We start from the raw sequence: 57,671 nt of genomic DNA on the forward strand, positions 1-57,671 counted from the left end.
CAAGGACCTGTCCGAAACCCTGACCCTGGCGCGCGAAGTGCAGCTGGAACGCGACCGCGCCACCGGCCTGGAGCGCGAGCGTTCGCGCCTGGCGGTGCGCGCGCCGATTGATGGCGTGGTGGTCGAGCTGGCGCTGGAGTTGTCGCCGGGGCGGTGGGTGGATGAGAAGACGCGGCTGGCGATCATCGCCGCGCCGGGCAGCCTGGAAGCGCGCGGTTACGTCAACGCCGATGACTTGCGCCGCATCCGCGAAGGCGACAGTGGCGAATTCGTGGACGAGCAACGCCTGATGCCCGCGCGCGCCGTCCAGATCGCCCGCGTTGGCGCGGCGGCCAATGACACGTTGGAAAACTGGATCCTGACTTCCGCTCATGGCGGTGACGTGGCCGCGCGCCAGTTCGAAGGCAGGCTGCGCGCCGAGCAGGCCGTGTTCGAAGTGGCCGCCAACGTCACCGACGCATCGCGCGACGATCGCCCGTTGACCGAGCTGCGCGGCGAAATGCAGATCAAAGGCGAACCCATCAGCCTGGCCAGCCGCGTCGTGCGGCGCGTGGTCAGCGTGCTGTTGCGGGAGGCCGGCGCATGAGCCCCCTGAAATCTGGTCAACGCGCCGTTGGCGCGTTTCATGAATGTGGGGCGTTGCCGTCGGCAACGCCTGCCCTGTTCGTAGCAAGAAATTTGGCGGGCGCATCGACGCGCCGCGCTTCAGCGATCTCTGTGAGAGGTGTATTTTGAAAAAATCGTCCGCTTCGCGTTTCGGCAAGAAGACTTCGCAAGCCCTCGGCGCCCGCACGCTGACGTCGCGCCTCTTCCTCCAGGCTCTGGAACCTCGCGTCTTGCTGGACGCCGCGGTTGCCAAGACCGCGCAGGAGGCGGCGCATGCCGTCCCCGATGCACCGCCCGCGGCCGAGACCCAGGAGCACGCGCAGCTGATCGCCGCCCTGGGCGCGGTGGAACAGCACAAGGCCGCGCCGGCCGAGCCGCTGGCCGAGCGTAGCGAGGTCTACTTCATCGATCGCTCGGTGGAACAGCCGGAGGTGCTGGCCAAAGCGCTGCCCGCCGGAGCCGAGGTGCACTTCATCGAGCCCGGTGTGGACGGCTTGCGCTTCATTGCCGACACGCTGAACGGCCGCCACGACGTGGACGCCGTCCATATCCTTAGCCACGGCGAAGCGGGAACCCTGCAACTGGGCACGGCGACGCTGACGCTGGAATCCATGCAGGGCGAATATCGCGCGGAGCTGATGCAGATCGGCTCGGCCTTGAGCGCCGACGCCGACGTGCTGCTTTACGGTTGCGACTTCGGCAAGGGTGACCTGGGCGCGGCGGCGGTGCAAACGCTGGGCGTGATTACGGGTGCGGATGTGGCCGCCTCCACGGACTACACCGGCGCGGTGTCGCTGGGTGGCGATTGGACGCTGGAACGCACCAGCGGTTCGATCGAAGCCCTGGCCGTCTCGGCGCAGGACTGGAACCACGTGCTGTTGCCCCCGGTGTTGGACCCGTTGCAGAACCTGGTCTACACCGGCTCGGAAGACTCCGGCGCGCCCGTCGGCGCGGTGGGCGTCACCGTTTCGACCTACACGGTGGGCCTGACCGACCTGGATCCGGGGGCGGTCAAGGGCATCGCGGTGATCGGCACCACGACGACAAACGGCACGTGGTGGTATTCGGTGGACGGCGGCGCCAACTGGGCGTCGGTGGGCACCGTCAGCACGACTAGCGCGCTGCTGCTGGCCGACACGCCGAACTCGCGGCTTTACTACCAGCCCAACCTTAATTTCAACGGCAGCGCGGGCAACGCGCTGACGCTGCGCGGCTGGGATCAGACGGCGGGCACGGTGGGCACCAAGGTGAACCCCACCACGATTTCCGGCGCGGTGTCGACCGCCTCGGACACGGTGGCGGTGTCGGTCACGGCCGTCAATGACGCGCCCGTCCTCAACGCGGCCACGCGTACCTTGTCGGCCATCAGCGAAGACTTGAACGCGAACGTGCCCGCGCCCGTGCCGACCGGCGCGGTGGGCTCATCCGTCAACAACTTCATCGGCTCGACCTCGGATGTCGATGCCAGCCCCTTGACGGGCGTCGCCATCGTGGGCGCTGACACGGCCAACGGCACGTGGTGGTATTCGGCCAACAACGGCACAAACTGGACCCAGATGGGCACCGTGTCCGATAGCAGCGCGGTGCTGCTTGTCAACAGCGGCAACTCGCGCGTTTACTTCCGCCCCAACGCCGACTACAACGGCACGGCCACGCTGACGATCCGCGCCTGGGACCAGACCAGCGGCACCAATGGTGCAACCGCCGACGCCAGCGTCAACGGCGGCATCACGGCTTTCTCGTCCGCCACCAGCGCGGTCAGCATCACGGTCAATGCCGTCACCGATATCTCGGCGGACAACGTCACCACCGCCGAAGATACGGCGGTGACCATCAACGTATTGGCCAACGACACCTTCGAGAACAGCGGCCGCGTGGTCACTGCCATCAACGGCAGCGCCATCACCGCGGGCGGCCCCGCGGTCAGCGTCACCAATGGATCGGTGGTGTTGAATGTGGACGGCACGATAACGTTCACGCCGGCCGCCGACTTTCCCGGCACGGCCGGGTCGACCAATGCTGTCTTCACCTATACGGTGACGTCCGGCGGCGTGTCGGAGACGGCCAACGTTACGGTCAACGTGACGCAGGTGCAGGACGCGCCGCGTGTCGATCTGGACGGCTCGGTGGCGGGTTCGAACTACAGCACCACCTACGACCAGACCAAGGTCGCGATCGGCAAACTGGTGTCGGTGACCGACCCCGAGAACAACGACCTGGCGTCCATGACGATCACCTTGTCGGGCGCCACGGCGGCAGACAGCCTGGCGCTGGGCGGCACCGTACCCAACATCACGGCCAGCTACAACAGCGTCACGGGCGTACTGACGTTGACGGGCAACACCACGCTGGCCAACTACCAGAGCGCGCTCGGCCTGGTCTATTACACGACCACGTCCGGCTCCACGGCCACGCGTACCATCTCGGTACAAGCCATCTCCGGCACCGCGCCCACCGCGTCCAATGTGGCGGTGGCCACCATTACGCCCATCGACACCGATAGCGATGGCGTGGCCAACGCGGCCGACCTGGACGATGACAACGACGGCATCCTGGACGCGGAAGAATCCAAGAACATCCCTGTTTCGCTCGTAGACGGTTCCATGGAAGGCGCCTTGGGCATTGCGGGAACCGAGGCAACCGGACTGAACGGTGACATCACCGGCACCGGCTTTACGGTTACCGACCCCACGCCCGACACCTGGAAGGGTCCCTTCTCTTTGTTGGGATCGGGCTTTGGTGGCCCGGGCGCGTTGAATGGCGTGCCGGGCGCGGCGCAAGGTCAGGTGTTCATGGCCCTGTATAGCGGCATCGTGGAAGAAGCCGCGCAAATAGCGGTTCCGGTTTCGGCGGGCATCCAGGTGGGTGACGTGGTACGTGTCACGTTCCAGGAGATTTTTGGCGGCGTCAACGGTGTTACCGACGCCAACCTGCAAGCCTATTTTGTTCTTACCATCGACGGGGTCGCCTACAACGCCGACACGCTGGTGTACGCCGGCAACGTTGTCAAGACCTGGTCGACTGGCGTCATCACGTTCATTGCCACGACGAACGCGCCCGTCATCGAATTCTCGATCATCCGGCCGTTTGGGGGCGACGGCGCGTACTTCGGCCTGGACGATGTCCAGGTCTACAAGATGAGCGCGCTGATCGCCGCGCAGGATCGCGACGGCGACGGCCTGGTTGATCGGCTGGACCTGGACAGTGACAACGACGGCATCGCCGATAACGTTGAAGCGCAAAGCACGGCAGGCTACAAGCCGCCCAGCGGCCAGGGCCTGAGCATGGTCGACGTGGACCACGACGGCCTGGACGACCGCTACGACGCCGACACGACCAGCGCCAACAAGACCACGGCCGCTGCCAGCCTGGGCCTGACACCGGTGGACTCCGACGGCGACGGCACCACCGACGTCTACGACGCGGACAGCGACAACGACGGCACAGCCGACGTGGCCGAGCGTGGCGACGGCCAACCCACGTCCGTCACCAGCACCATCGACACCGACCAGGACGGCCTGCTGGACATCTTCGAACACGGCACCGTCAACGACGGCTTTGCCGTGCAGGACGGCAACGTCATCACCAGCGGCAGCGGCCTGACCGCCACCGTCACCGGCTTCACCCTGGCCGATAGCGACGGGGACATCCTGGCCAACGGCAGCAACGCCCAGGCCCTGAGCGCCGACCTTAACTGGCGTGACAACTTCGTCGGCATCGCGCCGCCCGTGGCGCAAGCGGATTCCGCGACCGCCGTGGAAGACACGCTGCTGTCAGTCTCGGCGGCGGCGGGTCTGCTGGCCAACGACACCTTCAACCGCAACGGCAGCGTCACCGCCGCCAGCTATGACAGCAACGCCGATGGCACGCCGGACACGACGATCACGCTGGGCGTCGCGACGACGCTGGTGCGCAACGGCGTTCCCACGGGCACGCTGACGCTGAACGCGGACGGCTCCTATACCTTCACCTCGGCCTCCAACTACGACGGCCTGGTGCCGCTGGTGCGCTACACCATCACCACGCCGGGCGGCAGTTCCAACGCCGATCTGTCGCTGGCCATTACGCCGGTGAACGACGCGCCTGTGCTGGCGGATACGAGCCTGACCGTGGTGGGCGTCATGCCGACCAACGGCGCGCCGAGCAACCAGGTGGGCATCCTGGTGTCGGACCTGGTGGGCGGCGTCACGGACGCCGACACCGGCGCGGTCAAGGGCGTTGCCGTGACGGCCATCAACAGTTCCGGCACGCTGTACTACTCGTTGGATAACGGTGCCAACTGGACGCAGGTCACGACGTTGACCGAAGGCACGGCCCGCCTGCTGGCGGCCGATGGCGCGACGCGCCTGTACTTCCGGCCCAACTCGGGGGTCTTGGGCAATGTGGCCAATGCGCTGACCATCCGTGCCTGGGACCGCACCAGCGGCACCAATGGCGCCACGGGCGACGCGACGGTCAACGGTGGCTCGACCGCATTCTCGGCCGCGACGGACACCATTGCGATGCGCGCAAACACCGCACCGGTGCTCGATACGTCGCCGGACCTGCTGTACACGGGCCTGGAAGACGCGCCGGTGCCTACCGGCGCGGTGGGCGTGCTGGTTTCCCAATTCACGGTCGGCTTGACCGATGCGGATGCGGGCGCGCTCAAGGGCGTTGCGATCATCAGCATCACGGGCACGCACGGCGATTGGTGGTATTCGCTGGATGGCGGCGCCACGTGGGCCGCGATGGGCGCCGTGTCGGGGACCAACGCGCTGTTGTTGCCCGACAACCCCAATGCACGGATTTACTACGTGCCAGATGCCGGCTTTTCGGGCGATGCGACCATCGAAATGACGTTGCGCGGATGGGACCAAAGTTCCGGCACGGCCGGCACCAAAGTCAATATCGGCTCGTCAAATGCGTTCTCAAGCGCCAGTGACTCCGTCAGGGTCTTCATCACGGACGTCAACGATGCGCCGGTGCTGAACGCGGCCACTCGCACGCTGACGACCATCAACGAAGACCTGAACGCCAGCGTGCCCGCGCCCGTGCCCACCGGCGCGGTCGGTTCGTCGGTCAACAACTTCATCGGCTCGACCTCGGACGCCGACAGTGGCGCGCTGAGCGGCGTGGCGATCATTGGCGCCGACACGACCAATGGCACCTGGTGGTATTCGATCAACAACGGCACGAACTGGACGCAGATGAGCGCGGTGTCCAACAGCAGCGCCTTGCTGCTGGCCAACAGCGGCAATTCGCGCGTGTACTTCCGCCCCAACGCGGATTACAACGGCACCGCCACGCTGACGATCCGCGCCTGGGACCAGACCAGTGGCACCAATGGCGGCACCGCCGACACCAGCGTCAACGGCGACGCCACCGCCTTCTCCGTCGCGACAAGTTCGGTGGGGCTGACCATTACCGCCGTTGCCGATATCGCGGCGGACACAGCCACCACCGCCGAAGACACGGCAATCACCATCAACGTGCTGGCCAACGATACCTTCGAGAACAGCGGCCGTATCGTCTCTGCCATCAACGGCACCCCGATCACCGTGGGCGGCGCGGCAGTGGCCGTCACCAACGGCTCGGTGGTATTGAACGCCGACGGCACGCTGACCTTCACGCCCGCCGCCGACTATCCCGGCACCGCGGCCTCGGGCAACGTCGTGTTCTCGTATACGGTCACGTCCGGAGCGGTGACCGAGACCGCGAACGTCACGGTCACCGTGACGCAGGTGCAGGATGCGCCGCGCGTGGACCTGAACGGCGCGACGGCAGGTTCCAACCACTCCGCCACGTACGACCAAACCGCCGTCGCCATCGGCAACCTGGTGTCGGTCACCGACCCCGAGGGCAATAACCTGGCATCAATGACGATTACCTTGTCAGGCGCCACGGCGGCCGACACCCTGGCGCTGGGCAGCGCCGTGGCCGGCATCACGGCCAGCTACAACAGCGGCACTGGCGTGCTCACGTTAAGCGGCAACACGACGCTGGCCAATTACCAGACCGCGCTGGGTCTGGTCACGTTCACCACCACGTCCGGCTCGACCGCCGCGCGCACCATCTCGGTACAAGCCACGTCGGTCGCGGCGCCCACCGCGTCCAACGTGGCGGTCGCCACCATCACGCCGCTGGATACCGACGGCGATGGCGTGGCGAACGTGGCCGACATCGACGACGACAACGACGGCATCCTGGACATCAACGAAACCAACAGCACCGACTCGGACGGCATCGTCGACCGCCTGGATCTGGATAGCGACAACGACGGCATTACCGACAATGTGGAAGCCCAGAGCACGGCGGCCTACAAGCCGCCCAGCGGCCAGGGCTTGTCCATGGTGGACGTGGACCAGGACGGCCTGGACGACCGCTACGATGCCGATACCACCAGCGCCAGCAAAAAGACCGCGGCGGCCAGCCAGGGGTTGACGCCGGTAAACACGGACGGCGACAGCCTGGCCGACTATCGGGATACCGATAGCGACAACGACGGCACGGCCGACGTGGCCGAGCGCGGCGACGGTCAGCCCACTTCGGTGACCAGCACCACCGACACCGACCAGGATGGCTTGCTGGACATCTTTGAACACGGCACCGTCAACGACGGATTCGCAGTGCAGGACGGCATCGTCAACACCAGCGGTTCGGGTCTGACGACCACCGTCGTGTCATTCAACCTGTCCGATACCGACTTGGATACGGCGGTCAACGGCAGCAACGCCGTGCCGCTGACGCGCAACTTCGACTGGCGCGACAGCGTCAACGCACCCGTCATCGACCTGAATTCGACGGTGGGCGCGGCAGACGGCACGCTGACGTACAGCGGCACCCAAACGGGCGCCGGCGCCGCCGTGAACGTCGCAACGGCCACGGCCGACGTCACGGATTTTGGCGACAACGACATCCAGCAGCTGGCCATCACCGTGTCGGGCGTGCAGGACGGCGCCAACGAGGTCATCACCTTGGGCGGCGCCAGCTTCGCGCTGAACGCCTCGTCGTCGAACACGGTGACCGTCAACAGCGTGGCATTGCTGGTCAACTACACCGTGGCCGGCGGCTTCGTCATTACACGCAACGGCGGCGGCGTCATCGCCGACACCGTGCTGGACACCCTGGTGCGCGGCGCGACCTACCGCGACACCTTGTTGTCGGCCACGGCCGGTGCGCGTGTGCTGAACTTCACCGTGACCGACACCGGCGGTTCCGTGTCGGCCACGGCGGTGTCGACCATCGTGGTCACGCCGGGCAACCGCCCGCCCGTGCCCGCCGACCCGGCTATCTTGGGCCAGACCTTCAACGCGGCCACCGGCAACTACGCCGTCAGCGCCACGGAAGACACGGCCTTCACCGGGCGCGTGTCCGCCACCGACCCGGACAACGACACCCTGGCCTATGCGGTGTCGACGCAACCGGTCCACGGCCTGGTCATCATCAACACCTCGACGGGCGTGTACACGTACACCCCGGGCGTGGACTACAACGGCAGCGACAGTTTCGTGGTGACGGTGTCGGACGGCCACGGCGGCACCGTGCAATCCACGGTGACCCTGACCGTGGCGGCGGTGGCAGACATCGCCAACGACACGGTCACGACCAATGAGGACACCTCGGTCAACATCGCCGTCAACGCCAACGATTCCTTCGAGAACGCCACGCACGCCATCACCGCCATCAATGGCGGCGCGGTCGTCGTCGGTACGCCGGTGGCGGTCAGCAACGGCTTCGTGACGCTGAAGGCGGATGGCACCCTGGACTTCGCGCCTGCCGCCAACTACAACGGCGCCACCAGCTTCACCTATACGGTGACATCGGGCGGCGTCACGGAAACGGCAACGGTGAACGTCACTGTGACGGCGGTCAATGACGTCCCGGTTTTGGTCGACCCGGCGGTAGCGGGTCAGGTGTTCAACGCCGCCACCGGCGGCTACGCGGTCAGCACCCTGGAAGACGCGGCGGTAAGCGGTCGGGTTGCGGCAACCGACGTGGACGGCGATACGTTGGCCTACTCGGTGTCGACGCAGCCCACGCATGGCGTGGTGACCATCAACGCGACGACGGGCGCCTACACCTACACGCCCATCGGGGACTACAACGGCAGCGACAGCTTCGTGGTGAGCGTCAACGATGGCAACGGCGGCCTGGTGCAAAGCACCGTTTCGGTAACGGTATCGGCGGTGGTGGATATTGCCAGCGACACGGTCACTACCGACGAAGACACGGCCATCAATATTGCCGTGCTGGCCAACGACTCGTTCGAAGGTTCCAGCCCCGCCATCACCGCCATCGACGGCACCTCCGCCGTGGTGGGCACGCCGATCAGTGTCGCCAACGGATCAGTGACCTTGCTGGCCAATGGCACCTTGAACTTCCTGCCGTCGGGCAACTACAACGGCACCACCAGTTTCACCTACACGGTCACCTCCGGCGGCGTGACCGAGACTGCCACGGTGACGGTCAACGTTACCCCGGTCAACGATCCCCCGGTGCTGCTGGATCCGCGTGTCGGCAACCAGGCGTACGACCCGGTGACGGGCAACTACCAGAACTCCACGCAGGAAGACACGGCTATCATCGGCCAGATCTCCGCACTGGACACCGACGGCAACCCGGTGACTTACACCGTCAGCACGACGCCCGCTCATGGCGCGGTGGTCATCAACGCCACGTCGGGCTCGTATACGTATACGCCAACGGCCGACTTCTACGGCACCGACAGTTTTGTCGTGACGGTGTCGGACGGTTTTGGCGGCGTCTTGCAGACGACGGTCACCATGACGGTGTCGGCGGTGGTGGATATCGCGGCCGACACGGTCACGACCAATGAAGACACGACGGTGAACATCGCCGTCAATGCGAATGACAGCTTTGAAAACGCCGGTCACGCCATCACGGCGATCAACGGCAGCGCGGTTGTGGTCGGTACGCCGATTGCGGTGAGCAATGGCTCGGTGACGCTCAAGGCCGACGGCACTTTGGACTTTGCGCCAGCTGCCAACTACAACGGTTCCACCAGCTTCACTTACACAGTGAGCTCCGGCGGCGCCACTGAGACGGCAACGGTATCCGTGACAGTGACCCCTGTGGCGGACGCACCGATGACGGCGGACCCCGCCGTTGCGGGCCAAACCTTTGACCCGGCAACAGGCAACTACGCCACCAGCACCGTGGAAGACACGGCCGTCATTGGCCGGGTCCTGGCAGTGGACGGCGACGGAGACACGCTGGCCTACAGCGTGGGCACGGCGCCCGCGCATGGCTCGGTCACCGTCAACGCCACGACGGGCGCGTACACGTACACGCCGACGGCGGACTACTACGGCAGCGATAGCTTCGTGGTGTCGATCTCGGACGGCACGGGCAACGTCACGTTGTCCACCGTCAGCGTCACGGTGTCGGCCGTGGTGGATATCGCGGGCGACACGGTAACGACCAACGAAGACACCACGGTCAACATCGCCGTCAACGCGAATGACACGTTTGAAAATGCCGGCCATGCCATCACGGCGATCAACGGCAGCGCGGTCGTGGTGGGGACGCCGACTGCGGTGAGCAACGGCTCGGTGACCTTGAAGGCCGACGGCACCTTGGACTTTGCGCCGACGGCCAACTACAACGGATCGACCAGCTTCACGTACACCGTGACTTCTGGTGGCGTTACGGAAACGGCGACGGTTTCTGTCAGCGTCACCGCTGTGGCGGATGCGCCGATGACGGTGGACCCGGCCGTTCTGGGTCAAACCTTCGATCCGGCTACCGGCAACTACGCGACCAGCACCACCGAGGACACGGCCGTCATTGGCCGGGTGTCGGCAGTGGATGGCGACGGAGACACGCTGGCCTACAGCGTGGGCACGGCGCCCGCGCATGGCTCGGTCACCGTCAATGCCACGACGGGCGCGTATACGTACACGCCGACGGCGGACTACTACGGCAGCGACAGCTTCGTCGTCGCGATCTCTGATGGCACGGGCAACGTCAGCTTGTCGACGGTCAGCGTCACGGTCTCGGCGGTGGTGGATATCGCGGGCGACACGGTCACGACCAATGAAGACACGACGGTGAACATCGCCGTCAATGCCAACGACAGCTTTGAAAACGCAGGCCATGCCATTACCGCGATCAACGGCAGCGCGGTTGTGGTCGGTACGCCGATTGCGGTGAGCAATGGCTCGGTGACCTTGAAGGCCGACGGCACCTTGGACTTCGCGCCGACGGCAAACTACAACGGCTCGACCAGCTTCACGTACACGGTGACCTCCGGAGGGGCGACCGAGACGGCAACGGTCACTGTCACGGTCACCGCTGTCGCGGATGCGCCGATGACGGTGGACCCCGCCGTTCCGGGCCAGACCTTCGACCCAGCAACAGGCAACTACGCGACCAGCACGAACGAGGACACGGCCGTTATTGGCCGCGTATCGGCCGTCGACGGCGACGGCGACACGCTGAGCTACAGCGTGGGCACGGCGCCCGCGCACGGATCGGTCACCGTCAACGCCACGACGGGTGCCTACACGTACACGCCGACGGCGGACTACTACGGCGCCGACAGCTTCGTGGTGTCGATCTCGGACGGCACGGGCAACGTCAGCCTGTCGACGGTAAGCGTCACGGTGTCGGCGGTGGTGGACATTGCCAACGACACCATCACCACCAACGAGGACACGACCGTAAACATCGCGGTCAACATGAACGACACCTTCGAGAACGCCGGCCATGCCATCACGGCGATCAACGGCAGCGCGGTCATGGTCGGTACGCCGATTGCGGTGAGCAACGGCTCGGTGACGCTCAAGGCCGACGGAACTCTGGACTTTGCGCCAGCTGCCAACTACAACGGTTCCACCAGCTTCACGTACACCGTGACCTCCGGCGGCGCCACTGAGACGGCAACGGTTTCCGTGACAGTGACCCCTGTGGCGGACGCGCCGATGACGGCGGACCCCGCCGTTGCGGGCCAAACCTTTGACCCGGCAACAGGCAACTACGCCACCAGCACCACTGAAGATTCTGCTGTCACCGGCCAGGTCCTGGCGGTGGATGGCGACGGAGACACGCTGGCCTACAGCGTAGGCACGGCGCCCGCGCACGGATCGGTCACCGTCAATGCCACGACAGGCGCCTACACGTACACGCCGACGGCGGACTACTACGGCAGCGACAGCTTCGTCGTCGCGATCTCGGACGGCACGGGCAACGTCACGTTGTCCACCGTCAGCGTCACGGTGTCGGCCGTGGTGGATATCGCGGGCGACACGGTCACGACCAATGAAGACACCACGGTCAACATCGCCGTCAACGCGAATGACACGTTTGAAAACGCCGGCCACGCCATTACGGCGATCAACGGCAGCGCGGTCGTGGTCGGTACGCCGATTGCGGTGAGCAACGGCTCGGTGACGTTGAAGGCAGACGGCACCTTGGACTTTGCGCCAGCCGCGAACTACAACGGCTCGACCAGCTTCACCTATACGGTGACCTCGGGCGGGGCAACCGAAACGGCAACGGTCACTGTCACGGTCACCGCTGTTGCGGATGCGCCAATGACGGTGGACCCCGCCGTTCCGGGTCAAACCTTCGACCCGGCGACCGGCAATTACGCGACCAGCACCACGGAAGACACGGCCGTCACCGGCCAGGTCTCGGCCATCGACGGCGATGGCGATACGCTGACCTACAGCGTGTCGACCACCGCCGCACACGGCACGGTGACAGTGAATCCGGCAACGGGCGTCTACACCTACACGCCGACGGCGGACTACTACGGCAGCGACAGCTTCGTCATCGGCATCAGCGATGGCACGGGCAACGTCAGCCTGTCCACCGTCAGCGTCACGGTGTCGGCGGTGGTGGACATTGCCAACGACACGATCACCACCAACGAAGACACGACGGTGAACATCGCCGTCAACGCCAACGACAGCTTCGAAAACGCAGGCCATGCCATCACAGCCATCAACGGCAGCGCGGTTGTGGTCGGTACGCCGGTCCTGGTCGGCAATGGTTCGGTGACCTTGAAGGCCGACGGCACCTTGGACTTCGCCCCGGCCGCGAACTACAACGGCTCGACCAGCTTCACGTATACCGTGACCTCGGGCGGGGCAACCGAAACCGCAACGGTCACTGTCACGGTCACCGCTGTCGCGGATGCTCCGATGACGGTGGACCCCGCCGTTCCGGGTCAAACCTTCGACCCGGCGACGGGCAACTACGCCACTAGCACCAACGAGGATACGGCCGTCATCGGCCGGGTCTCGGCAGTGGATGGAGACGGCGACACGCTGAGCTACAGCGTGGGCACGGCGCCCGCGCATGGATCGGTGACGGTGAATGCCACGACGGGAGCCTACACCTACACGCCAACGGCGGACTACTACGGCGCCGACAGCTTCGTGGTGGCCATCTCGGACGGCACGGGCAACCTCAGCCTGTCTACCGTCAGTGTCACGGTGTCGGCGGTGGTGGATATTGCCAACGACACGGTCACGACCAACGAAGACACGACGGTCAATATCGCCGTCAATACGAACGACAGCTTCGAGAACGCCGGTCACGCCATTACGGCGATCAACGGCAGTGCAATCGTCGTCGGTACGCCGATTGCGGTGAGCAATGGTTCGGTGACGTTGAAATCCGACGGCACTTTGGATTTTGCGCCGACCGCCAACTACAACGGTTCGACCAGCTTCACGTACACCGTGACTTCTGGTGGCGTTACGGAAACGGCGACGGTCACTGTCACGGTCACCGCTGTCGCGGATGCGCCGATGACGGTGGACCCGGCCGTTCCGGGTCAAACCTTCGACCCGGCAACGGGCAACTACGCCACCAGTACGGTGGAAGACACGGCCGTCATTGGCCAGGTCTCGGCGGTGGACGGTGATGGAGACACGCTGGCCTACAGCGTGGGCACGGCGCCCACGCATGGCTCGGTCACCGTCAATGCCACGACGGGCACCTACACGTACACGCCGACGGCGGATTACTACGGCAGCGACAGCTTCGTGGTGGCGATCTCGGACGGCACGGGCAACGTCAGCTTGTCGACGGTCAGCGTCACGGTCTCGGCCGTGGTGGATATCGCCAACGACTCTGTCACGACGAACGAGGACACGACGGTCAATATCGCCGTCAATACGAACGACAGCTTCGAGAACGCGGGCCACGCCATTACAGCGATCAACGGCAGCGCGGTCGTGGTTGGCACGCCGATCCTGGTCAGCAACGGCTCGGTGACCTTGACGGCCGATGGCACCTTGGACTTTGCCCCAGCTGCGAACTACAACGGATCGACAGGCTTCACGTATACGGTGACTTCGGGTGGGGCAACCGAGACGGCAACGGTCACTGTCACGGTCACCGCTGTGGCGGACGCACCGATGACGGTGGACCCGGCCGTTCCGGGTCAAACCTTCGACCCGGCGACGGGCAACTACGCCACTAGCACCACCGAGGACACGGCAGTGATAGGCCAGGTCTCGGCAGTGGACGGCGACGGCGACCCGCTGACGTACAGCGTATCGACCAACGCCGCACACGGCACGGTGATAGTGAATCCGGCAACGGGCGCCTACACCTACACCCCGACCGCCGATTACTACGGCAGCGATAGCTTCGTCATCAGCATCAGCGATGGCACGGGCAACGTCAGCTTGTCCACCGTTAGCGTCACGGTGTCGGCGGTGGTGGACATTGCCAACGACACGGTCACGACAAACGAGGACACGCCTGTCAACATTGCCGTTAATGCGAACGACAGCTTCGAGAACGCCGGCCACGCCATCACAGCCATCAACGGCAGCGCGATCATCGTCGGTACGCCGATAGCGGTGGCCAACGGTTCGGTGACCTTGAAGGCCGACGGCACCTTGGACTTCGCCCCGGCTGCGAACTACAACGGCTCGACCAGCTTTACGTACACGGTCACCTCTGGCGGCGCGACCGAGACGGCAACGGTCACTGTCACGGTTAGCCCCGTGGCGGATGCACCGATGACGGTGGACCCGGCGGTCCCGGGTCAAACCTTCGACCCGGCCACGGGCAACTACGCGACCAGCACTATCGAGGACACCGCTGTGACTGGCCAAGTCTCGGCGGTGGATGGGGACGGCGACACGCTGACGTACAGCGTCTCCGGCGCGGCTGCCCACGGCACGGTAACGGTGAATCCGGCAACGGGCGCCTACACCTACACGCCGACGGCGGACTACTACGGCAGCGACAGCTTCGTCGTCAGCATCAGCGACGGCACGGGCAACGTCAGCCTGTCGACGGTCAGCGTGACGGTGTCGGCGGTGGTGGACATTGCCAACGACACGATCACGACAAGCGAGGACACGACGGTGAACATCGCCGTCAACGCCAACGACACCTTCGAGAACGCCGGCCACGCCATCACGGCAATCAACGGCAGCGCGATCATCGTCGGTACGCCGATAGCGGTGGCCAACGGTTCGGTGACCTTGAAGGCCGATGGCACCTTGGACTTCGCACCTGCGGCGAATTACAACGGCTCGACGAGCTTCACGTATACGGTGACCTCTGGCGGGGCGGTGGAAACGGCAACGGTCAATGTCACGGTCACCGCCGTGGCGGATGCACCGATGACGGTGGACCCGGCCGTTCCGGGTCAAACCTTCGACCCAGCGACGGGCAACTACGCCACTAGCACCACCGAGGACACGGCAGTGATAGGCCAGGTCTCGGCAGTGGACGGCGACGGCGACCCGCTGACGTACAGCGTCTCCGGCGCGGCTGCCCACGGCACGGTAACGGTGAACGCCGCAACCGGTGCCTACACCTACACCCCGACCGCCGATTACTACGGCAGCGACAGCTTCGTCATCGGCATCAGCGATGGCACGGGCAACGTCAGCCTGTCCACGGTCAGTGTCACCGTCTCGGCGGTCGTCGATATCGCCAACGATTCGGTCACGACGAACGAGGACACGACGGTCAACATCGCCGTCAATACGAACGACAGCTTTGAAAACGCCGGCCACGCCATCACGGCGATCAACGGCAGTGCGATCGTGGTCGGCGCGCCGGTCGCAGTCGCCAACGGCACCGTCACGCTGAAAGCCGACGGCACCTTGGACTTCGCACCAGCTGCGAACTACAACGGTTCCACCAGCTTTACGTACACGGTCACCTCCGGAGGCGCAACCGAGACGGCAACGGTCACTGTCACGGTCACCGCTGTTGCGGATGCACCGATGACGGTGGACCCGGCGGTCCCGGGTCAGACCTTCGACCCGGCCACGGGCAACTACGCCACGAGCACTGCCGAGGACACAGCCGTCACCGGCCAGGTTTCGGCAGTGGACGGCGACGGCGACACGCTGACGTACAGCGTGTCGACCACCGCCGCGCACGGCACGGTGACAGTGAATCCGGCAACGGGCGCCTACACCTACACGCCGACGGCGGATTACTACGGCAGCGACAGCTTCGTCATCAGCATCAGCGATGGCACGGGCAACATCAGCCTGTCGACGGTCAGCGTGACGGTGTCGGCGGTGGTGGACATTGCCAACGACACGATCACCACCAACGAAGACACGTCGGTGAATATCGCCGTCAACGCCAACGACAGCTTCGAGAACGCAGGCCACGCCATTACGGCGATCAACGGCAGCGCGGTCGTGGTTGGCACGCCGATAGCGGTGGCCAACGGTTCGGTGACCTTGAAGGCCGACGGCACCTTGGACTTTGCTCCAGCTGCGAACTACAACGGATCGACCAGCTTCACCTACACGGTGACCTCTGGCGGGGCAACCGAGACCGCAACGGTCACTGTCACGGTGACTGCCGTGGCAGATGCCCCGATGATGGTGGATCCTGCTGTTGCGGGTCAAACCTTCGACCCGGCCACGGGCAACTACGCTACCACCACCACGGAGGACACGGCCGTCACCGGTCAGGTCTCGGCGGTGGATGGCGACGGAGACCCGCTGGCCTACAGCGTCGGCACCGCCGCTGCCCATGGCACGGTAACGGTCAATGCCACAACGGGCGCCTACACCTACACGCCGACGGCTGACTATTACGGCAGCGACAGCTTCGTGGTGGCCATCTCGGACGGCACGGGTAATGTCACGCTGACGACGGTTTCTGTGACAGTCTCCGCCGTGGTGGATATTGCCAACGATTCGGTCACGACGAACGAGGACACGACGGTGAACATCGCCGTCAACGCGAACGACAGCTTTGAAAACGCCGGCCACGCCATCACGGCGATCAACGGCAGCGCGGTGGTCGTCGGCGCGCCGATCCTGGTCAGCAACGGCTCGGTGACGTTGAAGGCGGACGGCACTTTGGACTTTGCGCCAGCTGCGAACTACAACGGCTCGACCAGCTTCACCTACACGGTGAATTCTGGCGGGGCAACCGAAACCGCAACGGTCACTGTCACGGTCACCGCCGTGGCGGATGCACCGATGACGGTGGACCCAGCAGTTCCGGGTCAGACCTTCGACCCGGCCACCGGCAACTACGCGACCAGTACCGTCGAAGACACAGCCGTCAACGGCCAAGTCTCGGCCATCGACGGCGACGGCGATCCGCTGACGTACAGCGTATCGACGACCGCCGCGCACGGCACGGTGACTGTCAACGCCGCAACCGGCGCCTACACCTACACGCCGACGGCGGACTACTACGGCAGCGACAGCTTCGTCATCAGCATCAGCGATGGCACGGGCAACGTCAGCCTGTCCACCGTCAGCGTCACGGTGTCGGCGGTGGTGGACATTGCCAACGACACGGTCACGACGAACGAGGACACGACCGTAAACATCGCGGTCAACGCGAACGACACCTTCGAGAACGCCGGCCACGCCATCACGGCGATCAACGGCAGCGCGGTGGTGGTAGGAACACCGATTGCGGTGACCAATGGTTCGGTCACGCTCAAAGCCGACGGCACCTTGGACTTTGCCCCGGCTGCGAACTACAACGGCTCGACCAGCTTCACCTACACGGTGACCTCTGGCGGGGCAACCGAAACCGCAACGGTCACTGTCACGGTCACCGCCGTGGCGGATGCGCCGATGACGGTAGACCCGGCGGTCCCGGGTCAAACCTTCGATCCGGCGACCGGCAACTACGCCACCACCACCACGGAGGACACGGCTGTCACCGGCCAGGTCTCGGCGGTGGACGGCGATGGCGACACGCTGGCCTACAGCGTGGGCACGGCGCCCGCGCATGGCTCAGTCACGGTCAATGCCACGACGGGCGCGTACACCTACACGCCGACGGCGGATTACTACGGCAGCGACAGCTTCGTCGTCAGCATCAGCGATGGCACGGGCAACATCAGCTTGTCGACGGTCAGTGTCACGGTGTCGGCGGTGGTGGATATTGCCAACGACACGGTCACGACGAACGAGGACACGACCGTAAACATCGCGGTCAACGCGAACGACACGTTTGAGAACGCAGGCCATGCCATCACAGCCATCAACGGCAGCGCGGTAGTGGTTGGCACGCCGATCCTGGTCAGCAACGGTTCGGTGACCTTGAAGGCCGATGGCACCTTGGACTTCGCGCCAGCCGCGAACTACAACGGCTCGACCAGCTTCACTTATACGGTGACCTCGGGCGGGGCAACCGAAACCGCAACGGTCACTGTCACGGTCACCGCTGTTGCGGATGCGCCAATGACGGTGGACCCCGCCGTTCCGGGTCAAACCTTCGACCCGGCGACCGGCAATTACGCGACCAGCACCAACGAAGATACGGCCGTGACTGGCCAGGTCTCGGCGGTGGACGGCGATGGCGACACGCTGACCTACAGCGTGGGCACGGCGCCCGCGCACGGCTCAGTCACCGTCAACGCCACGACGGGCGCATATACGTACACGCCAACGGCGGACTACTACGGCGCCGACAGCTTCGTGGTGTCGATCTCGGACGGCACGGGCAACGTCAGCCTGTCTACCGTCAGTGTCACCGTGTCGGCGGTGGTGGACATTGCGGGCGACACGGTCACGACCAACGAAGACACCACGGTCAATATCGTGGTCAACGGCAACGACAGCTTCGAGAACGCGGGTCATGCCATCACAGCCATCAACGGCAGCGCGGTCGTGGTGGGAACGCCGATTGCGGTGAGCAATGGTTCGGTGACGTTGAAGGCCGACGGCACCTTGGACTTTGCGCCGGCCGCCAACTACAACGGCTCGACGAGCTTCACGTATACAGTCACCTCTGGCGGGGCGACCGAGACGGCAACGGTCACTGTCACGGTCACCGCTGTTGCGGATGCACCGATGACGGTGGACCCCGCCGTTCCGGGCCAGACCTTCGACCCGGCGACGGGTAACTACGCCACGAGCACTGCTGAGGACACAGCCGTCACCGGCCAGGTTTCGGCAGTGGACGGCGACGGCGACCCGCTGACGTACAGCGTGTCGACCACCGCCGCGCACGGCACGGTGACAGTGAATCCGGCAACGGGCGCCTACACCTACACGCCGACGGCGGATTACTACGGCAGCGACAGCTTCGTCATCAGCATCGGCGATGGCACGGGCAACGTCAGCCTGTCGACGGTCAGTGTCACTGTCTCGGCGGTCGTCGATATCGCCAACGATTCGGTCACGACGAACGAGGACACGACGGTGAACATTGCCGTCAACGCCAACGACAGCTTTGAAAACGCCGGCCACGCCATCACGGCAATCAACGGCAGCGCGATCATCGTCGGCACGCCGATTGCGGTGGCCAACGGTTCGGTGACCTTGAAGGCCGACGGTACCTTGGACTTCGCACCCGCGGCCAACTACAACGGATCGACCAGCTTCACCTACACGGTGACTTCTGGCGGGGCAACCGAAACCGCATCGGTCACTGTCACGGTCACGGCTGTGGCGGACGCGCCGATGACGGTGGACCCGGCCGTTCCGGGTCAAACCTTCGACCCGGCGACGGGCAACTACGCGACCAGCACCAACGAAGATACGGCCGTGACTGGCCAGGTCTCGGCGGTGGACGGCGATGGAGACACGCTGGCCTACAGCGTGGGCACGGCGCCCGCGCATGGCTCAGTCACCGTCAATGCCACCACGGGCGCGTACACCTACACCCCGACCGCCGATTATTACGGCAGCGATAGCTTCGTCATCAGCATCAGCGATGGCACGGGCAACGTCAGCTTGTCGACGGTCAGCGTCACGGTGTCGGCGGTGGTGGATATCGCGGGCGACACGGTTACGACGAACGAAGACACGACGGTCAATATCGCGGTCAACGCGAACGACACCTTCGAGAACGCGGGCCACGCCATCACGGCGATCAACGGTAGCGCGATCATCGTCGGTGCGCCGATAGCGGTGGCCAACGGTTCGGTGACCTTGAAGGCCGACGGCACCTTGGACTTCGCCCCGGCTGCGAACTACAACGGCGCGACCAGCTTCACGTATACGGTCACCTCTGGCGGCGCGACCGAGACGGCAACGGTCACTGTCACGGTGACCGCAGTGGCGGATGCACCGATGACGGTGGACCCAGCAGTTCCGGGTCAGACCTTCGATCCGGCAACGGGCAACTACGCGACCAGTACTGCCGAAGATACGCCCGTGACTGGCCAGGTCTCGGCCATCGACGGCGACGGCGATCCGCTGACGTACAGCGTATCGACCAACGCCGCGCATGGCACGGTGACGGTCAACGCCGCAACCGGCGCCTACACCTACACGCCGACGGCGGACTACTACGGCAGCGACAGCTTCGTCATCAGCATCAGCGATGGCACGGGGAGCGTCAGCTTGTCGACGGTCAGCGTCACGGTGTCGGCGGTGGTGGACATTGCCAACGACACGGTGACAACGAACGAGGACACGACGGTCAACATTGCCGTCAATACGAACGACACCTTTGAAAACGCGGGCCACGCCATCACGGCGATCAACGGCAGCGCGATCATCGTCGGTACGCCGATAGCGGTGGCCAACGGTTCGGTGACCTTGAAGGCCGACGGCACCTTGGACTTTGCCGCAGCTGCGAACTACAACGGATCGACGAGCTTCACGTACACGGTGACTTCGGGTGGGGCAACCGAAACCGCATCGGTCACTGTCACGGTGACCTCCGTTGCGGATGCACCGATGACGGTGGACCCAGCAGTTCCGGGTCAGACATTCGACCCGGCTACCGGCAACTACGCGACCAGCACCACGGAGGACACGGCCGTCACCGGCCAGGTCTCGGCCATCGACGGCGACGGCGATCCGCTGACGTACAGCGTATCGACCACCGCCGCGCACGGCACGGTGACGGTCAACGCCGCAACCGGCGCCTACACCTACACCCCGACCGCCGATTACTACGGCAGCGACAGCTTCGTCATCAGCATCAGCGATGGCACGGGCAACGTCAGCTTGTCGACGGTCAGCGTCACGGTCTCGGCGGTGGTGGACATTGCGGGCGACACGGTAACGACCAACGAGGACACCACGGTCAACATCGCCGTCAATACGAACGACAGCTTCGAAAACGCCGGCCACGCCATCACAGCCATCAACGGCAGCGCGGTCGTGGTCGGCACGCCGATCGCGGTCACCAATGGCTCGGTGACCTTGAAGGCCGATGGCACCCTGGACTTTGCCCCGGCCGCCAACTACAACGGCACGACCAGCTTCACCTACACGGTGACCTCCGGAGGCGCGACCGAAACAGCCACCGTCACGATCACGGTGAGCCCGGTTGCGGATGTGCCGATGGTCGTGGACCCGGCAGTTCCGGGTCAAACCTTCGACCCGGCCACGGGCAACTACGCCGTCAGCACCAATGAAGACTCGCCCGTCTCGGGCCAGGTGTCGGCGGTCGACGGGGATGGCGACCCGCTGGCCTACAGCGTCAGCACCACGGCCTTGCATGGCAGCGTGTCGATCAACGCCGCCACCGGCGCCTACACCTACACGCCGACGGCCGATTACTACGGCAGCGACAGCTTCGTCATCAGCATCAGCGATGGCACGGGTAATGTCACGCTGTCGACGGTCAATGTGACGGTGGCAGCGGTGGTGGACATTGCCAACGACACGGTGACAACCAATGAAGACACCACGGTCAACATCAACGTCAACGCCAACGACAGCTTCGAGAGCTCGGGCCACGCCATCATGGCAATCGACGGTAACGCCGTCGTGGTGGGATCGCCGATTCTGGTGGCCAACGGTTCGGTCACGCTGAAGGCGGACGGCACCCTGGACTTCGCGCCGGCTGCCAACTTCAACGGCTCGACCAGCTTCACGTATACGGTCACATCGGGCGGAGGCGTCGAGACGGCGACGGTCACGGTAAGCGTGACGGCGGTTGCCGACGCGCCGATGACGGTAGACCCTGCCGTTCCGGGTCAAACCTTTGACCCGGCCACCGGCAACTATGCCACCAGCACCGCCGAGGACACGGCTGTCACCGGCCAAGTTTCGGCGCTGGACGGCGACGGCGATCCGCTGACGTACAGCGTATCGACCACCGCCGCGCATGGCACGGTAACGGTGAACCCGGCGACGGGCGCCTACACCTACACCCCGACGGCGGATTACTACGGCAGCGACAGCTTCGTCATCAGCATCAGCGATGGCACGGGCAACGTCAGCTTGTCGACGGTCAGCGTGACGGTGTCGGCGGTGGTGGATATTGCCAACGATACGGTGACGACCAATGAAGACTCCACGGTCAACATTGCCGTCAATACGAACGACACCTTTGAAAACGCCGGCCATGCCATCACAGCCATCAACGGCAGCGCGGTGGTGGTGGGGACGCCGATCTCGGTGGCCAACGGTTCGGTGACCTTGAAGGCCGATGGCTCGTTGGACTTTGCCCCGGCCGCGAACTACAACGGATCGACGAGCTTCACGTATACGGTGACTTCGGGTGGAGCAACCGAGACGGCAACGGTCAACGTCATGGTCACCGCCGTGGCGGATGCGCCAATGACGGTGGACCCGGCCGTTCCGGGTCAAACCTTCGACCCGGCGACGGGCAACTACGCCACCAGCACGTCCGAGGACACGGCTGTCATCGGGCAGGTCTCGGCAGTGGATGGGGACGGAGATCCGCTGGCCTACAGCGTCGGTACTGCCGCCGCGCATGGCACGGTAACGGTCAACGCCACCACCGGCGCCTACACCTACACGCCAACCGCCGACTACTACGGCAGCGACAGCTTCGTCATCAGCATCAGCGATGGCACGGGCAACATCAGCTTGTCGACGGTCAGCGTCACGGTGTCGGCGGTGGTGGACATTGCCAACGACACGGTTACGACAAACGAGGACACGCCGGTCAACATTGCCGTCAATACGAACGACAGCTTCGAGAACGCAGGCCACGCCATCACGGCGATCAACGGCAGCGCGGTCGTGGTGGGGACGCCGATTGCGGTGAGCAATGGTTCGGTGACCTTGAAGGCCGACGGCACCTTGGACTTCGCGCCGACTGCGAACTACAACGGTTCGACGAGCTTCACCTATACGGTGACTTCGGGTGGGGCAACCGAAACCGCATCGGTCACTGTCACGGTGACTGCTGTGGCGGATGCGCCAATGACGGTGGACCCCGCCGTTCCGGGTCAGACTTTCGACCCGGTGACCGGCAACTACGCGACCAGTACCGTCGAAGACACCGCCGTTACCGGCCAGGTCTCGGCCATCGACGGCGACGGCGACCCGCTGACGTACAGCGTCTCCGGCGCGGCTGCCCACGGCACGGTGACGGTCAACGCCGCAACCGGTGGCTACACCTACACCCCGACCGCCGACTACTACGGCAGCGACAGCTTTGTCATCAGCATCAGCGATGGCACGGGCAACGTCAGCTTGTCGACGGTCAGCGTCACGGTGTCGGCGGTGGTGGACATTGCCAACGACACGGTTACGACGAACGAGGACACGCCGGTCAACATCGCCGTCAATACGAACGACACGTTCGAGAACGCCGGCCACGCCATCACGGCGATCAACGGCAACGCGATCATCGTCGGTACGCCGGTTGCAGTGAGCAACGGATCGGTGACCTTGAAGGCCGACGGCACCTTGGACTTCGCCCCAGCTGCGAACTACAACGGATCGACGAGCTTCACGTATACGGTGACCTCTGGTGGGGCAACCGAAACCGCAACGGTCACTGTCACGGTGACCGCCGTGGCGGATGCACCGATGACGGCGGACCCGGCTGTTCCGGGTCAGACCTTCGATCCGGCCACCGGCAACTACGCGACCACTACCGTCGAAGACACCGCCGTTACCGGCCAGGTCTCGGCCATCGACGGCGACGGCGATCCGCTGACGTACAGCGTATCGACGACCGCCGCGCATGGCACGGTGACGGTCAATGCCGCAACCGGCGTCTACACCTACACGCCGACGGCGGATTACTACGGCAGCGACAGCTTCGTCATCGGCATCAGCGATGGCACGGGCAACGTCAGCCTGTCCACGGTCAGCGTCACGGTATCGGCAGTGGTGGACATCGCCAACGACACGGTCACCACCAACGAGGACACGACGGTCAACATCGCGGTCAACGCGAACGACACCTTCGACAATGCAGGCCACGCAATTACCGCGATCAACGGCAGTGCGGTGGTGGTGGGCTCGCCGGTCGCGGTAGCCAACGGTTCGGTGACGCTGAAGGCAGACGGCACCTTGGACTTCGCACCCGCGGCGAACTACAACGGATCGACCAGCTTCACCTACACGGTGACCTCGGGTGGCGCGACCGAGACGGCAACGGTCACCGTTACGGTGACCTCCGTTGCGGATGCACCGATGATGGTGGACCCTGCCGTTCCGGGTCAGACCTTCGACCCGGCCACGGGCAACTACGCCACCAGCACCACCGAGGACACGGCCGTGACTGGCCAAGTCTCGGCCGTGGATGGAGACGGAGACGCGCTGACCTACAGCGTGGGCACCACCGCCGCCCATGGCACGGTGACGGTCAACGCCACGACCGGCGCCTACACCTACACCCCGGCAGCCGACTATCACGGCGGCGACAGCTTCATCATCGCCATCTCGGACGGCACGGGCAACATCAGCCACTCGACGGTCAGCGTGACGATCTCGTCCGTGGTCGACATTGCCGATGACACGATCACGACCAATGAAGACACCCCGGTCAACATCGCCGTCAACGCCAACGACAGCTTCGAGAGCGCGGGCCATGGCATCACCGCCATCAACGGCAGTGCGGTCGTGGTGGGGACGCCAGTAGCGGTGGCCGACGGTTCGGTGACGTTGAAGGCCGATGGCACCCTGGACTTTGCCCCGGCCGCCAACTACAACGGCACGACCAGCTTCACCTACACGGTGACCTCTGGCGGCGCGGTGGAAACGGCAACCGTCACGGTGACGGTGACGGCGGTGGCGGATGCACCGATGACGGTGGACCCGGCGGTTCCGGGCCAAACCTTCGACCCGGCGACGGGTAACTACGCCACCAGCACGTCCGAGGACACGGCCGTCACTGGCCAGGTCTCGGCGGTGGACGGCGACGGCGATCCGCTGGCCTACAGCGTGTCGACCAACGCCGCACATGGCTCGGTGACGGTGAACGCCACAACGGGCGTCTACACCTACACGCCGACGGCGGATTACTACGGCAGCGACAGCTTCGTCGTCAGCATCAGCGACGGCAACGGCAACGTCAGCCTGTCCACGGTGAATGTCACGGTGTCGGCGGTGGTGGACGTTGCCAACGACACGATCACGACCAGCGAGGACACGACGGTCAATATCGCCGTCAACACCAACGACAGCTTCGAAAACACGGGCCACGCCATCACGGCCATCGACGGCACCGCCATCGCGGTAGGCACGCCGGTGGCGGTGACCAATGGCTCGGTCACGCTGCGGGCAGACGGCACCCTGGACTTCACCCCGACGACCGACTTCAACGGCTCCACCAGCTTCACCTACACAGTGACCTCTGGCGGCGCGGTTGAAACGGCCACCGTCATGGTGACGGTGACGGCCGTGGCGGATGCGCCGATGACGGTGGACCCGGCCGTTGCGGGCCAGACCTTCGACCCGACTACCGGCAACTACGCCACCAGCACCACCGAGGACACGGCCGTCACCGGCCAGGTCTTGGCAGTGGACGGCGACGGCGATCCGCTGACGTACAGCGTATCGACCACCGCCGCGCATGGCACGGTGACGGTCAATGCCGCAACCGGCGTCTACACCTACACGCCGACCGCCGACTACTACGGCGCCGACAGCTTCGTCATCGGCATCAGCGATGGCACGGGCAACGTCAGTTTGTCGACGGTCAGCGTCACGGTATCGGCAGTGGTGGACATCGCCAACGACACGGTCACCACCAACGAGGACACGACGGTCAACATCGCGGTCAACGCGAACGACACCTTCGACAATGCAGGCCACGCTATCACCGCGATCAACGGCAGCGCGGTAGTGGTGGGCACGCCGGTCGCGGTGGCCAACGGTTCGGTGACGTTGAACGCCGACGGCACCCTGGACTTCGCGCCCACTGCCAACTACAACGGCGCGACCAGCTTCACCTACACGGTGACCTCCGGCGGCGTCGATGAGACGGCAACGGTGAACGTGACCGTGACGGCGGTGGCGGACGCGCCGATGACGGTGGACCCGGCCATCCCCGGCCAGACCTTTGATCCGGCTACCGGCAACTACGCGACCAGCACCGTTGAGGACACGGCGGTCAGTGGGCAGGTATCGGCCACCGACGCAGACGGCGACACGCTGGGCTACGGCGTCGGTACCGCGCCGGCGCACGGCACGGTCACGGTCAACGCCACGACCGGCGCCTACACCTACACGCCCACCGCCGACTACTACGGCGCCGACAGCTTCGTCATCAGCATCAGCGATGGCGCGGGCAATGTCAGCCTGTCGACGGTCAGCGTTACGGTGGCGGCGGTGGTGGACATTGCCGACGACACGATCACAACCAGCGAGGACACGACGGTCACGATCGCCGTCAACGGCAACGACAGCTTCGAAAACACGGGTCACGCCATCACGGCGATCGATGGCAACGCCATCGTGGTCGGCACGCCGCTTGCCGTGGCGAACGGCTCGGTCACGCTGAACGCCGACGGCACCTTGGACTTCGCGCCCACGGCCAACTACAACGGTTCCACCAGCTTCACCTACACGGTGACGTCCGGGGGCGCGGTTGAGACGGCAACGGTCACAGTGACCGTGACCGCCGTGGCGGATACGCCGATGACGCTGGATCCGGGAGTTCCGGGCCAGATGTTCGACCCGGCCACGGGCAACTACGCGACCAGTACGTCCGAGGACACGGCTGTCACCGGCCAGGTCTTGGCAGCGGACGGCGACGGCGACACGCTGGCCTACAGCGTATCGACCACCGCCGCGCATGGCACGGTCGCGGTCAACGCCGCAACCGGCGTCTACACCTACACGCCGACGGCGGATTACTACGGCAGCGACAGCTTCGTCATCAGCATCAGCGATGGCACGGGCAACGTCAGCCTGTCCACGGTGACCGTCACGGTGGCGCCGGTGGCGGATATCGCGGGCGACACGGTCACGACCAACGAGGACACCACGGTCAACATCGCCGTTGACGGCAACGACAGCTTTGAGAACGCCGGTCGTGTCATCACGGCAATCGATGGCACCGCGATCACCGTGGGAACGCCGGTCGCGGTGGCCAACGGCTTGGTCACGCTGAACGCCGACGGCACGTTGGACTTTGCGCCGACGGCGAACACCACCGGCTCGACCAGCTTCACGTACACGGTCACCTCGGGGGGCGCCACGGAAACCGCGACGGTCACCGTCAACGTGACCGCCGTACCGGATGCGCCGACCCAGGTGGACCCCGCGGTACCGGGCCAAGCCTACGACCCGGTCACCGGCAACTACGCGGTCAGCACCAATGAGGACACGGCGGTCAGTGGCCGGGTGCTGGCGGTGGACGTGGACGGAGATCCGCTGGCCTACAGCGTGTCGACCGCGCCGGCCCACGGCACGGTCACCGTCAACGCCGCAACCGGCGCGTACACCTACACGCCGACCGGCGACTACAACGGCACCGACAGCTTTGTCGTCAGCATCAGCGATGGCACGGGCAACGTCATTGTGTCGACGGTCAATGTGACGGTGGCCGCGGTGGCCGACATTGCCAACGACAGCGTCACCACGCTGGAGGACACGACGGTCAATATTGCCGTCAACGGCAACGACAGCTTCGAGAACGCCGGCCACGCCGTCACGGCGATCAACGGCAACGCCCTGCTGCTGGGCACGCCGATGGCGGTGACGAACGGTTCGGTGGTGTTGAAGGCCGACGGCACGCTGGACTTCATCCCTGCGTCCAACTTCCACGGAGCCACCAGCTTCACCTACACGGTCACCTCGGGTGGCGTAACGGAGACGGCCACGGTGACGGTCAACGTCACGTCGGTCAATGACATCCCCGTGCTGCTGGGCAACCGCGTCGGCGGCCAGGTGTTTGATCCGAACACGGGCGAATTCACGGTGCCGACCTTGGAGGACACGCCGGTTTCCGGCCGCGTGGCGGCGCTGGATACCGACGGCGAACCGCTGAGCTACGCGGTCAGCGGCTTGCCCGCCCACGGCACGGTGACGATCGACGCCGCCACGGGCGCGTATGTCTACACGCCAAGCGGCGACTTCCACGGCAACGACCGCTTTGTGGTGACCATCTCGGATGGCAGCGGCGGCACGTTGCAAGCCGTGGTGAACGTGAGCGTGGCGGCGGTGGCGGATATCGCCGACGACACGGTGACGACCCTGGAGGACACGCCCGTCAATATCGTCGTCAACGGCAACGACACGTTCGAGAACGCCGGGCACGCCGTCACGGCCATCGATGGAACGGCCGCGACGGTGGGGGCGCCGATAGCGGTGGCAAACGGCGTCGTGACGCTGCGCGCCGACGGCAGCTTGGACTTCACGCCCTCGGCCGATTACAACGGCACGACCCAGTTCACCTACACCGTCACGTCCGGCGGGGCCAGCGAAACGGCCACTGTCACCGTGAACGTGACGGCGGTGAACGACAGCCCGGTGGTACCGGCCGTCACGGTAAGTCTGCCGCTGGGAGGCGGCAGCCTGGATGTGCCGGCGAACCGGGGCTTGCTGGCCGGCGCGTCGGACGTCGATGGCGACCCCTTGTTTGTGGCCGACGTCAGCGTGGATGGTGTGCCGGGAAGAACGCCGGCCGGCTCGCCCCTGGCGCTTCCGGGCGCGGGTACGTTGCTGGTCAGGCCCGACGGCAGCTATGTGTTCACGCCGTCAAGCGGCTTCACGGGCGAACTGGTGGTGCGCTACCGCGTCAGCGACGGCAACGGCGGGTTCACGGAGTCGACGTTCACGCTGCGCAACTCGGCATCGTTGTTCACCGAGCAGGACGACTTGCGCTTCGTAGAGGGGGCGGGAGCAAGCGAGTCGGCCATCGGCGGCAATGGCGGCATGGTGGCCAGCGAGGTGAACTCGGTGTTGATCCGGGCGGTAAACGGGCTGGGCTCGCTGGACGGCACGCCGGACTTGCAGCAATCGGGTGGAGCAGTGCTGCTGGCCGTCAATGGCGTCAACAGCCTGGACCACCTGGGAAGCTTCACGGGGGTGGGGGCGGTGCTGCAAGCGGTCAACGATATCGACTCGCTGAATGGCATCGACGACATCGGCGCCCGGAGTGGCTTGCATCAGCTGCTGGGCTCCGGCCTGGGCGGCGGGCTGGGAGACGGGCAGGCGGTCTTGTCGACGCTGCCGCTGGGAGCAGGCTTGCAGCTGGACCTGGTGGGGCGTGGCGATCAGCTGCTCTTCATCGTCAACGGCGGCGACGGCAAGGCGGACATGCGCATCACGCTGGCCAACGGCGCGGCATTGCCGGGCTGGGTGCAAGCGGAGGGACGTGGCCTCTTGCTGATCAACCGACCGGCCGGCATGGAAACGCTGAGCCTGCGCCTGACTCCCAGGTCTGGGCCCGGAGCTGGGGTGGGCCGTGTCATCACGCTGGATTTCCTGTCTGGCACGATGCGCGAACAGCGCGCGCCGGCCGATCCGGTGTTGCGTCCGCAGACGACGCCGGATGCCAAGCCGGGTGCGTCGCTGGCCGCGCCGGAACGCTTGGCGGGGGCACCGTTCTCGGTGCAACTGGCCCAGGCGGCGCGCCAGCATGACGTGGAGGACATCGCCTTGATGGATCTGCTGGACTGAGGCGCACGAAGTGCACGATGCGCATGACGCGGATGACGTGGATCACGCGCATTGCGTGCAGGGGGCCGAGGCGGGCCGGGGCATTCGTCCCTGCCCGCCTCGGCCCCAGTCCGTTCAGATGGCCTTGAATGTCTTCAGGTGGATGCTGGTCTCGGTGGCCGAGATGCCCTTGAGGGTGCGCAGCCTGTCCAGCACTTCGGACAACTGATCGATGGTGGGCACCCGCAGTTCCGCCAGCAGGTCCCAGCGGCCGTTGGTGTCGTGCAGGCCCGCCACCGCGGGTTCGCCCATCAGCAGGTTCACGATCTTGCGGGTTTCGTGGCCTTCCACGGCGATGCTCATCCACGCCACGATGTCGTCCGTTTCTGACTCGGGGCGCAGGCGCACGGTATAACCGACGATGATGCCGCGCTCTTCAAGCTTGCGGATGCGGTTGTCGATGGTGCCGCGCGATACGTCCAGCTTCTTGGCCAGCGTGGCGATGGACAGGCGGGCGTTCGCGCGCAGCAGGCCCAGCAAGCTCTGGTCTAGCGTGTCCATTGTGCAAAGTGCTAATGTTGGCTGTCGAATTGCCAGAATCTTAGCGTTTCGTGTGGAAAGTTGTCACTATGAATTGATTTGGGCATCGGCCAGAATTTCCTTTCCATAACTTGGGGAGAAAAAAATGACGACATTGCTCACGACGTCGGACGTTGCCACCATCGTGGCCCGATACGGCCCGCGCAAGGTTTTCACCGATCTGCTGGACTATGTGCTGGCCGATTTTCTGCGATGGCAAGAATTCGACAAGTGCGCCCGTGTCGCCAGTCATTCCCCTGCCGGCGTCATCGAACTGATGCCCGCCGCCGACAGCGAGCTGTACAGCTTCAAGTTCGTGAACGGCCACCCCGACAACCCGCAAACCGGCCTGTCCACCGTGATGGCCTTTGGCGCCCTGGCGCAAGTCAGCACGGGCGAACCGCTGCTGATCAGCGAACTGACCCTGACCACCGCCCTGCGCACCGCCGTCACGTCGGCGCTGGCGGCACGCGCGTTGGCCCGGCCCGGTTCGCGCTCGATGGCGTTGATTGGCAACGGGGCACAGGCGGAATTCCAGGCCCTGGCATTTCACTATGTGCTGGGTATTGACGTGTTGCATGTGTACGACGTGGACGCCGACGCGACGCGCAAGCTGCAAGCCAACCTGGCCGCTGTCGCCCCGACGCTGCGCGTGGTCGCGTTTGACGGCACCGCGCAGGCGGTCAAGGGGGTGGACATCGTCACCACCGTCACCGCCGACAAGGCCTACGCCACCATTCTGACCGCCGACATGGTTGAACCCGGCATGCACATCAACGCCTTGGGCGGCGACTGCCCGGGCAAGACCGAACTGCATGCCGACGTGCTGCGCCGGGGCGCTGTCTTTGTCGAATACGAACCGCAGACGCGCATTGAAGGCGACCTGCAACAGATGCCCGCGGATTTTCCGGTGACGGAACTGTGGCGCGTGCTGACGGGGCAGGCGGCCGGCCGCCGCAGCGCTGAAGATGTGACCATCTTCGATTCGGTGGGTTTTGCGCTGGAAGACTTTTCGGCCTTGCGCTGGTTGCGCGACAGCGCCGTCCGATTTGGCATCGGCGCTCGCATTGAAGTGGCGCCGCGGTTGCAGGATCCCAAGAATCTGTTCGATGTGGTGCGCGCGGCCACTGACGTGAAGGCCGCGCCGGGGCAGCCATAGCCCCGGCGATTCATCAGCAAAGCGCGATCAGGCGGCGCGCGGGGCGTCAGTGGGCGGCGTGCCGTCGTGGAACATCGTCTTGAGCTGCGAGCGCAGCTCTGGCGAGTCGGCGTGCTTGTGCACGGTGGTGGCATGCTGCACGGCGGCTTCCAGCAATTCGTCGTCGGAATCCGCGGCCAGGGCTACCGAGCAATTCATCTCGCTTGGAAACTCACGGCAGTCGATGTATTTGCGGGTCATGATTGTCTCCTTGCGCAGCGCCCAGGGGCGCTTGCGTAATGGCACATCCGACGCGCGGCATGCGGGGCATCGGGCAGTTGGCGCGTCGCAGCGCACCCGATGATTCCAAAAGTATAGACCCGGGCGCTTACGGCTTTTCTTCTGGCAGTGCGTCATGCGACACCGGGCGGCCCAAGAGGTAACCCTGGAAGTGCGAGCAGCCTTCCTGTGTCAGCCGGTCCAGCTGCGCGGCGGTTTCCACGCCTTCGGCAGTGGTCGGAATGTCCAGGCTGCGCCCGATGCCGTTGATGGCGCGGATGATGGCCAGTGCTTCTTTACTGGATTCGACGTCCTGGGTGAACGATTTGTCGATCTTGATCTTGTCGAAGTCGAACGACCGCAGATAGCCCAGCGACGAATAGCCCGTGCCAAAGTCGTCCAGCGCCACTTTCACGCCCAGCGCCTTCAAGCGCTTGAGCGTGTTCAGGTTGGAGGCCGAGTTGGCCAGCAGCACCGATTCGGTAATCTCCAGTTCCAGCCGCCGCGCCGGCAGGCCGGACTTGGTCAACGCCGATTCCACCAGCGACACCAGCGCGCTGTTGGTGAACTGGCTGGCAGACAGGTTCACGGCCACCGTTTCGTGGTCGTCCCAGCGCATGGCTTCGGCGCAGGCCTCGTGCAGGGTGAAGGCGCCCAGCTCGTGGATCAGACCGGTTTCTTCGGCGATGGGAATGAAGTCGCCCGGCATGATCAGGCCCTTGACCGGATGCTGCCAGCGCATCAGCGCTTCGCGTCCGACGATGCGCACGTGGCTGACGTCCAGGATGGGCTGGTAATACAACTGCAATTGCTGACCCATGATGGCCTGGCGCAGGTCCATTTCCATTTCATGGCGCTTGAGCGCGGCGGCCTCCATCTCGGGCTGGAAGAACGCCATGCGGTTGCGGCCGTTGCGTTTGGCTTCGTACAGCGCCATGTCGGCGTAGCGCAGCAGGTGGTCGGCGGTGTACTCGGGCGTCTCGGCCAGCGCGATACCGATGCTGACGCTGATCGGCACCGTATGGCCGTCCACTTCAAAGGGCTGGCGCACCGCATCGATCAGCCGTTCGGCCATCTTGCGCACGTCGTCCTGCTGGCCGATGTTGGGCAGCACCACCGCGAATTCGTCACCGCCCAGGCGGGCCAGCGTGTCCTGCTCGCGCAGCACCTTCGGCAGCCGCTTGGCCAAGAGGCGCAGCAGCTCGTCGCCGCAGGGATGGCCCAGCGTGTCGTTCACGCTCTTGAAATTGTCCAGGTCCAGGCACAGCACGGCGGTGCGCCGATCGTCGGCGCAATGGTGCAGCGCCTTGAGCAGCTGCTCGCGGAACAGCCGGCGGTTGGGCATGCCGGTCAGGGTGTCGTGATGCGCCATGTAGCGCACCTGGGCATGCGCCGCGTTCTCGTCCGTGACGTCGTCGGAGATCAGCAGCGCGTAACGCGAGCGCGGGTCGTTGCTGTGGAAAACCAGCGTGCGCGTGCGCAAGGTGCGCATGCCGCGCGCGGTGGTCAGCTCTTCTTCCGCTTCACGCAGGGCGCCGTCCGATCGCAAGGCGTCGTGCGTCAGCCGGTCCAGGAATTCGCACACGGGTTTAGGCAGGCACTGCTGCGCCGTCTTGCCCAGCATCTGGGCGCGCGTGACGCCGAACGTCGCTTCCGCCTGACGGTTGGCCAGCAGGATATTGCGCGACACGGCGTCCATCACCAGCACGCACGACGGGATGTGCGACACCACGGCATCCAGGAAGCTGGATAGCGATGTCAATTCCGAGTTGTAGTGTTCGGCCAGCTCTTTGGCCTTCACCAGCTGCTGTTCGCGTTCACGGCGTTCGGTGACGTCGCGCGTGACCTTGGCAAAGCCGATCAGCTCGCCCTGGTCGTCGCGGATGGCGTCGATCACGACATTGGCCCAGAACAGCGTGCCGTCGCGGCGCACGCGCCAGCCCTCGGCTTCGAAGCGGCCCTGTTCGCGCGCCGTGGCCAGGCCGCGTTGCGGCAAGCCGGCGGCCTGGTCGGCGGCCGTGTAGAAGCACGCAAAGTTCTTGCCGACGATTTGCTCTTGCGTGTAGCCCTTGGCGCGCTGCGCCCCGGCGTTCCAGTTGGCGACTGTGCCGTCCGGGTGCAGCATGTAGATGGCGTAGTCGACGACACCCTGCACAAGGTGCCGGTACATGACGTCGGAATTGTCGATGATCATTGGATGAAGGGGCGGGGGGAAGCGCCCGCGTCTGGCGGGCCAGGCCGGCGTACGCGTGGGCTGTCCCGCGAATGGAATGAGGGATCTACGGCTTTACGTCGCCGTCTTGGCAATAGTTAAGGCGCGGGCCTGAAAAGGCGTGAATCTAACGAATGTTGTCGTAGAAACACGGTTCATTGCATGGGGTGGCGCGGCGGGTCACAGCTTTACCCGCTGGCGCAGCGCCTGCGCGATCATCCCGATGTCGATGTCCTTGCCCGGGTTCTTCAAGCAGAAGTCGTACAGCACGGCCACGTACGCATTGCCCAGCAGCTTGGTGATGGCGCCCGCGGTGGTGGCGGCGATGGTGCCGCCCACGGCGCTGCCCGCGCCCGGAATGAATTTCAGCATGCCCGATACCACCGACCGCCCGATCAGCGTGGCCGCCGACGCACCCAGCGTGGAGGTGACCAGCGTGGTAATGGCGGTGGTGTCCAGCTCCATGCCGAAGGTGATGCCGATCTTGGCGATCATGCCGACCTGGATCGGCACCAGCGCAAACGCGTCTGAAAACGGAATGGGCGCGGCGGCGGCGGACGCGGCCAGGCCGGCAGCCACGTTCACTTCTATCTCAGCCCGCTTTTTTTTTACTTCCAGGGCCTTCTTGTTGCGGGTGGACAGGGCATTGGCGTAGGCGCGCTGCTGGCCCTCGGGGATGTGCTCGGCCGTGACTTCAATCAGCTTGTCCAGGCCCATCGGCGGCAGTTCCGCGTCCAGTTCTTCGATCCATTCCGGCAGCGCGCGCACGGCTACTACCTGCTTGGCGCGCGGCAGCAGCTTGTGCGCCTCGGCAACGAAGGGGCTGTTCTTGCGCGCCTTGGTCAGCACCACCACCACCGGGATGCCGGCGGTGGCCAGCATGTCGGCCAGTTCGATCTCGGCGTCTTCCACGCGGTGGCTGCTGTCCTGGATGCACAGCCAGGCCACATGCACGTGCTTGTCCTGATCGTCGGACGCCGAACGTTCCTGGATCAAGTCCGTCAGCGCCTGGCGCGAGCGCGCGTAGTCGCCCACTTCCAGGCCGCGCGTATCGATGATGGTCAGCGGATGGCCGGGCTTGGTGTATTCCTGGGTGGTCTGCGTGACGGGCTTGCCCGCGCCCGTCTTGGCCAGATCGCCGCGAAACACGGCGTTGATCAGCGTGCTCTTGCCGACGCCGGTCTTGCCCGCGATCAGGATGTTGACGCGACCCGCGCCGCGCGTGGCCGTGCTGATGGCGTCGGCGATGGCGTCCTGCAAGGCGGGCGAATCGGGGCGTAGGGGCGGCATGAGCGGTAATAACTGGAAAGGGATTGAGCAACGATATCAGATGAGTCCGACATTCGCGGCAACCGCGATATTTTTCTTGCCACTTCACCGAAGATCCGGGTTGCTTGATGAATCCGGTGCGTGGGCAGGCGCAACGGATCCCATAACCATATGGCTGCCCTGCGGTAAGGAGACCTTGAAAATGGCGTTGGACATAGGAGTCGTCATGCTCTACCTGGGCGGCATGCTGCTGCTGGGCTGGTACGGCATGCGGCGTGCAAAAACCCAGGAAGACTATCTGGTGGCGGGCCGCAACCTGGGGCCCGGTTTGTACATGGGCACCATGGCGGCCACGGTGCTGGGCGGGGCCAGCACGGTGGGTACGGTGCGGCTGGGATATCAATACGGTATTTCGGGGTTCTGGCTATGCGGGGCGCTGGGGCTGGGCATCATCGTGCTGAACCGGGTGCTGGCCAAACCCCTGCTGAAGCTGCGCATCTTCACGGTGACGCAGATTCTTGAACGGCGCTTCACGGCGGGCGCCAAGCATGTCAGCGCGCTGGTCATGATGGCGTATGCGCTGATGCTGGCGGCCACGTCCGTCATCGCCATGGGCACGGTGATGCAGGTGCTGTTCGACCTGCCGTTCTGGGTGTCGGTCGTGGTGGGCGGCGGCGTGGTCGCGGTGTATTCCACGCTGGGCGGAATGTGGTCGTTGACCCTGACCGACATCGTGCAATTCATCATCAAGACGGTGGGCCTGATGTTCGTGCTGCTGCCCATCTGCCTGATACGGGTGGGCGGCTGGGACCAGCTGGTGGCGCAGCTGCCCGCCGCCAGTTTCAGCCTGACGAACATCGGCTGGGGCACGATCATCACCTACTTCGTCATCTATTTCCTGGGCATCCTGATCGGCCAGGAAATCTGGCAGCGCGTCTTCACCGCCCGCGACGAACGCGTGGCGCGCGTGGCGGGCACCGCCGCCGGGTTGTACTGCATCGTGTACGGCCTGGTGGGCGCGGTGATCGGCATGACCGCGAAGGTGCTGCTGCCCGATCTGCCCGACGTCAATCACGCGTTCGCCGCCATCGTGCAGGCGGGCCTGCCGGACGGCATACGCGGCCTGGTCATCGCCGCGGCGCTGGCGGCCATGATGTCCACGGCCAGCGCCGCCATGCTGGCCACGTCCACCGTGCTGGCCGAAGACCTGTTGCCGGCGCTGCGGGGCGGGCGCTCGTTCACCGACGTGCGCGTGCACCGGCTGATCACGCTGCTGGCCGCGCTGTCGGCGCTGGGCGTGGCGTTGGTGGTCGATGACGTCATGAGCGCCCTGACCTGCGCGTACAACCTGCTGGTGGGCGGCATGCTGGTGCCGTTGCTGGGTGCCATCTACTGGCGCCGCGCCACCACCGCCGGCGCAATGGCGGGAATGCTGCTGGGTTGCGCGGCGGCCATTGCGTTCATGGTCAAGGACGGCCTGGCGGCCAACACACCGGTCTACGCGGCGCTTGCGGCCAGCGCCGCCGGCTTTGTGCTGATCAGCTTGCTGGGGCGGGCGGGCGCGCCGTGGGGCGATACACCCGTGCCGCGAGCCGACGCCAAATGAACCTTTTATTTCAGGAGCACATCATGCGCTTTACCCCGGAGCGCCTTGCGGCGCTGCGCGCCCGCTTTGGCGGCGCCAACGAAGCCATCATCCACGACCCGCATTTTCGCGAAGTGGCCGTCAACATCATCGACGGCAGCGGCACGCGCAGCGCGCCCTATGCGGGCATGCCTACCTTGCTGGACGCCCCGGCACGCCCCATCGACTGGCAAGCGCCCGACTTCGGCGACCTGCAAGTGGCGCTGACCGGCGTGCCGATGGACCTGGGCGCCAGCAACCGCAGCGGTTGCCGCTTTGGGCCGCGCGCGCTGCGCGCCATCGAACGCGTCGGCCCCTACCACCACGTCTTGCGCTGCACGCCCACGCACGACCTGCGCGTGGCCGATATCGGCGATGTGCCGATGCGCAGCCGCTTCAACCTGGAGCAATCACATGAAGATATCGAAACCGCGTACGCCAAGATCCATGCGGCGGGGGTCATTCCGGTTTCGGTGGGGGGCGACCATTCCATTACCCTGCCGATCCTGCGTGCGCTGGGCCGACGCGCGCCGGTCTCGCTGATCCACTTCGATGCGCATTGCGATACGGGCGGCCCGTTCGACGGCAGCCGCTTTCACCACGGTGGCCCGTTCCGCCAAGCCGTGCTGGACGGCGTGCTGGACCCCACGCGCACCATCCAGATCGGCATCCGTGGCGCCGCGGAATACCTTTGGGAATTCTCGTACGAGTCCGGCATGACGGTCATTCACGCGGAAGACATTGCCCGCCTGGGCGTGGATGCCGTGGTCGCGCAGGCGCGCAAGGTCGTGGGCGACACGCCGGTGTACGTCTCGTTCGACATCGATTGCCTGGACCCGGCGTTTGCGCCCGGCACGGGCACGCCCGAGGTGGGCGGCGTGACCGTGCGCGAAGCGCAGGTGATCCTGCGGGCGCTGGCGGGTATCGACATCATCGGGGGCGACGTGGTCGAAGTGGCGCCCGCCTATGACGCCACGGCCAACACCGCGCACGCGGGCGCGCAGATGCTGTTCGAAATCCTGAGCCTGGTCAGCGTGCGCCACGCGGGCTGACGACGCGCGCGAACTTTCTTGCATTCCCCTTTCGCTTTGGCGCAAAAGGTAATGGAAGGTACAAACGCACACTCGGCGGCGTGGTGCCGCCGATAGTGCGTTCGTCACGGTAAACATGCACGCTAATGGTGCGCACGGGCCACGCGCGCGCGCAATGCCCTGGGAGGCAGCGCTGGCGCGGGTTTCGCGATATGGGACGGCGGCGACGACGGGGCGCGCGCGCAAAAAAAAGGGCGCGATCGAATGCCTGCCATGCTGTTACATCACAAATGTTTCGGACGCGTTGGCGGGCATGGCGCCCTCGTAGAATCGGCGCCTCGTAAGGTTTCGCCGCGCTGTCAGCGGCACCGTTCATGACCCGATTTGCCCTCGTTCCCCGTTTGCTCCGGTCGCGCCCGCTGACCAAGGGCTTTCGCTATCTTTACCGCTATACGCGAGCCGGCGCCTATCGGCATAACGAAACCTTGTGGCCGCTGGTGAAAGTACGCCGCGATGCCCGCGACCACGACCGCTTGCTGTCCTGCAACGTGGTCGGCGTGCAAGGCCCGGCTACCTTGCCCCTGGCCGACGTGCCGCGAGCCATCACCGGCGACGCCCACCTGATCCTTAGCGGCCCTTCCATTGCTGACATCGACTATGCGCGTTGCCGACTGGGCAACGTGATGGGCGTGAACGGGTCGATTGCGCTGCGGCGCGCGCATCCCTCGTTGCGCTTCGATTACTACGCGATGCTGGACGCGGGCTTTGTGAAGCGCCGGCGCGACTTGGTTGCCGAGGTCTTGTCGCAGGACCTGCTGCTGTTTGTCACGCCCGAGGTGTACCGATGGATTTCGTACTTGTTCGACGCCAAGGCGGTTCGGTGCCGCATTGCGCTGTTCGAGGAAGTGCACCAGCGTGCGCTGCAACCGCGCGCGCAACCCGATGCCCTTGCCGCGCGGTTGGCGCGCGACCCCGAGCTGGTGTTGTTCGACGCGCATCACCCGCAGCACGCGCATGGCTTCAGCCTGAACCCGTCGCGCGGCCTGTTCGGCGGCGGCACGGTGGCCTACACGGCCTTGCAACTGTTGGCCTGGATGGGCGCGCGCACGCTGTACCTGCACGGCCTGGACCTGAGCGCCACGGCCGGCCCGCGCTTTTACGAAAGCCCGGGCGCGCAGCTGGCCACCGCGCTGGACCGGCAGTTTGCCGGACATATCGAACCGGCGTTCCGCCAGGCCAGCCGCCTGCTGCGCGCGCACGGCGTTCAGGTCTACAACCTGTCCTTGAATAGCCGCCTGGGCGAGGACATATTTGAAAAGCGCCACTGGAGCTGTTTGCTCAATCAAGGGGAATCCCCGCCTTCCCTGCAACGGTTCTCGGGCCTATCACGATGAAGATTCTGTACACCAACTTTCACCAGGGCGATGGCGGCGGGCACACCACCTACGTCATGTCCCTGGCACGCATGCTGCGCCAACGCGCCCAGATTACCGTGGCCGCGCCGCTTGGCAGCCGCCTGCTGGCCGAAGCCCACGCCTTGCCCGGCGTGCACTCCGTTGACCTGGAATTCAAGGGCCGCCCGTTTCAGCAGTTAAGCGCGTTGCGGCGGCTGCGCGCGCTGCTGCGCCGCGAACAGTTCGACGTGATCCACGTGAACGGCTCGGCCGACCATCGCCTGTGCATGCTGGCCACGGTGGGCATGGGCGCCAAGCGCCCGTTCATTGTCTACACGCAGCATACCGATCGCAGCGCCAACAGCCTGGGAGTGCGCATGCGCGCCAAGTGGGGCACCAACCGCGTCATCTGCGTGTGCGGCCACACGTTTCGCCGGATGAAAGATTCGGTGTTTCGCGATGAAGACCTGCGCGTGGTGCACAACGGCGTGGATACGCTTCAGTATCGACCGGCCACCCCTGACGAAGTCGCCCAAGCGCGCGCCGCGCTGCTGCCCAAGGCCATGCAGCGCCGGCTGGTGATCGGCAGCAACGCCGGCACCGCCGTGTACAAGAACTGGCTGGACATGGTGACCGCCGTGTCGCTGCTGCCCGAGCATCAGCGCGATCAGGTCGTGATCCTGATTGCCGGCAAGGAACCCGACGACGAACAGCGCCAGCGCGTGGCCGACCTGGCCATGACGCATCAAGTCGTGTTCACGGGCTTGCTTGACGACGTGCGGCCTTTCCTGGCGGCACTGGATGTGGGGTTTGTGTTGTCGTCTCGTCTGGAGACCATCTCTTTTGCGTGCCGCGAAATGATGGCGGCGGGCAAGCCGGTCATCGTCAGCAAGGTCGGCGGCCTGACCGAGAACGTGACCGACGGGCGCAATGGCTGGGTGGTGCCGCCCGGTTCCGTCAGCAGCGTGCTGGCCACCGTGTCCACCCTCTTGAACGATCGCGCCATCGCCGCGAAGATGGGCGAGGAAGCGCGCAACACGGCGTTGCGCGAGTTTTCCCTGGCGCATTTCGTGGGACAGACCGAGCAGGTGTACCAAGAACGCGGGGCGTCCGACCGCCAGTTTGAACTGACGTCCTGACGCCCCGGCGTTGCCGCGTGATCCTTAGAAGTGGATCACGGTGCGGATCGACTTGCCTTCATGCATCAGGTCGAAGGCTTCGTTGATGCGGTCCAGCGGCAGCGTGTGCGTGACGAACGGGTCCAGGTCGATCTTGCCGCTCATGGCGTCTTCGACCATGCCCGGCAGTTGCGTGCGGCCCTTCACGCCGCCGAAGGCCGATCCGCGCCACACGCGGCCCGTGACCAGCTGGAACGGGCGCGTGCTGATTTCCTGGCCGGCGCCGGCCACGCCGATGATGATGCTTTCGCCCCAGCCCTTGTGGCAGCATTCCAGCGCGGCGCGCATCACGTGCACATTGCCGATACATTCAAACGAAAAGTCCACGCCGCCGTCGGTGAGTTCGACGATGACGTCCTGGATGGGCTTGTCGTAGTCCTTCGGGTTGATGCAGTCGGTGGCGCCCATGGCGCTGGCCAGCACGAACTTGTTCGGGTTGGTGTCCACGGCGATGATGCGGCCGGCCTTGGCCTGCACCGCGCCCTGGATCACGGCCAGGCCGATGCCGCCCAGACCGAACACGGCGACGGTGTCGCCTTCCTTGACCTTCGCGGTGTTGTGCACGGCGCCCAGGCCGGTGGTCACGCCGCAGCCCAACAGGCAAACCTTTTCATGCGGGGCGGCCGGGTTGATCTTGGCCAGCGAGATCTCGTTGACGACCGTGTATTCGCTGAAGGTCGAGCAGCCCATGTAGTGGTACAGCGGCTTGCCTTCGTAGCTGAAGCGCGAGGTGCCGTCGGGCATGACGCCCTTGCCCTGGGTGGCGCGCACCTTCTGGCACAGGTTGGTCTTGCCGGACAGGCAGAACTTGCATTCGCGGCATTCGGCCGTGTAGAGCGGAATGACGTGGTCGCCCGGCTTCAGCGACGTCACGCCTTCGCCCACTTCCACGACCACGCCCGCGCCTTCGTGGCCCAGCACGGCGGGGAACAGGCCTTCGGGGTCGTCGCCGCTGAGCGTGAACGCGTCGGTGTGGCAGACGCCGGTGTGCGTGATCTGCACCAGCACTTCGCCGCGCTGCGGGGGCGCGACGTCGATTTCAACGATTTCCAGCGGCTTGCCGGGTCCGAATGCGACTGCTGCGCGTGATTTCATAATTTTGCTCCACGAATGTCGGGGGGATTACTTCAAATAGGAACGGACGATGCGCATCAGCTGGTCGACCTCGGCCTCGGCGTCGATCCCGGCGTGTTGCGGCCCGCCCTGGGCGGATTGCAGGAAGGTTTCCCGGAGATGGCTTTCCAGCACCTCGGCCATCAGGCCGGTGGCTGCACCGCGCAAGGCGGCCAGCTGTTGCAGCAGCGCGCCGCATTCCGTGCCTTCGTTGACCGCGCGTTCCAATGCTAACGCCTGCCCCTGGATACGGCGCAAGCGGGTAACGACACGTTTTTTTTCTTCCGGCGAATGCGGCACGGCAGGCTCCGAAAACGATACAGGGGGGGAGTATACGAAAAGCGCCCCGTCATTCGCAAGACATGTGTACCTGTCTATACTACAAGCCGTTTTTCACCGCCGTGTGGCGCCCACTCCAGGATCATTCCGTGGCTTCTTCTCCCCCCCGACTACCCGTCCAGGCCAATGCCCTGCCCGCCCCGCTGTATGCGCAGGTCAAGCAGATGATTGCGCAGCAGATCCGCACGGGCGCGTGGCCCGCGCACTACCGGGTGCCCTCGGAAAGCGAACTGGTCGACGAGCTGGGATTCAGCCGCATGACGATCAACCGCGCGCTGCGCGAGCTGACGGCCGAGGGCTTGCTGGTGCGCATGCAGGGGGTGGGCACGTTCGTGGCGCAGCCCAAGGCGCGCTCGGCTTTGTTTGCCGTGAACAACATCGCGGACGAGATTGCCGCGCGCAACCATCGGCACCACAGCCGCGTGGTGCGCCTGGCCGAAGAGCCGGCCGGGTCCGAGCAGGCGCTGGCGCTGGACCTGCGCGTGGGCCAACCCGTATTCCATTCGGTCATCGTGCATTTCGAGGACGACGTGCCGATTCAACTGGAAGACCGCTACGTCAATGTGCGGTTGGCGCCGGACTACCTGAAACAGGACTTCACGCAGCACACCCCGTACGAATACCTGACGCGCGTGGCGCCGCTTAGCGAAGGCGAACACGTCGTAGAGGCCATCCTGGCCAAGCCGCGCGAATGCCAGCTGTTGCAGATCGAACGCAGCGAGCCGTGCCTGTTGATCCGTCGCCGCACGTGGTCCGGCGACCGCGCGGTGACGCTGGCGCGGCTGATCCACCCCGGCTCGCGCCACCGTCTGGAAGGCAAGTTCACGACATGAATCCGTCCAACGTTCGCCTGTATCGCGCTGCTGACTACCCGCGCATGCCGTGGAAAAACGGTGGCGGCACCACGCAGGAAGTCGCTTGCAACCCTGGAGGCAGCACCGCCGCGTTCGACTGGCGCCTGTCGATTGCCGACGTCGCGCAAGACGGCGGTTTTTCGGCGTTCGCGGGCTATCAGCGCATCATCACCGTGCTGGAAGGCAGCGGCATCGAACTGACCGTTGACGGCCAGGCACAGGCGCCGCTGATGCCGTATCAGCCTTACGCGTTCCTGGGGGACGCGCAGGTCCAGTGTCGTTTGCTGGACGGGCCGATCCGCGACTTCAACCTGATCTACAAGCCGCAGCGTTATCACGCTCGGCTGCAATGGGCGTCCGGCGCCGGGCCATGGGTGTTTCATAGCGATGCGCACAGCCTGCTGGTGCTGAACGCCGGCGACGCCCTGACGTTGAACGTGGACGGGGTCGACCATGCGCTGCCTGCGCGCTACGACTGCCTGCATGTGGACGGGCGGCAAGCCCTGGCGTCGTATCGCCTTGCCGGCAACGGCGCTGTGAACGCTTGCGTGATCGAGCTGCATCCCTTAGTTCATTGGGGGTAAACCCCTACCAAAATTCGTCTCGTCCTATCTTGTATATACAAGCATAGGCATCCTATGATGCGGGCAATCGCCGCGCTGCGGGTACGCGCGCGGCAGAACCGATCAAGGAGACTGTCTTGGACCAATCGAATCGATATCGCGATGTCGTCATCCGCGCGCCGCGTGGCAACCAGCTGACCGCCAAAAGCTGGTTGACCGAAGCGCCGCTGCGCATGTTGATGAACAACCTGGACCCGGACGTCGCTGAAAACCCAAAAGAGCTGGTGGTGTACGGCGGCATTGGCCGCGCCGCCCGCAACTGGGACTGCTACGACAAGATCGTCGAATCGCTGACTCAGCTGAACGACGATGAAACGTTGCTGGTGCAGTCGGGCAAGCCGGTCGGCGTCTTCAAGACCCACGCCAACGCGCCGCGCGTGCTGATCGCCAACTCCAACCTGGTGCCGCATTGGGCCACGTGGGAACACTTCAACGAACTGGACGCCCGGGGCCTGGCCATGTACGGCCAGATGACGGCGGGCAGCTGGATCTACATCGGCAGCCAGGGCATCGTGCAGGGCACGTACGAAACCTTCGTCGAGGCGGGCCGCCAGCACTACGGCGGCAATCTTGCCGGACGCTGGGTGCTGACCGCCGGGCTGGGCGGCATGGGCGGCGCGCAGCCGCTGGCGGCCACGCTGGCGGGCGCATGTTCGCTCAACATCGAATGCCAGCAGGCCAGTATCGATTTCCGTCTGCGTACCCGCTACGTGGACGAGCAGGCCACCGATCTGGATGACGCGCTGGCGCGCATCAAGACGTACACCGAGCAAGGCCGCGCCGTGTCCATCGCGCTGTGCGGCAACGCCGCCGACGTGCTGCCCGAGCTGGTGCGCCGTGGCGTCAAGCCCGACATGGTCACCGACCAGACCAGTGCGCACGATCCGCTGAACGGCTATCTGCCGGCCGGCTGGACGTGGCCCGAATATCGCGAACGCGCCAAGCGCGAACCGGCCGTCGTCATCAAGGCCGCCAAGCAGTCGATGGCCGTGCACGTGCAGGCGATGCTGGCGTTCAAGCGCCAGGGCATACCCACCTTCGACTACGGCAACAACATCCGCCAGATGGCACAGGAAGAAGGCGTGGCAGACGCGTTTGACTTCCCCGGTTTCGTGCCCGCGTATATCCGCCCGCTGTTCTGCCGTGGCGTCGGCCCCTTCCGGTGGGCCGCGCTGTCGGGCGACCCGCAAGACATCTACAAGACGGACGCCAAGGTCAAGGAACTGATACCCGATGACGCGCACCTGCACCGCTGGCTGGAGATGGCGCGCGAACGCATCAGCTTCCAGGGCTTGCCGGCGCGTATCTGCTGGGTGGGCTTGGGCCAGCGCGCCAAGCTGGGTCTGGCATTCAATGAAATGGTGCGTTCGGGCGAGCTGTCGGCGCCCGTCGTCATCGGCCGCGACCACCTGGATTCCGGGTCCGTCGCCAGCCCCAACCGCGAAACGGAATCCATGCGCGACGGCTCGGACGCCGTGTCCGACTGGCCGCTGCTGAACGCCTTGCTCAACACCGCCAGCGGCGCCACCTGGGTGTCGCTGCATCACGGCGGCGGCGTGGGCATGGGGTTCTCGCAGCATTCGGGCATGGTCGTCGTGTGCGACGGCACGGATGAGGCCGCCGAACGCATTGCGCGCGTGCTGACCAACGACCCGGCCACGGGCGTGATGCGCCATGCCGACGCCGGCTACGACATCGCCATCGACTGCGCGAAAGAGCAGGGCTTGAACCTGCCCATGGTCAACGCCCAGCGCTAAGCGCGGCACAACCCTTCCGCACCCCCCCACGATCCCGCCAACCCGCGTGGGGCCATGACCGCATCGGTCCGCCCCACGTCACTCACGAGGCAATGCGATGGCGCAAGACAGCGAGGCCGGTTCCGCGCCGCTCATCGAGCGGCGTTCGATTGACTACATTCCGCCGTCCGAACGGCACGGCAAGCTCTACAGCCAGTTCACGCTGTGGATGGGCGCCAACCTTCAGATCACCGCGATCGTCACCGGCGCGTTGGCGGTGGTGTTGGGCGGCGACGTGTTCTGGTCCTTGATCGGGCTGTTCATCGGGCAGGTGCTGGGCGGTGTGGTGATGGCGCTGCACGCGGCGCAAGGGCCCAAGCTGGGCTTGCCGCAGATGATCTCCAGCCGCGTGCAGTTCGGCGTCTACGGCGCCGCGATTCCGATTGTGCTGGTGTGCTTGATGTACCTGGGTTTCACGGCCACGGGCACGGTGCTGTCCGGCCAGGCGCTGGGGCAGTTGTTTGGCGTGAGCGATACCGTGGGCATCCTGATCTTTGCGTCGGTCATCGTGGTGGCCACGCTGTTCGGCTACCGCGTCATTCACCTTATCGGTCGCGTTGCCACCGTGTTCGGGCTGATCGCGTTCGTGTACCTGTTCAGCCGCGTGGTCGCCGTGGGCGACGTGGGGCAGCTGCTGCAAATCCGGCATTTTGCCTGGGGGCCGTTCCTGTTGGCGGTGTCGCTGGCGGCGTCCTGGCAGATCGCCTATGGCCCCTACGTGGCCGACTATTCGCGTTATCTGCCGGCTTCGACCTCGTCGGTCAAGACGTTCCTGGCGGTGGGATTGGGGTCGGTGTTGGGCGCGCAGATCGCCATGGTGCTGGGCGTGTTGGCCGCTGCGATGTCCGCCGGCCAATTCGCGGGGCGCGAAGTGGCGTACATCGTGGGGCTGGGCGGCACGGGCACGATGGCGGCGCTGCTGTACTTCAGCATCGCATTCGGCAAGGTCACGATTTCGACGCTGAATTCCTACGGCAGCTTCATGTGCATGGCGACCATCGTCAGCGGCTTTCGCGGGCATGTGCAGATATCGCGGCGCCAGCGCGCGGTGGCGGTGGTGCTGATCGTGGGCGCGGCCACGGCGGTGGCGCTGGTGGGCCAGCATTCTTTCTTGAACGCGTTCAAGTCCTTCATCCTGTTCCTGCTGGCCTTCTTCGTGCCCTGGAGCGCGGTGAACCTGGTGGACTACTACTTCATCAACCGTGGCCGCTACGACGTGGCCGCGTTGTCCGACCCGAACGGGCGCTACGGGCGTTGGAACCTGCCCGGCATCCTGGTGTACGCATTTGGCGTGCTGGTGCAGATGCCGTTCATCTCGACCAAGCTATATACCGGCCCCATGGTCGAACGGCTGGGCGGCGTGGATGTGTCGTGGATCATCGGCCTGATCGTACCCAGCATTCTCTATTACCTATTCGCCCGCCGCGATTCGCGGCTTGCGGCGCACGAGCCGGCACAACGTCCGGTCTGACAACAACATTGCATCAAGCCGGGCAACCGGCGTAGGAGACCCCCATGGATTTGCACTTGAAGCCCGGTCATCTGACTTTGTCCGACTTGCGGCGCGTGTACCACGAACCCGTACGGCTGACGCTGGATGCCGGCGCGGCCGACGCCATCGACGCCAGCGTGGCCACGGTTGAACGCCTGATTGCGGAAGGCCGCACGGTGTACGGCATCAACACGGGCTTTGGCCTGCTGGCGTCCACCAAGATCGCGCGCGAAGACTTGCAGGCGCTGCAAAGTTCGCTGGTGCGTTCGCATGCGGCGGGCGTGGGCGAGCCCCTGGATGACGCCATGGTGCGCCTCATCATGGTGCTGAAGATCAACAGCCTGGCGCGTGGCTATTCCGGCATCCGCCGCCACGTTATCGACAGCCTGATCGCCATGGTCAACGCGGGCGTCTATCCGCACATTCCGCTAAAGGGCTCGGTGGGCGCCTCGGGCGACCTGGCGCCGCTGGCGCATATGTCCATCGTGCTGCTTGGCGAAAGCCGCGCGCGCTATCAAGGCGAATGGTTGCCCGCGCAAGAAGCGCTGGCGCGCGCCGGGCTGGTGCCGCTGACGCTGGCGGCCAAGGAAGGGCTGGCGCTGTTGAACGGCACGCAGGTGTCCACCGCCTATGCGCTGCGCGGCCTGTTCGAAGCCGAAGACATGATGGCGGCCGGGTTGGTGTGCGGCAGCCTTAGCGTGGAAGCCATGCTGGGCTCGCGCGTGCCGTTTGACGCCCGCATCCACGCCGCGCGCGGCCAGCCGGGCCAGATTGCGGTGGCCGCCGTGTATCGCGACCTGCTGGGCCAGGACAGCGAGGTCGGCCATTCGCACGCCGACTGCGAAAAGGTGCAGGACCCCTACTCGTTGCGCTGCCAGCCGCAGGTAATGGGCGCGTGCCTGACGCAGATCCGCCACGCCGCGCACGTGCTGCAAATTGAATCGAACGCCGTGTCGGACAACCCGCTGGTGTTCGTGGCGCAGGGCGACGTGATTTCCGGGGGCAACTTCCATGCCGAACCCGTGGCGATGGTGGCCGACAACCTGGCGCTGGCGCTGGCGGAAATCGGCGCACTGTCCGAACGGCGCATTGCGCTGATGATGGACAAGCACATGTCGCAATTGCCGCCGTTCCTGGTGGCCAAGGGCGGGGTCAACTCGGGTTTCATGATTGCGCAGGTGACGGCTGCCGCGCTGGCCAGCGACAACAAGGCGCTGGCGCATCCGGCCAGCGTGGACAGCATGCCCACGTCGGCCAACCAGGAAGACCACGTGTCGATGGCGCCCAATGCCGGCAAGCGTTTGTGGGCAATGGCGGAAAACGTGCGCGACATCCTGGCCATTGAATGGCTGGGCGCGTGCCAGGGCCTGGACTTCCGTGTAGGGCTCAAGACCTCGCCGCAACTGGAGCAGGCGCGCCGGGTGCTGCGCGAGCAAGTGCCGCACTACGAAGAAGACCGCTTCTTCGCGCCCGATATCGCCGCCGCCAGCGGCTTGATCTCGGCGCAGGTGCTGAACGGGCTGATGCCGGCGGGGCTGCTGCCCAGCCTTTGATTTTTTCAACCGTTGCGGCGCCCTGCGCGGGGCCGCCACCACCGCGCTGTGCCGAAGCGTCCATAGAAGCCGCTCGCACAGCGTTTGACCCTGTACGCCTATACCTATAACAAGGACGGAGACGCAACATGCAAACGCAAACGCAGGATCTCAAACGGGGACTCAACGCCAGGCACATCCGCTTCATGGCCTTGGGCTCGGCCATCGGCACGGGGCTGTTCTACGGGTCGGCCAAGGCCATCGAGCAGGCCGGGCCGTCGGTGCTGATCGCGTACCTGATCGCCGGCGCGGCCGTGTACATGGTGATGCGCGCGTTGGGCGAAATGGCCGTGAAGGACCCCGTATCCGGTTCCTTCGGGCACTACGCCACCGCCTACCTGGGCCCGGTGGCGGGCTTTCTGACCGGCTGGACCTACGCGTTCGAGATGATCATCGTGTGCCTGGCGGACATCACCGCGTTCGGGCTGTACATGGGCTTCTGGTATCCCGATGTGCCGCGCTGGATCTGGGTGCTGTCCATCGTGTTCTTCATCGGCGCCATCAACCTGTGCTCGGTCAAGGTGTTTGGTGAACTGGAATTCTGGTTGTCGCTGTTGAAGGTGGGCGCCATCATCGCGATGATCGCCGGCGGGCTGGGCATCATGCTGTTCGGCTTTGGCCTGAACGTGGAAAGCGCGGCGACGGGTGTGCATAACCTGTGGGAGCACGGCGGCTTCATGCCCAATGGCGTGGGCGGGCTGATTGCGTCGCTGGCGGTGGTGGTGTTTGCGTTTGGCGGCATCGAGATCATCGGCATCACGGCGGGCGAAGCCAAGGACCCCGGCCGCACCATTCCGCGCGCCATTAACGCCGTGCCGCTGCGCATCCTGCTGTTCTATGTGCTGACTTTGTTCGTGTTGATGTCCATTTTCCCGTGGACGCAGATCGGCAGCCAGGGCAGCCCGTTCGTGCAGATCTTTGACGGGCTGGGCATCAAGTCGGCGGCCACCATCCTGAACATCGTCGTGATCTCGGCGGCGGTGTCGGCCATCAACAGCGACATCTTCGGTGCGGGCCGCATGCTGTACGGCATGGCGCGGCAGGGGCAGGCGCCGCGTGGCTTCGCGGCGGTGTCGGGCTCGGGCGTGCCGTGGATGACGGTGGTGGTCATGACGGTTGCGCTGCTGCTGGGCGTGTTGCTGAACTATCTGATCCCCGAAGACGTCTTCGTGCTGATCGCATCGATCGCCACGTTCGCCACCGTGTGGGTCTGGCTGATGATTCTGTTGTCGCAGGTGGCGATGCGGCGCAAGATGAATCCCGACGAGGTCGCGGCGCTGAAGTTTCCCGTGCCGTTCTGGCCGATTGGCCCCCTGCTGGCGATTGCGTTCCTGGTGTTTGTGATCGGCGTGCTGGGATACTTTCCGCGTACCCAGATGGCGCTGGTCGTAGGCGCGGTCTGGATTGCGGTGCTGTGCGTGGCGTACCGCTATCTGGTGCTGCCGCGCGGCCCGGGCGGTGGGCTTCCCGCGCCGGTGCCGCAAGGGTCCGACTGAACGAACACGGCGCCCCGCCGCATTGCGCGGCGCGGCGCCGGCTTTAAGGAGAAGTGCATGAGACAGGTCTGGCGACATTGCCACGCCGCCACGATGGTGGACGGGGCCTATTCCGTGATTGAGCACGCGGCCATCGTGACGCATGCCGACCGCATCGAATGGATCGGCAAGGAGGCGGCGTTGCCGCCGGTTGACGCGGTGCACGAACATGACCTGCGCGGGGCGTGGGTGACGCCCGGGCTCATCGATTGCCACACGCATCTGGTCTTTGGCGGCAACCGCAGCACGGAATTCGAGCAGCGCCTGCAAGGCGTGGACTACGCGCGGATCGCGGCGCAGGGCGGCGGCATCGCCAGCACCGTGCGCGCCACGCGCGAGGCATCCGAAGACGCGCTGTACGCCAGCGCCCGGCAACGTGCGCTGCACTTGCTGCGCGATGGCGTCACCACGCTGGAAGTGAAATCCGGCTACGGGCTGGACCTGCCCAATGAACGCAAGATGCTGCGCGTGGCGCGGCGTTTGGGGCAGATGCTGCCGATGACCGTGCAGGCCACCTGTCTGGCCGCGCATGCCTTGCCGCCCGAATTCGCCGGTCGGCCCGACGACTACATCGACGAGGTCGCGCGGCGCATGTTGCCGGTATTGGCGGCCGAAGGGCTGATCGATGCCGTCGATGCCTTCTGCGAGCATCTGGCGTTTTCACCGGAACAGGTTGAACGCGTGTTCCAGGCGGCGGTGCACCTGGACCTGCCCGTCAAATTGCATGCCGAACAATTGTCGTCGCTGCACGGCGCAACGCTGGCCGCGCGCTATGGGGCCTTGTCGGCGGACCATCTGGAGTACCTGACGGAAAGCGATGTGCTGGCCATGGCGCAGTCCGGCACGGTGGCGGTGCTGCTGCCCGGCGCTTTCTATGCGCTGCGCGAAACGCAGTTGCCGCCGCTGGATCTGCTGCGCCGCCATGCCGTGCCGATGGCAATTTCCACCGACGTGAACCCGGGCACGTCGCCCGTGTTGTCATTGCGGCTGATGATGAGCATGGCCTGCACGCTGTTCAAGATGACGCCCGAAGAAGCGCTGGCCGGCGCAACGTTGCACGCGGCGCGGGCCCTGGGGCTGCACGTCACGCATGGCTCGTTGGAAGCGGGCAAGGTCGCCGACTTTGTCGCCTGGGACGTGGCGCACCCGTCCGAGCTGGCGTACTGGATCGGCGGTGACCTGCCCAAGCGCGTGATCCGCCACGGCGCGGTGGTGGATGTGGCGGCGCTGAACTGAGCAGCCGATGCACCATGGCGGGTCCTGGCGTTCTACGATGTCGTTCGGTCGCGCCTGATTCCGGGCGCGCCGTGCATCAGGGGAACGTATGCGGATCTGCATGATGGAAGGGCCGGTGGACTTGATGCCGGACAGCGCCACGTGGGCGGGCATCGCCGAGCGGGTGGCCGAGCTGGCGCCGGACCTGCTTGTCACCAACGAAATGCCTTTCGGCCCGTGGCTGGCGGCCTCGGCTGCCTATGACGCCGCGCGCGCCGCCGAGTCGGTGCGCCTGCACGAAGCGGGGCTGACCGCACTGGCCGCGTTGCAGGTGCCCGCCGTTGTCTCGTCACGCCCCGTGCCCGCCGGCGACCGTCTGGCCAACGAAGCGTTCGCCTTGCAGGGCGGGCGCTACACGGCGCTGCATCACAAGCAGTTCTTCCCAGAAGAGCCCGGGTTCTTCGAAGCCACCTGGTTTCGCCCCGCGATGGACGGCTTTCAGGTGTTCGAGGTGGGCGGCATCCGCCTGGGCGTGCAGCTGTGCACCGAATTGATGTTCAACGAACGGTCGCGCCGCTACGGGCGCGAGGGGGCCGAACTGATCGTGGTGCCGCGCGCCAGCGGCGCGTCCGTCGGCCGCTGGCTGACGGCCGGCGCGATGGCGGCGTTGGTGTCGGGCTGCTATGTGGTCAGCTCGAACCGGGCTGGGCGCACGGCGCGGGGCCAGGTGTTCGGCGGCCGGGCGTTTGCGTTTCAGCCGGACGGCGAAGTGCTGGCGCAGTCCACCGATACGGAGTCCATCGTGGTCGTCGACGTAGACCCGGCGCGGTCGCGGGCGCAGCAATCGCAGTATCCCTGCTACGTGAAGGAATAGCCGGTCCGCTGGAATAGCCGGTCCGTTGCGATTGCGCGCGGTCCCGCGCCGCGCTCAGGCTGCGATGGCGATGTGCCGTCGGTCTTCGATCAAGGTCGGCAGCCGGAACGCGCTGACGGCGCCTTGCAAACGTTGCGCCTGGTTTTCCAGCGAGGTGGCGGCGGCCGCGGCTTCTTCGACCAGCGCGGCATTTTGCTGCGTCACCTGGTCCATCTGATTGACGGCGGTGTTGACCTGATCAATGCCGGTCACCTGCTCTTGCGAGGCGGTGGCGATGTCGTTGACCAGCAGCGTCAGCCGCTCGATGGTGTCCAGGATTTCTTGCATGGTGCGCCCGGCCGTTTCGACCTGGGTGGACCCCGCCTGCACGGTGGCGCTGGAGGCCGACAGCAATTGCTTGATCTCTTTGGCCGCGCCCGCGCTGCGCTGCGCCAGCGACCGCACTTCCGCTGCCACCACCGCGAAGCCCTTGCCCTCTTCGCCGGCGCGCGCGGCCTCGACTGCGGCGTTCAGCGCCAGGATGTTGGTCTGGAACGCGATGCCGTCGATCACGCTGACGATGTCTTCGATGCGCCCCGAGTCCTGTGCGATTTCCCGCATGGTGCTCACGGCTTCCTTCACCGCCATGCCGCCGCGCTGCACCACCTGGCTGGCCACAACCGCCATCTGGTTGGCCTGGCGCGCGTTCTCGGCGTTGCTGGTCACCGTGGACAGCAGTTGCTCCATGCTGGCGGCGGTTTGTTCCAACGAGGCCGCCTGCTGTTCGGTGCGGCTGGACAGGTCCTGGTTGCCGGCGGCGATTTCGCTGGAACCCGCGTTGATCTCGACCACGCCTTCGCGCACGGCATGCACGGTGCGCACCAGGCTTTCCTGCATGTCTTGCAGGTACGGGATGATCTGGCCCACGCAGTTGCGGCCGTAGGGTGCCAGCGGCGTGGTCAGGTCGCCGCTGGCGATGCGGCGAAAGTGCGCTTTGATGGTTTCCAGGGGACGCCGCACGAAAATCACCACATAGCGGTCGCCCAAGGCCAGCAACAGCAGGCAGATCGCCAGGACGATACCCATGCCGGTGTAGGCCTGGCGCCGCTTGGTGGCGGCGTCCGCCCACAGCTGCGTTTCGCGGTCCTTGGCGTAGGCTTCATAGTTTTCGATGCTTTTGCCGAACGCGCGGCTGGCGCTCACGACGGCCCCGGCCGCATGTTCGCGTGCGCGTTTGACGTCGCCGGCTTCCAGGTGTTGGCGCTGCACGGCGATGCCGCCATTGACCAGCGCATCGAAGCCGGTCTGCATGGGTTGCAGGATGGCGGCGGGCGCGTCGTCGCGGGCAAGTTCGATGAAGATGGCCTGCTGCTTGCGGGCTTCGTCCAGCGCGGCGTCGATGCTGCGCCCTTCTTCCGCTGCCTGGGCCGTTTTGCCCTCGGCCGCGTATTCCAGTTGCCGGGACAGCCGCAGCCGTGCGCGCATGATTTGATCGTTGACCCGAGACAGGGCTGAGACTTCGTGAAGCAGTTCGCTACTGTCAGCAAGCGCTTCCCCGGCGCTGCGCAACCCGTTGACGCTGATGGCTGAAAGTCCGATGACCAGTGCACTGATGGCAAGCAGGGTGCACAGGATGAGGCGCCGGATGGTGATGTCTTTCAAAAACTGTGTCATGCGTGTCGTCCCAAATACAGCGAGTGCTGCATAGACAACAACGACCCCGCTGCCGCGATATTTAGCGACTGTTGCACAACTTACGAATATGTCTGGCCGTTCGACGAATATGTCGATAAATACCGCAACAATCTTGCGACTTGGCGTTATTTCGAGGGGTGCGGCGTGGGCGCCTGCATGGGTTCGGACGCGTCGAAGCGCAGACGCGAAAAGCTGGCGATGCAGGCTAGCGCCGCGCATAGCCCCCCCAGCCACAACGCCGCCACTGCGCCATGGGTCGTGGACACGTGAAAACAGGCCGCCACCAGCGCCGCCCCGGTCGCCTGGCCCAACAGCCGCACCGTACCGATCATGCCGCTGGCGCCGCCCGCTCGCGAAGCCGGGGCGGACGTCATGATGGCGCGCAGATTGGGCGATTGGAAAAACCCGAAGCCCGCGCCGCAGATGGCCATGCGCCAGCAGATGTCCCAGACCGTCGGCGCGGCGGGCAGCAGCGCCATCAACACCATCCCCAGCGCCAACATGGCCAGGCCGACGCCGCCCAGGATGCCCGCCGGATACCGGTCGGACAAACGGCCCGCGATGGGCGCCATGATGGCGACCACGACGGGCCACGGCGTGATCAGGAAGCCGGTGTGGACCTGGCTATAGCCCAGCACGGTCTGGAACATGAAGGGCAGGGACACGAAGGCCAGTGCCTGCGCGGCGAACGCGCACACGGCGGTGGCGGCCGACAGGGCGAACAGCGGGCGGCGCAACAGGTCCACGGCAAGAATGGGCGCGGGGTGCCCGGCTTGCCGACGCATCAGCAACCACAGGGTGGCAACGGCGCCGCCCCATTCCAGCGTGACGCGCGGCCATGGCGCAGCGTGCGCCAGTTCATTGGAGCCCAGCACGAACAGCCCCAGCGTCAGCGCGCAAAGGGTCGCGGCGATGCCGTCAAAGCCGTGCGGCGCGCGCGCGGTTTCCGGCAGGCCGCGCAAGCCCAGCACGGCGGCCAGGATGCCGATCGGCACGTTGATCAGGAACAGCCAGTGCCAGGAGCCCAGCAGCAGGATGGCCGACGCGGCGGTCGGCCCGGCGGCGAACGACAGGCCGACCACCATGGCGTTCAGGCCCAGTCCACGGCCCAGCATCGAAGACGGATAGATGAAGCGCAGCAAGGCGCCGTTCACGCTCATCACGCCTGCCGCGCCCAGCCCCTGCAAGATGCGCGCGACCACCAGCGTGGGCAGCGACGGCGCCAGTCCGCAGGCCAGCGACGACAAGGTGAACACCACCAGCCCCACCATGTACACCCGACGATGGCCCAGGATTTCACCGAGCGCGGCGGCGGGCAGCAAGCCGGCCACCATGGCCAACTGATAACCGCTGATTACCCAGATCGACCCGGCATCGCTGGCTTGCAGGTCGCGCGCAATGGTGGGCAGCGCCGTGTTGGCGATGGCCGTATCCAGGCTGGCCATGCACACCGCCAACATGACGGCCAACAAGGCGCCCAGGCGTTCCGAGGCGGGCAGGCCGGCGCCGGCCGGGTAAACGGTATTGCGTGAGAACGGGAGCATGGGCGTCAGGGAGGGCGTGCGGGCGGACGTGTCCGGCATCAGGAGGAACTGATTCTAATGCGGCATCGGGATTCAACGCTTGGTCAGCCAGCCGCTTGGTGCGCGCCCGCCTCCGGCATCAAACTGATGCGGCCCTTTGCACCGCCACCATCACGTTCTGACGCCCGCCTAGGGGGTGGCCGTGGGCGTGGGGGCAGGCCGTGGCTTGACGGGCCAGAACAAGGTGGCGGGCCGTTGCCAGATGCGTTGGCGCACGCCGGCAGATAGCGAATCGCGGTCGCGGCGGCGCAGGTCGCGTGAACGCAGCGCGACGTTGAATGCCAGGGCGAAGCTGACGCCGACGTTCAGAATGCCGGTCAGCGCCGTGCCTGCCACGGCCAGCCAGAAAATCTGTGTGTGCACCACCTGCCAGCCCAGCGTGCCGATCACCGTGCCAAGCTGTCCGGCGCTGAGTGTCACATGGCGCACTTCAACGTGCGGCCCGAAGAAGCCCACGATGGCCGGCCCCAGGCCCAGCATCAGGCCCAGCGATACGTTGCCGGCGATGCCCGATATGTTGCGTTGCCAGAAGCCCGCCCAGCGCGCCGCGCCGCGTTCGCCCAGCAGGTGCCGCGCGCGCCGGTTATAGGCCATGACGTCGTGCACGCGATGCAGCGCGAACCAGTTGTCGGCCCAACCCGCGATCAGGCTGGACAGCCACAGCAGCACGCCGGTAGCGGCGGCATACAGCGGGGTCGGCCCCCAGGCCGAAAACGACGCCAGTGTTTCCTGCGCTTTCTCGGCGTTGATCAGCGGGCGGTCCAGCGCGTTGAGCGCAACCCACTGCACCGCCCAGGCCAGCGGAAACACCACCGCCAGGTTGCCCAGGATGGCGGCCGCGTTGGACCGGATCATGGCAAGCGTGTCGTCCAGGAAGGCGTCGCGGCCTTCGGGCGTGTAGGCGTCGTCCAGGCGGTGGGCCAGCGCGGGGCCCGTCATCGCGGGCTGCTTGGTGGCCAGCGTGAAGTGGGCGAAGTGAATGACGAGAAAGCCGCCCGCATAGTTCAACGAGGCCAGCAGGCCCTCGATGAACTTGTCCAGATGCAGCGACACGATAAAGAACTTCAGATAGACGGTGAACACCATGACGAAGCCGCCGCCCAACGAGGCCTTGAGCATCGTCAGATATTCCACCGTGTCGCGCGCGATGTAGTGTTCGCCGGTCTCGGCGGTGCGCTCCATGACGCGCCGCGCCAACTGCGCGAAGGACGAGGCGGCCAGGTGGCGGATGCTGCTGCGCGCCTGGGTGGACCGGATCAGCTCGGCGGTCAGGTGCACGAACTTGTGGCGCTGGGTGGGGTCCACCCAGACGCCAAGCAGCAGTTCGATGCGGGCCAGGCGCAGCTTCATGCGTTCAATCTGGAACACGACTTCGACGGATACGCCGTTCTTTTCCAGCTCGTCGTAGACGCCTTGCGTGGCGGCGCGGCAGCTGTCCAGCAGCGCGCGAAACACGTTCAGGCGGCGGCCGAATACGTCGCGCGGCGTGGCGGGCGTGGTCGCGCAGAGCTCGGCGGATGCGGCGGCCAGGGCGAAGAAGGGCGATTCTTCAACCCGACCGGGCAGGCGTGTGCGGATGTCCTGGCTCAGGCCGGTCGCGCGCACTTGGCTGACCAGCACCTGGATGCTGCTGGTCAGCGCCTGCTCCAGCCTGGGCGACAGCGGTTCGGCGCCGGTGGCGTCGCGGTGTTGCGGCAGATCGGCCGCGTGCATTGCCGCGTCCTCGCCCGCGCGATACAACGCCCGCATGCGGGCCAGCGTGTCGTCATCCAGGGATTCGATCCAGGCCGCGTCGCCGGTGCGCCGGAAGATCAGCGCGAATAGGCCGAACATGTCGGGGCGATTGGGCGGGGGCGGCAACATTCGTGCTTGCGCGCGGTCCCAGAATTCGCCCCAGAACCCCGGGTGTGAGGCCACGCCCGTGTCGCACAGCAATGACGTCGGGTCGTTATCGGCCACCAGCGAGCGCAGCGTAGCGGCCACGCGCGCGGCGCGTTCGGGGTCGCGTTCCAGCACCTGCAATACGTAGCGCAGGCGGGCGTGCTGCGGGTGGTGCGTGGTGGGGAGCGTGGCGGCGCGCGGGGCATCTCCCGCGGCGGGGGCCGGTGGGCTGGGGCGATCCAGCCAGCGGCACAGGTCCACCATCCACATATTGCGGTCGGCCAGCGGCGCGCCGGGGTCGGCGCTGGCCAGGATGACGTCCAGCTGCGGGCCGCCATGCCGCGCGGCCCGCCAGTTGCGCCAAAGGGATGTCAGCATGGGCGGGCCTCGCGATTCAGGGGGCTTCGGGGTGTCGGCGCAAGGAGAACCCTTGCGCTTCATTCATGGCCTGGTAGCTGACATTGCGCGACACCACCGGCGGCTTGTCGCCGCCATGCAGGGCCCGCACTTCGTCCAGCACCATCTTGTCAGCCAGCGTCATGCGGTCGATCATGCGCAGGTACTGCATCCAGCTTTCCACCAGGAACACTTCGCGCCA

The 57,671-nt window shown here is 65.6% G+C and carries 25 protein-coding genes (2 of these 25 only partly in view); 15 read left to right on the forward strand and 10 right to left on the reverse strand.

The genetic code is table 11. From position 1 onward, the window contains the following. Positions 1–586 carry the end of an HlyD family efflux transporter periplasmic adaptor subunit gene (locus KYT87_RS01325; RefSeq protein ID WP_219991572.1) on the forward strand. Its footprint begins 1,577 nt before the window's first position, so the window shows 586 of its 2,163 coding nt (coding positions 1,578–2,163); its start codon lies off the left edge, out of view; the stop codon is at positions 584–586. A gap of 145 nt (positions 587–731) precedes the next feature. Then, positions 732–29,819: a tandem-95 repeat protein gene (locus tag KYT87_RS01330; protein WP_219991573.1), complete on the forward strand. Its 29,088-nt coding sequence runs from the start codon at positions 732–734 to the stop codon at positions 29,817–29,819. Between the two features lie 114 nt (positions 29,820–29,933). Here the strand turns inward: KYT87_RS01330 and KYT87_RS01335 are convergent, their stop codons facing one another. Next, positions 29,934–30,359 (reverse strand): Lrp/AsnC family transcriptional regulator, encoded by a 426-nt coding sequence (locus tag KYT87_RS01335; RefSeq protein WP_046805562.1) that lies wholly within the window; start codon positions 30,357–30,359, stop codon positions 29,934–29,936. A gap of 124 nt (positions 30,360–30,483) precedes the next feature. Here KYT87_RS01335 and KYT87_RS01340 point away from each other — a divergent pair, with 124 nt between their 5' ends. Next, on the forward strand, positions 30,484–31,536 hold the full coding sequence (locus KYT87_RS01340) for an ornithine cyclodeaminase (RefSeq protein ID WP_219991574.1): 1,053 nt from the start codon (positions 30,484–30,486) through the stop codon (positions 31,534–31,536). A gap of 27 nt (positions 31,537–31,563) precedes the next feature. Here the strand turns inward: KYT87_RS01340 and KYT87_RS01345 are convergent, their stop codons facing one another. From KYT87_RS01345 to KYT87_RS01355, 3 genes are all read right to left on the reverse strand, one after another. Beyond that, positions 31,564–31,776 (reverse strand): DUF1059 domain-containing protein, encoded by a 213-nt coding sequence (locus KYT87_RS01345; RefSeq protein WP_046805564.1) that lies wholly within the window; start codon positions 31,774–31,776, stop codon positions 31,564–31,566. 127 nt (positions 31,777–31,903) lie between these two features. Then, positions 31,904–33,988, reverse strand: coding sequence for a bifunctional diguanylate cyclase/phosphodiesterase (locus tag KYT87_RS01350; protein WP_219991575.1), 2,085 nt, complete (start codon positions 33,986–33,988; stop codon positions 31,904–31,906). Positions 33,989–34,186: 198 nt separating this feature from the next. Next, positions 34,187–35,296, reverse strand: coding sequence for a YcjF family protein (locus tag KYT87_RS01355; RefSeq protein WP_046805565.1), 1,110 nt, complete (start codon positions 35,294–35,296; stop codon positions 34,187–34,189). 181 nt (positions 35,297–35,477) lie between these two features. Here KYT87_RS01355 and KYT87_RS01360 point away from each other — a divergent pair, with 181 nt between their 5' ends. The 4 genes from KYT87_RS01360 (at position 35,478) to KYT87_RS01375 (ending at position 40,463) form a co-directional block, all read left to right on the forward strand. Continuing rightward, entirely contained in the window at positions 35,478–36,881 is a 1,404-nt protein-coding gene (locus KYT87_RS01360) for a sodium:solute symporter (protein WP_120153521.1), read from the forward strand. A gap of 23 nt (positions 36,882–36,904) precedes the next feature. Then, the gene (gene speB / locus KYT87_RS01365) at positions 36,905–37,951 is read left to right on the forward strand and encodes an agmatinase (protein WP_370638743.1); all 1,047 of its coding nucleotides are present in this window, start codon (positions 36,905–36,907) and stop codon (positions 37,949–37,951) included. Positions 37,952–38,304: 353 nt separating this feature from the next. Beyond that, entirely contained in the window at positions 38,305–39,324 is a 1,020-nt protein-coding gene (locus KYT87_RS01370) for a hypothetical protein (RefSeq protein WP_219991576.1), read from the forward strand. Next, on the forward strand, positions 39,321–40,463 hold the full coding sequence (locus KYT87_RS01375; protein WP_046805568.1) for a glycosyltransferase: 1,143 nt from the start codon (positions 39,321–39,323) through the stop codon (positions 40,461–40,463). The genes KYT87_RS01370 and KYT87_RS01375 overlap by 4 nt, the downstream gene beginning before the upstream one ends. 24 nt (positions 40,464–40,487) lie before the next feature. Here the strand turns inward: KYT87_RS01375 and KYT87_RS01380 are convergent, their stop codons facing one another. Further along, entirely contained in the window at positions 40,488–41,597 is a 1,110-nt protein-coding gene (locus KYT87_RS01380; RefSeq protein ID WP_104144862.1) for an S-(hydroxymethyl)glutathione dehydrogenase/class III alcohol dehydrogenase, read from the reverse strand. A 27-nt stretch (positions 41,598–41,624) separates the two neighbouring features. Then, positions 41,625–41,915, reverse strand: coding sequence for a metal/formaldehyde-sensitive transcriptional repressor (locus KYT87_RS01385; protein ID WP_046805570.1), 291 nt, complete (start codon positions 41,913–41,915; stop codon positions 41,625–41,627). Between the two features lie 128 nt (positions 41,916–42,043). On the opposite strand from KYT87_RS01385, the gene hutC reads away from it, so the two are divergent. From hutC to KYT87_RS01425, 8 genes are all read left to right on the forward strand, one after another. Next, on the forward strand, positions 42,044–42,787 hold the full coding sequence (gene hutC, locus KYT87_RS01390) for a histidine utilization repressor (RefSeq protein ID WP_046805633.1): 744 nt from the start codon (positions 42,044–42,046) through the stop codon (positions 42,785–42,787). Next, on the forward strand, positions 42,784–43,392 hold the full coding sequence (locus KYT87_RS01395) for a HutD family protein (protein WP_219991577.1): 609 nt from the start codon (positions 42,784–42,786) through the stop codon (positions 43,390–43,392). The genes hutC and KYT87_RS01395 overlap by 4 nt, the downstream gene beginning before the upstream one ends. 116 nt (positions 43,393–43,508) lie before the next feature. Further along, positions 43,509–45,188, forward strand: a complete 1,680-nt coding sequence (gene hutU, locus KYT87_RS01400) for a urocanate hydratase (protein ID WP_219991578.1) — start codon at positions 43,509–43,511, stop codon at positions 45,186–45,188. Positions 45,189–45,285: 97 nt separating this feature from the next. After that, positions 45,286–46,698, forward strand: a complete 1,413-nt coding sequence (locus tag KYT87_RS01405; protein ID WP_120153527.1) for a cytosine permease — start codon at positions 45,286–45,288, stop codon at positions 46,696–46,698. Between the two features lie 44 nt (positions 46,699–46,742). After that, entirely contained in the window at positions 46,743–48,272 is a 1,530-nt protein-coding gene (hutH, locus tag KYT87_RS01410; protein WP_046805574.1) for a histidine ammonia-lyase, read from the forward strand. A gap of 128 nt (positions 48,273–48,400) precedes the next feature. Then, on the forward strand, positions 48,401–49,807 hold the full coding sequence (locus KYT87_RS01415; protein WP_120153529.1) for an amino acid permease: 1,407 nt from the start codon (positions 48,401–48,403) through the stop codon (positions 49,805–49,807). A gap of 57 nt (positions 49,808–49,864) precedes the next feature. Further along, positions 49,865–51,082 carry an imidazolonepropionase gene (gene hutI / locus KYT87_RS01420; protein ID WP_219991579.1) on the forward strand — a complete coding sequence of 406 codons (1,218 nt, stop codon included), beginning with the start codon at positions 49,865–49,867 and terminating at the stop codon, positions 51,080–51,082. 88 nt (positions 51,083–51,170) lie between these two features. Next, positions 51,171–51,935, forward strand: a complete 765-nt coding sequence (locus KYT87_RS01425) for a carbon-nitrogen hydrolase family protein (RefSeq protein WP_104144856.1) — start codon at positions 51,171–51,173, stop codon at positions 51,933–51,935. A 54-nt stretch (positions 51,936–51,989) separates the two neighbouring features. On the opposite strand, the gene KYT87_RS01430 is transcribed toward KYT87_RS01425, so the two are convergent. From KYT87_RS01430 to KYT87_RS01445, 4 genes are all read right to left on the reverse strand, one after another. Then, a complete protein-coding gene (locus tag KYT87_RS01430) occupies positions 51,990–53,588 on the reverse strand; it encodes a methyl-accepting chemotaxis protein (RefSeq protein WP_219991580.1) in 1,599 nt (532 codons plus the stop codon). 146 nt (positions 53,589–53,734) lie between these two features. Further along, a complete protein-coding gene (locus KYT87_RS01435; RefSeq protein ID WP_104144885.1) occupies positions 53,735–55,153 on the reverse strand; it encodes an MFS transporter in 1,419 nt (472 codons plus the stop codon). A 168-nt stretch (positions 55,154–55,321) separates the two neighbouring features. After that, positions 55,322–57,451 (reverse strand): site-specific recombinase, encoded by a 2,130-nt coding sequence (locus KYT87_RS01440; protein ID WP_219991581.1) that lies wholly within the window; start codon positions 57,449–57,451, stop codon positions 55,322–55,324. A gap of 16 nt (positions 57,452–57,467) precedes the next feature. Next, on the reverse strand, positions 57,468–57,671 hold the end of the coding sequence (locus KYT87_RS01445; RefSeq protein WP_219991582.1) for an MFS transporter. 1,488 nt of this gene lie beyond the right edge of the window; 204 of the gene's 1,692 nt are visible here — the last part of the coding sequence; the start codon falls outside the window, past its right edge; it ends in the stop codon at positions 57,468–57,470.

It is taken from the genome of Achromobacter sp. ES-001 (genome assembly GCF_019448355.1).
GTDB lineage: Bacteria > Pseudomonadota > Gammaproteobacteria > Burkholderiales > Burkholderiaceae_B > Achromobacter > Achromobacter spanius_B.

What these genes read in the sequence shown, in the direction of transcription:
- KYT87_RS01335 (WP_046805562.1), bottom strand. Translation starts at nt 30,359, where the DNA reads ATGGACACGCTAGACCAGAGCTTGCTGGGCCTGCTGCGCGCGAACGCC.
- KYT87_RS01340 (WP_219991574.1), top strand. Translation starts at nt 30,484, where the DNA reads ATGACGACATTGCTCACGACGTCGGACGTTGCCACCATCGTGGCCCGA.
- KYT87_RS01345 (WP_046805564.1), bottom strand. Translation starts at nt 31,776, where the DNA reads ATGACCCGCAAATACATCGACTGCCGTGAGTTTCCAAGCGAGATGAAT.
- KYT87_RS01350 (WP_219991575.1), bottom strand. Translation starts at nt 33,988, where the DNA reads ATGATCATCGACAATTCCGACGTCATGTACCGGCACCTTGTGCAGGGT.
- KYT87_RS01355 (WP_046805565.1), bottom strand. Translation starts at nt 35,296, where the DNA reads ATGCCGCCCCTACGCCCCGATTCGCCCGCCTTGCAGGACGCCATCGCC.
- KYT87_RS01360 (WP_120153521.1), top strand. Translation starts at nt 35,478, where the DNA reads ATGGCGTTGGACATAGGAGTCGTCATGCTCTACCTGGGCGGCATGCTG.
- speB (WP_370638743.1), top strand. Translation starts at nt 36,905, where the DNA reads ATGCGCTTTACCCCGGAGCGCCTTGCGGCGCTGCGCGCCCGCTTTGGC.
- KYT87_RS01370 (WP_219991576.1), top strand. Translation starts at nt 38,305, where the DNA reads ATGACCCGATTTGCCCTCGTTCCCCGTTTGCTCCGGTCGCGCCCGCTG.
- KYT87_RS01375 (WP_046805568.1), top strand. Translation starts at nt 39,321, where the DNA reads ATGAAGATTCTGTACACCAACTTTCACCAGGGCGATGGCGGCGGGCAC.
- KYT87_RS01380 (WP_104144862.1), bottom strand. Translation starts at nt 41,597, where the DNA reads ATGAAATCACGCGCAGCAGTCGCATTCGGACCCGGCAAGCCGCTGGAA.
- KYT87_RS01395 (WP_219991577.1), top strand. Translation starts at nt 42,784, where the DNA reads ATGAATCCGTCCAACGTTCGCCTGTATCGCGCTGCTGACTACCCGCGC.
- KYT87_RS01405 (WP_120153527.1), top strand. Translation starts at nt 45,286, where the DNA reads ATGGCGCAAGACAGCGAGGCCGGTTCCGCGCCGCTCATCGAGCGGCGT.
- hutH (WP_046805574.1), top strand. Translation starts at nt 46,743, where the DNA reads ATGGATTTGCACTTGAAGCCCGGTCATCTGACTTTGTCCGACTTGCGG.
- KYT87_RS01415 (WP_120153529.1), top strand. Translation starts at nt 48,401, where the DNA reads ATGCAAACGCAAACGCAGGATCTCAAACGGGGACTCAACGCCAGGCAC.
- hutI (WP_219991579.1), top strand. Translation starts at nt 49,865, where the DNA reads ATGAGACAGGTCTGGCGACATTGCCACGCCGCCACGATGGTGGACGGG.
- KYT87_RS01425 (WP_104144856.1), top strand. Translation starts at nt 51,171, where the DNA reads ATGCGGATCTGCATGATGGAAGGGCCGGTGGACTTGATGCCGGACAGC.
- KYT87_RS01430 (WP_219991580.1), bottom strand. Translation starts at nt 53,588, where the DNA reads ATGACACAGTTTTTGAAAGACATCACCATCCGGCGCCTCATCCTGTGC.
- KYT87_RS01435 (WP_104144885.1), bottom strand. Translation starts at nt 55,153, where the DNA reads ATGCTCCCGTTCTCACGCAATACCGTTTACCCGGCCGGCGCCGGCCTG.
- KYT87_RS01440 (WP_219991581.1), bottom strand. Translation starts at nt 57,451, where the DNA reads ATGCTGACATCCCTTTGGCGCAACTGGCGGGCCGCGCGGCATGGCGGC.